The organism is Microcoleus sp. B9-D4, from assembly GCF_036705105.1.
Taxonomy (GTDB): domain Bacteria; phylum Cyanobacteriota; class Cyanobacteriia; order Cyanobacteriales; family Microcoleaceae; genus Microcoleus.
In genome coordinates this window covers 1-54,686 of sequence record NZ_JAUBTS010000049.1, presented here as the reverse complement: position 1 = coordinate 54,686, position 54,686 = coordinate 1, and the positions used below count along the sequence as shown (strand labels likewise).

Sequence of the window (54,686 nt, the reverse complement as noted above, 5' to 3'; positions counted from 1 at the left end):
ACACTCGTAGCCTAAAGGCTACAACTGCGTTTCATCCCCGGCTTAAAAGACCGGGGTTCTCACGCGAGGCGCTATAGTGAAATACCTAGCACTGACCTTTGGTGAGCGTGTAGGCTTCGTGTCTCGTTTGCCGTTGCGGGCGTTGGGTATCTCATTACTGAGATTCGTCACTGAAGACGATCCGAGTCTTACACAGCATAAGAAAGGCTTTTACACCCTTTATCCCTTCTTCGGGAACCCACGCAGAAGCCCTGTTTCCCAAGGCAAAAACTATTTTCGTACAACAAACTTGGATTGTATTTTAGGGTGGGACGTGTCTTACCAACCAGCGGTCTGTTCTTTCCCCCTTTCTCTCGCAGTTGTCCGAAAGCAAGCATATTACTGCTACTGTAGCCTGTTGTTTGCAGTCTAGTGGGTGGGTCGCAACCAGTTATATCTTACACCAATTTCATAAAGTAGCGCTAGATATTACCCCCCCAACCCCCCTTATTAAGGGGGGGCTAAGACTTCATCCATAGCACATCTTTAGAAAAATGGTATTACACGTTTTTTTGCTAGAGAAACAGTAAATTGTCGCTCTTTTTCATAGACCTTGCGAAAGCTTATATCCCGACGCCCAATTGAGTACAATTACAGCGTGGGACTTACGCCAAATTAGTTAACTTAACTTTTGAGGGGGTTTGGGGGAGCGATAAGTCCCACGCTGTACCCTTTGGGTCAGCGTTGGGATATATGGACTCCCCCAAGCAAATTTTATCCGGTCAAACCCGGTAAAATTTGCAAACTAGGTGGATTTTTTATCAGGAATATATATAATGCTAACTGGAGGTGAAAGCAATGCAGCATCAAGCCGTCAAAGTTAGACTGTATCCGACAACTGAACAACAGGCGATATTAGTTCAGCACTTTGGCTGTTCTCGCTGGTGGTGGAATTACGCACTCAATATGTGTATTGAAACCTACAAAGCGACAGGTAAAGGCTTGACCCAAATTGCGTTGAACAAGCTCCTACCCAATCTCAAAAAACAAGAGGAAACACAATGGTTGTCGGAGTGTTACTCTCAAGTTTTGCAATCAACTACGCTCAACTTGGTAACTGCTTACAAAAACTTTTTTGAATCCAGGGCTAAATACCCTAAATTCAAAGCCAAGAAAAACAGGCAGTCAATCCAGTACCCGCAGTCAGTCAAACTTGTTGACTGCTTTCTCAAGTTTCCCGGTCGTGTCGGCTCTGTCAAAGCCAAATTACATCGACCGATTGAAGGGACTATCAAAACCGTAACAGTCAGCATGACTCCTTCAGGGAAATATTATGCCTCCGTGCTGACAGAACTCGAAGGAGACAAGCCAGTTGCTTGCACCGATGGAAAAGTTGCAGGAATTGACTTGGGATTGAAAGATTTTGCTGTTGTCAATGATGGCATCAGGACATCCAAGTATCCTAACCCTAAGCATTTAGCAAAACACGAGCGCAACCTCAAAAGGAAGCAGCAAAAATTAGCCAGAAAGGAGAAAGGAAGCAAATCTAGAAATAAAGCCAGGAAACTGGCTGCTAGGGTTTACGAACGAATTAGCAATGTCCGTCAAGACTACTTGCATAAGCTATCCAGAAAGCTTGTTGACGACAACCAAGTCATTGTAGTCGAAAACCTTCACGTTAAGGGCATGGTTCGCAACCACAAACTAGCTAAAGCAATTTCTGATATAGGTTGGGGGATGTTTGTCAATTTCTTGCATTACAAGCTAGACAGCGAAGGTAAAGTGTTGGTAGAAATTGACCGATGGTTTCCTAGCTCAAAACTCTGTTCAAAGTGTCATTATCAGGTGAGTGAAATGCCATTAGATGTTAGGGCATGGACTTGCCCTAGTTGTGGTACTCATCATGATAGGGACGGAAACGCTTCAATAAATATCAGAGCAGAAGGAATCAGAATGCTATCGGTCTTGGGAACCAGGACTGCTGCTGATGGAGGGGAGGTGAGTCCGAAGCTTGGACGCAAGCCCAAGTTGACGCAATCCCCGTTGAAGTCAGAAGCTCACGCTGTACCTTTATGTCAGCGCTGAGTAGTTCACATGAAGTTCGATCGCTCTACGCACAAGTCTCCCTATGCTGAAACAGCCAAAACCTCAATATTCTGTAGCCTGGATTAGCAAAATAGGCGAAATCCCGCAAGCGTCGTGGGATGCCCTGGCGATGCCACTAAAAACTCCATTTTTGGAATGGGATTGGCTTAACAATCTCGAAGTATCGGGCAGTGCAACAGGTAAAACCGGTTGGCTACCGCATCACTTGACTGTGTGGCGAGACAAACAGTTGATTGCTTGCGCGCCACTTTATGTCAAAAGCCACAGTTACGGCGAATTTGTATTCGATAATCAGTGGGCGGATTTAGCTCAACGTTTGGGTGTTCAATATTATCCCAAATTGATGGGAATGACACCGTTTACTCCGGCTGAAGGCTATCGGTTTTTGATTGCCGAGGGGGAAGATGAAGACGAATTAACCGGAGTAATGGTAAGCGCGATCGACCATTTTTGCGATCGCCACAATATCTCCGGCTGCAATTTCCTTTATGTCGATCCCGAATGGCGCGAAAGAATGGAACGCCACGGTTTCAGCAGTTGGCTGCACCACAGCTATATTTGGCAAAATCAAGGGTATCAAAATTTTGACAATTATTTAGGCGCATTTAATGCCAACCAGCGCCGCAATATCAAACGCGAACGCAAAGCAGTTGATCAAGCTGGTTTGTTGGTAAAAACGCTGACGGGCGATGAAATTCCCCAAGCCATGTTTGGTCAAATGTATGCTTTTTATGAGAATACTTGCGACAAATTTGGTTGGTGGGGAAGCAAGTATCTGACTAAGCGATTTTTTGAACAGTTGCACCACAATTATCGCGATCGAGTTTTATTTGTAGCCGCCTACGACAAGGAAGATGACAGACAGCCGATGGGTATGTCTTTTTGTTTGTATAAGGGCGATCGACTGTACGGGCGTTATTGGGGAAGTTTGCAGGAAATCGACTGCTTGCACTTCGATGCTTGTTACTATACGCCGATCGAATGGGCGATCGATCGGGGCATCCAAAGCTTCGATCCCGGTGCCGGCGGGCGGCACAAAAAACGGCGTGGCTTTCCAGCTACGCCCAATTATAGTTTGCACCGATTTTATAACAACCGTCTGGCCCAAATTCTCAAGTCTTATATCGGTCAAATCAACGAAAGAGAACAGCAAGAAATTGATGCAGTCAACGAGGATTTACCTTTTACTAAGTTACCTCCTTTGTTACTCGGCGAGTGACGGTTGACTGGGAATTGGGAATTGTAAATTAGTAACAGCCCATCGGTGTCAACCTAATACTAAAACCCTGTGTATATCTCGTTTGTATCAAAGTTTCGATTCCCCTAAATCCCCCTTAAGAAGGGGGAATTTGAATGCTCTTCCCCCTTGATTAATGGGAGTTAGAGGGGACGTAAGAATACTCTTGTCCCACCCCCTACTCCCCTTATTAAGGGGGGTTAGGGGGGATCGAAACTCAACTATAAACGATATTTATTATGGATTTTAGTCTTAAGTTGACACGAATGATAACAGTCAACAGTCAACAGTCAACAGTCAACAGTCAACAGTCAACAGTCAACAGTCAACAGTTAAACTAATTCAAAATTACCTTGCCATCTTCCTGAATTTGCAGCGATTTTGTATCAGCGTCCAAGTCAGTTGTCGCCCCGAAACTGACTTGCAACATTCCCGGCATCGCGGTTGCTTGGGGGCGAACCAGCAGCAATCCGCCGTCTGGGCGCTGGTAAGTGAGAGTGATTGGCACTTTGAGGGCTTGAAGCAAAATTTCAGATTGTTCGCCCAGAGTGCGCGGCTGGGTGACGCCTACGATTTGATAATTGATGACAGCATTGGTGGTATTCACCAGTTTAATTACTATCATGCCTTCGGCAGGCGTAACTCGCGCACTGGGCATGGGGAAGCGGGGAGGCGCGTCTGTTGGTGTAGAGGGCATCCCGCTGGGGCCCGGACTGGCAGCCGGAGTTGGTTGGCTGACGGGTTCTTCAGTGGCTGCGGGAGTTTCTGCGGGTTGGGAAACGGGTTTTCCTTGTTGGGGCGGTGGGCCGCCGGCCTGGGAAAGTGTTGCGAGACTAACGAGTAAACCGACGCAGGTGGCTGCTAGCAAGCTGATTTTTTTAAACGGTAGATTGTGGCGAAACATAAATAACTCCTCACAAGTTTGATCGAGGTTGTCCAACAAAGTTCATGTTAATCTATGCGGGAATTGAATTTTAATAGCTTGGTTTGGGCCAGAGGTAAGAAGAATCAGGCTTGAGGGGGAGATTTTTTTTTAACCGCAGAGGGCGCGGAGGGCGCAGAGGAGGAGGGGAAGAGGGGAAGTTTTAGAGGTGAGATGCTTCTGATTTGTGGGCGGGGAGGGTGACGGTAACGGCTGTACCTCGATCGACTTGGCTGTCAATGCGGATTTGGCCACGGTGATTTTCGACAATTGCTTTGGCGATGGCTAATCCTAAACCGGAACCAGCGGCGCTGCGATGGGTGCGGGCGGGATCTGCGCGGTAGAATCGATCGAACAAATGCGGCAGGGCTTCTGCGGAAATTCCGATGCCGGTGTCTGTTACTTTGATTTGCAGCGCTGGATTTAAGATCGGCGAATTTCTTTTGTGTTTACCTGCGAGTTGCAATTCTACTTCTATTTGGCCGCCAGAGGGGGTGTACTGCACGGCGTTGCTGACGATATTGGTAAACAGTCGGGCTAGTTGATCCCAGTCGCCCAACAGTGTAAAGTTGTCCTCAGCGTTGGGCCGATCGACAATTTCCAAAGAAAGAGAGAGATTTTGGGTTGTGGCGATCGCCTGTTGTTCTTCAATTACCTCCATCAGCAAAGCATCGAGAGGAACCTCAATCCACTGCTGCTGCACGATGCCGCTGTCTTGTCTGGCTAAAAATAACAAATCGTCAACCAAGCGCCCCAAACGGCGCGTCAGGCGTTCGATAACTTGTAGCTGTTGATGCTGCTGCGGTTCGATATCCGGTTCCGCCAAAGCTACTTGGACGTTAGTTTGAATAGTGGCGATCGGATTTCTGAGTTCGTGAGAAGCATCCGCGGTAAACTGTTTGAGACGCCCGTAAGACTCCCGCACCGGTGCCATCGCCAATCCCGACAGCAGCCAGCCAATAGCCGCCACGCAAATTAGAGTTAAACCCGCGCCCAAAATCAAATCGAGAATTAATTGGCGGATGGGTTTTGTCACTTCAAACCAAGGATGGCTGACTCGCAAATATCCCAGAACTTGGCGGCCGATTTGTACTCGCTGCGTTACTTGTCTGAGGGAATAGTTTTGAGTTGTCCGAATGCTAATTGGTTTGGTAGAAACACGATTTGTATTTTGTGCAATAGACTTTTCACTACCTAAATTTAGATTTTCCTGCCAACCTGCATTCAAACCGCCATCAAAACCTCTTCTTTCTCCCCTCTGCGCCCTCTGCGCCTCTGCGGTTAAATCCCTCTTCTCTCTTTCCTCTAAAAACCGAATAGTTTCCATATTCATCCGTGTATCCGCGTTCAAATCCGTGTCGTGCTTTTTTACCCTTAGCGAAGTCGAAGGCTCTTCTGCCTGATTTTTACCCTCAAACTGCAACTTATTATTAATTATCCAAACTGTTTCGCCGGTGCGGTTAGCGTGAATCGGAATATTCAGCGGTTCCGATAATGTAGACCACAGCAATTCGCCCGTAGGACTGAACCATTCTAAATCAATGTGGTCATCTTCTACTGCATCGGTGCTATCTCGAAAACTCGCTTGAATATTAACTTGCAACTTATTTTTATCTTTGGTATTAGGGAAAGTTGGCTGCTCGATAACGAGAGTTCGCTCTATTACTTCGACAACATGATTGAGGGTGTCATCAATGCGATCGATCAAAGTAGTGCGGACGTAGAAATAGAAACCAGTGGCGAATACAAGTAACAATACAGCAGTAACGGCAGTGTACCAAATAGCGAGGCGGCGGCGGGTAGCTTGGAACATATTGCGAAAGAAGTTCGGCAACTGATTTTGTAATGGATTCAATAAATTTAACCAATTTCATAACTATAGCAAAACCATTTGATTTGTAAACAATCGATTCAATGAGCACAAGCGTTTCAGGTGGTTCTACATTCATGACTCAAATAGACTTGCTATATAACCTTCTTCTATTATTTTCTTCTCTTCTTCTCTTCCTTCGTGACAAGAGCGCTTACGCGCCGCTTCGCTTACACGCCTTCGCGGTTCGTTAAAAAAAGCCTTGTTCGCAAACGATCTCAAAAAACTCTAACAACTTTCCCTTCTTGATACTTCAGACAGATGTCGAGAGAGCAGTCAGCGTAGTAGTCTTATCGCGAAACTTTTTAGGTAAAAGCCTGTGAACAAATTTTTATTTCGAGCTGCGATCGGGCTATTAATGGCATTTTTTGGGGCAATCACCTATTTTACAAACGACGTACAAAATCCGGTAACTGGAGAGAGACAGCGGGTGCAGCTTTCTCCCCGCCAAGAGATAGTTTTGGGATTGCAGGCGCGAGATCAAATGGCCGCCAAGCACGGGGGGCTTTATCCCAGCCAAAGTATTCAGCAGTATGTCGATCGAGTAGGAGCACGAGTTGTCAACGGTTCGGTGGCGAAACAAGCGGGTTATCCGTTTGAATTCCACCTGCTGCGAGACGCCCAAACTGTCAATGCTTTTGCTTTACCGGGGGGACAAGTTTTCATTACTGCGGGGCTGCTGCGGCGACTGAATTCCGAGGCTCAGTTGGCCGCTATACTAGGGCACGAAAGCGGTCACGTTGTGGCGCGCCACGGTGCGGAACACTTGGCAAAACAGCAGTTGGGCAGGGCTTTGGTAACGGCGGTTGGGGTGGCTACTAGCGATGATCGCGGGGGCGGGCAGCAGGCAGCATTAATTGCTCAAGCTGTCAATCAAGTTGTCGGTTTGCGGTACGGTAGATCGGATGAACTTGAGAGCGATCGGCTCGGTTTTCGGTTTATGACGGAAGCGGGTTACGATCCTAGAGGTATTGTTGAGGTGATGCAAATTCTCGGTTCAGCTAGGAAGGGCGAAGCGCCGCCAGAGTTTTTAAGTTCTCACCCTAACCCTGAAAACCGAGTTCAAAAGTTGCAAGCTTTAATCGCGCAAAATTTCCCTAACGGCGTTCCAGCTAATTTGATGTCTGGACGCGAAGAGTTTGCTAAAAATGTGTCGGGCGGTTAGCAATAATTGCATCGGGCTTTACAAAAGTTATTACTATAGGCGGATCTAAGTTCGGCTTTGATTTGACACGATCGACTTAATGAGCGATCGAGCAATTGGAAAGTTGAAAACCATGATTGAATCTTGGATGATTATCGGCGGCGTGACTTTCTCAGTCGCGTTCGGTACTCTGTTTTTTAAACTGCGCGATATTAACTGGGCAGTCAAACTTCAAAGACCGGATTGGATGTTTTTTGAGCCTGCTATTCCGTTAATTTGGACGGTGATTTTTGCTTGCGGGGCCGGCAGCGCTACTTTCGTGTGGGAACAGGAGCCAGGGAGCCTTAAAAATTGGCTGCTGATAGCTTTGTACTTGCTTTTAGAAATTGTCACAGTTGCTTATATTCCTGCTACTCTCAGAGCCAAAAGTCTCAAAGTAGGGACGATTTTGGGAGGGGCTGGCGAGATTTTGGGATGTGTGTTGACGTTGGCTGTTTTGCCGATTTCTCAAACCGCCGCTTTGTTACTTTTGCCTTACGTGATTTGGGGTGCGATCGGCACTTATACCACTTGGGAAATGATTCAATTAAACCCAGAAGCTGCATAAATATTCGGTGATATTCGGCGCACCCTACATACTATAACCCTCTTCTCTTCCTTGGTGTCCTTAGCGTCTTCGCGGTTCGTAAAAAAAAACATTGTTAATAATAGTAAATCCGTGCTAGCGGGTTAACCCACCCTATCAAGTGAGGAAATCCGCTTAACAGTGTGTGGGTATTGGATGAGAAAATAGAGGAATAAAACTGGTTTAAATCAAAGGATGACAGTTATCAATGGCTATTAAAGACCAGCCCCAAGCACCTCGTTTTCGCCAAATTAGCAATATTTTGTTATTGCTCTCAAGTCTGTTTCTGCTGGCAAACATCTTTTTACCGAATTTGTTCGGCCCCCAAATTCCGCAAGTGCCTTACAGCTTGTTCGTTCATCAAGTGCAAGAACAAGATGTAGTCAGAGCTTCGGTAGGTCAAAATGAAATTCGCTACCAACTCAAAGGCGAAGGCGATAAACCCGGTCAAGTGCTCTCCACTACGCCGATTTTTGACCTGGAATTGCCTAAACTTTTACAAGAAAAAGGTGTTGAATTTGCGGCAACTCCCCCTTCCAAAAATGGCTGGATTGGCAGTGTTTTAAGCTGGGTGGTTCCGCCGCTGATTTTTGTGGCGATTTTTCAATTTTTCATGAATAGGCAGGGTGGCGGGCCTCAGGGTGCGCTCTCGCTCGGCAAAAGCAAGGCTAAGGTCTATGTAGAAGGCGAGTCGGCTAAAATTACTTTTGCTGATGTGGCTGGAGTAGAAGAGGCTAAAACTGAATTAGTCGAAGTTGTTGAATTCCTGAAAACTCCTGACAGATTTACAGCAATTGGCGCAAGAATTCCGAAAGGCGTGCTGTTAGTCGGGCCTCCGGGAACTGGGAAAACTCTGTTAGCTAAAGCAGTAGCTGGTGAAGCTGGCGTGCCGTTTTTTAGCATCTCCGGTTCGGAGTTTGTGGAACTGTTTGTAGGTGTTGGTTCTGCCAGAGTTAGAGATTTATTCGAGCAGGCTAAGAAACAGGCTCCTTGTATTATTTTCATTGATGAATTGGACGCGATCGGCAAATCTCGTAGCAGTAACGCTAGCTTCGGTGGGAATGATGAGCGCGAACAAACTCTCAATCAATTATTAACTGAAATGGACGGGTTTGCGGCGGGCAATACTACGGTAATTGTTCTGGCTGCAACTAACCGCCCGGAAAGTTTGGATGCTGCTTTGTTGCGCCCAGGCCGTTTCGATCGCCAAGTTTTAGTCGATCGCCCCGATTTATCTGGCCGCGAAGAAATTTTGAACATTCACTCTCAAAAAGTGAAGTTGGGCCCGGATATTGACTTGAAGGCCGTGGCCGCTCGCACCCCCGGTTTTTCGGGCGCAGATTTGGCAAATTTGGTCAATGAAGCTGCTTTGTTGGCGGCCCGCAACAAACGACTAACTGTAGCGCAGGAAGACTTTTTTGAGGCGTTTGAGCGCGTTGTGGCCGGCTTGGAAAAGAAAAGCCGGGTACTCAATGAAAAAGAGAAAAAGATTGTGGCTTACCACGAAGTCGGGCACGCGATGGTGGGTGCTGCGATGACTGGCGGCGGCGAAGTGTCAAAAATCTCGATCGTCCCGCGCGGTATGGCTGCTTTGGGTTACACGTTGCAAGTACCGACTGAAGACCGTTTCTTGTTAGATGAATCGGAGTTGCGCGGTCAAATTGCTACACTGCTTGGAGGGCGATCGGCCGAGGAAGTCGTGTTTGGTAGCATTACTACTGGCGCTTCAAATGACTTGCAAAGGGCGACTGATTTAGCTGAACGGATGGTGACAACTTACGGGATGAGTAAGGTTTTGGGGCCTCTAGCTTACGATCGAGGTCAACAAGCAATGTTCCTCAATGACGGTATGGGAAATGCCCGCCGCGCTGTCAGTGCTCAGACTGCTGAGGCGATCGACCAAGAAGTGAAGGAAATTGTCGAAACTGCACACCAGCAAGCTGTGGATATTCTGAAAGCAAATCGAGAATTGTTGGAAACAATTACGCAGAAACTGTTGGAAACTGAGGTGGTGGAAGGTGACGCACTTCGCGAATTCCTCCGTCAAGTGCGGCCTTTAGATAAGGTTGCGGCTTCAGTTTAACAGGGTTGAATAGGACTTACCCATGAGAGTCCAGAAACCGGGTTTTTACCAGAAGACGCGCTGTAGGCGGCAGATTCAGAAAAAACCCGGTTTCTAGATTGGGAGTGCGTAACTCCTGTTAAATTAAACCGTTGTAGAGTTAATTTAGTTTCAAATTTGTTCAGGATTTATCCCCATTTCTCGTAGTTTTTCAGATAGGCGATCGGCTTTTTGCTGTGCTTGTTCCATCTGTCTTGACAACTCCACATAAGACAAAAATTTCAGTCCGTCGGGACGATAAATTTCCAAGTCTCCCGATGCAGTTTCAAAACGTATCTCCAAACGCGGACTTACCCAACCTTCTATTGATTCAATATAGTTGAGTTCTCCGTCACTTCGCACCCAACCCATTAACTCATTATCCTCTGGAGCATAGATATAATATTCTTCGACTCCATAATTCTCGTAGAACTTAAACAGCTTAAACATTTCTCCCAGTCGGTTGCCGGGGGAGATGATTTCAAAGACAACTTGCGGCGCAATATTATCTTCCAGCCACTGTTGGTATGAACCTCTATCGCCTTTTGGTCTGCCAAAAGCTACCATAATATCAGGTGCTTGGCGTGTTTTGTTATCTCCTTCGACGGGATACCACAGCAAGTCACCTGCTACAAAAACATTTTCGTTGTCTTTGAATAAAGCATCTATTCCGCCTTGAATTTTGACGATTAATTGGAACTGTTTGGTGTTGTCAGACATTGGTTTTCCGTCGCTGTCTGGGTAGATGATTTCTGGCAAGGTTTGAGTAGGAATTGTTGCGGTCATGGGATGACTCCATTGCTAGCAGCATCAATTTATATTTTATATCTATTTTATACGACTTACGCATTGAGCATAGAAACCGGGTTTTTATTGATATTGGTGCAACATCTCAGTTACAACCCTTTGATATACTGCCTGAATACAGGTGGGAGAGTGTAAAGACTTTCCTGTTTTTCTATAAAGCAGCGCCGTGATAAAGATTGCAGCGCGTTGAGTAAATCTGATGAGGATATTTGTCCTTTTTCTAGTAATTTTGCTAGGTTGACTGGCTGGTTTTCCCTAGCCAACAATGACATAACTTGTTTTTCTAGTTCGGAAGTGCGATCGTACTGCTGCTGTAAAACATCTTTCAAATCTTCAGGTAACAATATGCTATCATCTATTAATAACTCAGTCGCGCCGATTCCCAACTCTTGAATCAAAGTCGCCACGCTTTTTAACCATAGCGGGTTGCCTTCATAGCGGTGAATGAGTGCTTCACTGTTGTCGCTTTCTTCTAACCCACAATCTCTCAGGATTTCCCGTCCGGCTGCGATGTCTAAACCTTTGAGTTGTAAGGTACGAATGGGAGTAGTTTGGTTTTTAAATTTAGTCACTTCTCTGGGTTGTTCCCAACCGATTAGCAGAAAGCAACTTTGATGGGATAATTTTTCTATCTGTTTGAATAAAGAGCGATATGATTCGGATTCAGGTTTGTATTTTCCTGCCAATTCGCCGCTACAGAAAAGGTTGTGAAGGTCATCCAAGACTATTAAACAGCGATGTTTTTGTAAATACTTAATTAGTGGTAAGCGTTTCGGGTTAGTTGCAGGAGAATCTAGCTTTTCTGACTGCGCTAAAAACTGTATTAGTTTATGTTCAAATTCATCAGGCGTGCGGGATGCGTCTATGCTCCACCAAATAACGTACTCAAATTCATCTTTTATTTGCTGTACGAGTTGCACTGCTAGGGTTGTTTTGCCGATGCCGCTGATGCCGGTGAGGGCTATGAGGCGGCTGTGTTGTTGTAGAATCGATGTTGTGAGGGTTTGGAGTTGGGGGGTGCGATCGAAGAAATCACCCAACTCTGGCATCTCGCTTAAATCTTGATGTAGAGTTTTGGTTTGTTGTGGGTTAGATGTTTCCTGATTTGGTAGGTTTGAGTTTGGGATATTTGGTGGGTATCTAGCTTCTCCACAGATGTTAACACTGTTAATTTGCACAGATTCTTCTTGTGCAACATTTGAATATATCGAAACTTGTAACCTCTCCATTGCCGAGCGAAAATTCGATTTACTAACTTTTTCCCCCAACTCTTGTGAAAGGCTTTGCCATAATTCCATTCCTACCTCTCTAACACGAGCCTCAGAGAGGTTAACGTCCTTGGCAATCTCGTTGTAATCCTCATGTTGCCATGTCCCGCGCAGGATTTTCTCTTGTAAGTCATTGAGATGCTTACCTGTTTTAGCAAACACCATATCGTCTGCGAGTTTTACCATTTCCTTAAGGTTCATAGAGTCGGGTAGATGTCAGGGTTGGTTGTATTGTACCCAACATTTGCCAACATTTCCCAACATTTCCCAACATTTTTTATAGAGGGGGAGTTGAAGTAGCATACAAAAGTCCCAATAAAATTTAGCATTTTGGGCTAGACAAACCTTTGATTTATAAGGATGATGGAATTAGACTGCAACCTGTAGTTTAACACATACTTAGACCTTAAGTCCGTGTTATTTCTCATAGTTAGTGGAGAAAATCAAAATGCGAAAGATCAATTTGCTTGAACTTCCGAAGCGTCAGGTGTCTCTGAAATCAGCAGAAAGTTTGACAGACCAGCAGTCAACAGCCGAATTTGCCAAAAATGTTTGGGTAGAGAACATTTCAGCAGAACAGTTTTTAGGGCATATGAAGAACAAAGTTCCATGCCCACCTTATGACTAAATCTGTTAAGAGAGCAAATTTGATGCGAGATCTATAGTAGGAAACACCTCTTTGTGATTAATGAATAATCCAAACCAGAAAAATACGGAAGTATCACACATACCTACAAAGCATACTAGACAGATCTCGCTTTTTTAAAATCTAAACTTTTATAGTCCTTTATTTGAAATAATCCTATGATGAAACCTGAGCTTCTCAGTATAGTTTGGCATATCACAAACAGGTGCAATCTTGATTGTAGCTACTGTTTTACAGATTCAGTAGCAAAAGTTATGGACTTACCTACTGTTCAAATGCTAGAGATTGTGGAACAAGTCAATAGTCTGCCAGTTCAGCATATCTCTCTTATTGGTGGTGAGCCTTTTGTTAGAGATGATCTCCATGAGATTATTACTGCCTTAAGAAAAGATATTCTGATTAATATAGATACTCATGGGCTTTTTATTCCAAGCAGATGGCATAAAGACTATGAAGCAAGATTGAATCACGTCTCTGTTAGCGTAGATGGACCAGAGCAAATACACAACTTGCAAAGACGAGGATATAAGCAAGTAATTGAAGCCATTGATTATATGATTAATCGTGGTATTAAAGTTTTTACTACCCTCACAGTTACAAAGGATAGTATTGCTTTTGTAAAAGAAACAGTAGATTTTCTAATTAAAAGAGGTGTAAGCCAAGTAACAGTAGGTCAAGTAAAAAAACTAGGTCGTGCTAGCTTAATCCCATCCTCTAAGAATATATTTCTTACAGAGGAAGATCATCTTACTATGGTGAACACCATGAAAGACTTGAGGCAAAAATATGATAGCACGCAATTGAAATTTTATAGCTGGTACAGTAAGGTATTTTTTAATGACTTGAATGGTGAGATGCCGCCATCATGCTTGTGTGGATTTGCTAGAGCAACAATTAAGCATGATGGTTCAGTAGTACCCTGTGAGTCTCTTGCATACCCTCCGCTTGATGTTGAATACTCATTTGAGTTACCGAACTTAAATAAACAGAAATTAGAAAATATTTTTGAAGATTCATATCTATTCAGTTATTACCGTTCAGCAACCACAGACTTTCTTCCACACAAGTGCAGCTCTTGTCCTTTCCAATCGAGATGTAATCACACCTGTCGAACAGAAGCTCTTTTTGAAACAGGTGATATTCTGGGAGTAAGTTCTTCTTGCCAAGTTGTGTAGACCTTGTAGGTTGAGTTTCATTGCATCAACCCAACCTCTTTTTTTACTCACAATCTTATCCATTTCCACCATTCCAATACGATGATTGTACTGGTAGCGATCGCCCCTCACGCATCAAAAGCGATCGCATCCAACCAATACAGCAATTACATTATGATTGGTCTGGCGATCGAATTGGGCTGATAAAAGGCTAATGGCAAGACTCTATTATCGAGGCATGGCAGAAGAAAACGGCAAACCCAAAATGGGACGCAACGCGAGGCTACTGGGAGTCAGACCCAGTATTGACATTGATGTTGAGCAAGTGCCCAAAGACTGGTTGGATGAACAAGGTTATTTACCACCAGAAACAGAACGCAAGTCTTCAGAGGAGTCTGTCACTGTAGCCATTAGAAACACAAAAGGAATGTCTGTATCTCTCTCTATCGAAGGCTTACCACCATTCAGCAAACCCCCCAAAATTTGGCGGAACAGGAAAAGATCCTCTTTGGCAGATTGACGACAGCAAGATCGTCGGAGATATTGAAGCTGTGCAAGATAGTCCAACTCATGTCAGTATTTTGCCAAGGGCTACAATGCTTTTAGAGAAATATGAAGCAGCCCTGGCCCAGACACAGAATGAATGGGAGAAAGTTTGATAGTTTAATTTAGTCAACAGGAGAACAGCAATGGCATGGGTGTTTAGCTTATCGGCTGAATGTGGCACAAAGCAATCTGAAGCACAGCAATTTGCTCAATATTTCAATGAAATTTCCTGGGTGATCTCAAACGGTACACATTCCCAATGTCGGGCAGAAACTTTTCAGGACATAGAAGAAAATTGGTGGTGTCGAGTTTGTCCAAGTGGCATCAGTGAGATTGGGATTGACACTCCAGAAAGTGCTTATTTAATGACGGAAATAGGTATACTTCTGTATCAGAGTTTGCGGTTTGCTCCACCGTTTCGCTATGCTTTAGTTGGTATGGAAGTAGATGAGTTTAGAACCTACAGCGAATTGATTGAAGAGCCTGCCTTGGTTTTTCCTGGATTGGTTTTAGCTGAAGCTGTTTGGCAAGCAACGGGAGCATCCTCGGTTTTTCGAGCGTTCAGTCTTGGATATGTTTGGAAGCCCTATGAAGGTGAAGTTTATAGACCACTACTAGCCTCGCCTGACCTAAAAAACAAGCTTGATGAATTGCTGAGGGTGGGGTAAATCCTTTTAGTGGAGACATTGCCCCCCACCATCTAATTTACACCCAAAAAACCCAATCAACTCAGTAGTTTTCCCGATCGCACCCTCAAATCTTTAGGCGGTTTTACTTGCCTTCTTCTTTTTTCGATAGCGCGATTCTGCTATTGTTTGTTTGGTAAACTCTATTTCCTCAAAATCGACCTGCATCACAGCCGTCTTAAACTCCAGACCCAAAACACAGCTAATTTCAAGGAGTTCCATATAACTAGCACCTTGATAATCTTTCTTCTCGTGTTCCTTAAGGCGTTCAGGGTCCATATCCAACCTTTCTGCTAGTTCTTCCACGCTGATTTTTGCTGCCATTCGAGCTTTAATTAAAGCATCTGATAGTTTATTGAAATTCTCAACTACAAGTTCGATCGGCTTACTCTTATCCCACGCCATCAATCGTTCATATTCTGCTATTTCTTCGTGCAACTGATCCAAATGGCGCTGGATCGAACCTCTACCAGCATCCCATTTGAGGAAGTCCTTTCTTTTTGCTTCTTCATCCCGCTCCATTGCTGCTATAGTTCTGTTGAACTTTTCTACCCATTCTTTGCTGACTTCATACTGTAATTCATTTTTGATCATGGTTCCCACCTCATTAAATCTATCGCTATAATTCCTTTCTTATTTTTGTCTCTGTCAACTTGAAAAAATTCAAAGGAATTCTGACCGTAATTGCCTACAGGTTCGTCGGAGGGAAAAATCTCCCCTCTATACTTAGCTTTTTGGGCATTTCGATCGTAGTGATTGAACAATCTAGGAGCATTGATTCTCAAATATTCCCTATCTACAGTTTCGCGATCGTAACAAGCATCAAAATCATTAGGGGTTTCTTCGCTGGTAACAAAACTACCATTAATATAGATAGTTCTAGCACCTGCTGCTTTTAACTGGGTCATTGCCAGTTTCAAGCCCCGTATCATGTTCTCTCTTTTAACAGTCGTGCCAAATCTCTCCTTAAACTCCTCCCATTCGCAAAAATGAACTCCCCGTGGTAGATTGCCGTTTTCATCGAATTCTGGAATCACTTACTCACACCCGCGCCGCAAATTAGTTGTTCGAGTCGATCGTACCACAGCTATCATTATAAACATACAGAAACCCGGCTGCTTCAAAACACCGGGTTTCTAAATATTGTTGCTGCATTTTCGACAGATCAAACTCCGTTTATGTAAGCCATAACTGGAGTACCTTGCTGCTGCTGCGCGATTTCCAAAAGCCGCTGAATTCGCTCCTCTGTCGGCGGGTGAGTGCGGAAAAGTGACTGCAAACCTTTAGTCGAAAAAGGATTCACAATTAGCAGCGGCGACATCGCAGGATTGCCGTGCATCGGAATTTCATGACCCATTTTTTCCAATTTTTGCAGCGCGTTTGCTAAACCGATGGGGTTATTGGTAATTTCCACCGCACCGCTGTCTGCTGCAAATTCCCTCGTCCGAGAAATCGCCATTTGAATTACGGTTGCTGATAGCGGTGCTAAAATGATTAAAAACAGCAAACCAAACGGATTCGGGCCTTGTCTGCTATCCCGCGTCACCGGGCCGTAAAGCGCTCCAAAAGTCAGAATTCGCCCGACAAATGTAATCGCGCCGGCAATTGTTCCTGCAACTGCTTGAGTCAGAGTGTCGCGGTTGCGGATGTGCGTGAGTTCGTGCGCTATAACACCTTCCAATTCTTCCCGGGAAAGCAGATTCATGATGCCTTCAGTAACTGCTATTGTCGCGTGTTCCGGGTCTCTTCCTGTGGCGAATGCGTTCGGAGATTGAGTGGGAACTACAAAGATTTTCGGTACGGGAATTTGGGCTTTTTCACTCAGCGATGCTACCATATCGTAGATTTCTGGTGCTTCGCTGCGGGCGATCGGCTGAGCGCGGTAAGCCATTAACGCTGCCGTGTCGGAATAGTACCAAGAGCTAAAACTTGAGAAGGCGGCTAGCGCTAAACCGATGTAAAGTCCTTGCTCGTTGCCGATTAAATAATAACTTCCTAAAACGAAAAGGCCGCTTAGGAGTCCTAAGAGAGCGGCTGTTCTGAGTTGATTTGTTCCTAACATGGCTGGTTGAGGGCGATCGAGATTTTGATATTTTTGAGCTTGTTATTAGATTTCCATACTTGGGGGCGATCGCGTCTCTATCTGCCGAAATAACTGCTGCCGCCAATAGTAGTATTTCACCTTTTCAGTAAGAAACTAGAAATCCATCGGGAGGCTCTCTCGCCTGCTCTCAAGAGGTGGCAGAGCCGTAGGATAAGCTGTTGTGCATTTAAATTGTATATTTCGAGTCCCCATCAAAAATCCTCAAATCCTCTCCCCCTCTCCTCTTCTCCCCCTCTCCCTCTCTAATACCATAGGCAATCTAGATGCAACACAGCTTATGACATTTCCAGTCTGAACCTGGAAACGAGATTAAAAACAAAATAAACGCAGACAATCTTAAATTCATCTGCGTTTACCTGCGTTCATCTGCGGTTGAATTCTCCAACCCTAAACCGCTTGCACCTGCTTTTCCTCAACAGAAACAGGTTCTTGATATACAGTTTGAGACTCATTAGCCAAAAAGTCAGCCAATTGAGCTTCAATTTCATCCCGCACAATCTGGCGGTATTCCAGGAAATGCTCGTTGTGAGCACACACTGTTAAATAATGATCCCAAACCGCAGGATTGCGCTTGAGAATGCTGAACAAATGATGCCAGAACTTCCACCGAGTTTTGCGCTTGACTCCCTGCCGCCAAACCACAGTTAGCAGTGCTCGCAAGTCGATCCAACTGGGAACTCTTGCAGGTATATTTGCTGTAGGTGCACCCAACATTAAGAAATGGCGATAAGTTCGGTCTAAATATTTCTCAGCATCGTACACTTCGCAGAATGCCTCGACATATTCGCGGGCAATATCTTCGAGAGGCCGCGTCGGAATGAAGTTCATCAAGGTAGTCTGGTTGAGGTTGCCAGATTTGTCGCGCAACCGCCCTTCTTTTGCGAGTCTGTGGGACAATGCCGTATGTGGCAAAGCTTGCAGCATTCCAAAGGTTGTGCTCGGAATGGCTGCTGCTTCGGCAAACTTGACAATCCGCTGACCGGCACCGGGTTTTTCGCCGTCAAATCCGATGATAAATCCGGCCATTACTCGCAAACCGGATTTGGCAATTAACTCTACGGATTCTATCAAAGAATTGCGGGTATTTTGGAATTTTTTGGTCATTTGCAAGCTTTCTTCATCGGGAGTTTCAATCCCTAGAAACACTGCATTGAAATTGCAAGCAACCATCATGTCCATCAATTCTTGGTCTTGGGCTAAATCGATGGATGCTTCTGTGTTGAAAGTAAACGGAAATTTGTGTTCTTCTTGCCAGACTTTTAAGTCTTTTAGCAACAGTTTGACGCTGCGTTTGTTGCCGATAAAGTTGTCGTCTACCATGAACACGCCGCGCCGCCAGCCCAAGTTGTAGAGATAGTCTAATTCTGCTATCAATTGTTGGGGGTTTTTGGTGCGAGGTTTGCGGCCGTAGAGGACGATGATATCGCAGAATTCGCACTGGAAAGGACAGCCGCGCGAAAATTGAATTGACATCGAGTCGTAGGCGTCTAATTCCAGCAAGTCGAAGCGGGGGACAGGGGTTGTGGTAACATCGGGTTTTACGCCGTCCGATCGATAAATTCCGCTTTTTTCACCGCGCCCTATTGCTTCGACGAACATCGGCAAGGTGATTTCGCCTTCGTCGAGAATCAGGTAATCTATGCCCGCTGCTTGAGGTTCTTCGGGTACGGATGTCGGGTAAGGGCCGCCGCAAGCTACGGATTTACCGCGCCGTTTTGCTTCGCGAATTATGTCTAGCAAATCTTCTTTTTGGACAATCATTGCCGAGAGAATAACGAGCTCTGCCCATTCCCATTCTGCTTCGGTGATTTGTCTGATATTGCGATCGACTAACTTAAATTCCCATTCTTGGGGTAAAATAGCTGCTACTGTTACCAAACCCAGCGGTGGCAGCAGCACTTTACGATCGACTAATTCTAGGATTTTCTCGTAAGACCAAAATGTTTTCGGAAACAGCGGGTAAACTAGAAGAACTCGCATTATATGTTAAACCTCACATCAGTAAACAACTTGCGATCGGGCTGGCGTGTTTGAAAGTTCGATCGACTCTCAAGACTTCATGTTAAGGCTAAAATTACGATCTTGCACTCGATCGAATATCTGGCGAGGGGTCACACCCCCTAAAACCCACAAATGGAGCGCAATTTTTAGCTTGCAGTTCCCTGTTAAAGTTTGCAAATGCTGATATCTTATCGTATTTGACCGTTAATTGACGATAATCGCATTTAAAAAGCATGGGACTAAGGCAAAAAAGAACTTCAAACAGTAAATTACTCGTTTGGTACACACGAATCACCCTACATTACTCGTTTGGTTCCCATTCCTTCTTCCCTCGAACCTCTTCCTTCTTCTTGACATCCGTTACATCCGTTACATCCGTTACATCCGTTACATAATCCGTTGCCGAACTGCCCTTTTCCTTCTAATTTGAATCTTTGCCGGGAATCCCGCTAGTTCTTAACATATCGGCCACTGTGCCGCAGTAACTCGGCATTCCTATGCTTTCGGGATTCACAAGATTTTGATAGGTAAAATGGCGGTAGCTGATGCAAAATCTATCCCAAGCAGCCATCTGAATTCGGAACAGCCAAATAAAGAAATCGGCCATCCGAGGTGACAGAGTAATCCGAAAAAATATCTTTTTATTCAAATACTTGCAAGCTTGTTCTACCACTTCATTAGCTGTAATCGCCGGATTTCCTAGCACAAAATGTCGCGGTTCCTCGGAAGCAGGTGGATGTTCAACTAAATAATTAACTACTTTAGCAATATCTGCGCCGTGGATGAAGTGAAAACTGCCATCTGCCTTAAACCAGCGAATCAAACCAATCCATTTTGCGACAAGTGGCAGGCCAGAGGACAAGTGAGAGACTGGTTTTTCTGCGTCTCCTCCCAATACTAATGTCGGGTAAAGTGCCGTAATTGGAGGCACATTTTTTAAGGCAGACAAATGCACCATGCAGTTGTATTTTGAGCGAATATAATCTGTCCCCAGTTCCCCGGCTTCTTTTAGCAAATTGTTGTCTCTACCGAGAATACTAGCGGTTGAAAAATAAAGTACTTGTTGGCAAGTCTGTGGCGAAAGTAGTTGAATTAGCTGGAGAGTTTTGGTTACGTTAACATCAAAAACTTCTTGAGTTCCTCCCCAAGCAGTAGCGGCTACAATTGCTACATTTATTGTTTGCAAAAGTTCGGCGTGTTGCTCGATATCTCGCATATCGCCTTGTAATATATGGATGCCGGGGCGGGCTTTCCAGTCAAATTTTAATTTTTCTGGGTTACGAACTAATAAGTAAAGTTCGTGGTTTGTTTCTTGAATCAAAGTTTCGGTCATGTAGTGACCGATACAGCCACTTGCACCCGTTATGAAAATTTTTTTGGCGTTCATTTTGCAGAAGGGGAAGGGGGGGACGGCAAGGGGGAGAATAGGGCTGTTTCATTCTCCTGCAATCCGCCAGGGGTTGAAACCCCTGGCTAATAGCAAAAGTCTGTTGAAACCGACTGAAGAGCACCATTGTTAATAAAGGGCTTTTTGTGGCTGGGGGCGGGTTTATTTAACCTGTCTGCACTCTTTAAAGCTATTGGTGAACCCGCCCCTACGGGATGTTTTATTGGCAAGGGTGCTCTTCGGTGAGTTAAAACCGACTGAAATATTAATCTTTAGTCCTCATAGCGAGGACTTTAGCTATGAGACAGGGGTTGAAACCCCTGTCGGATTGTCGGACTCAAGCAGCAACTGCAAGCAATTTGTCGGCTTGTTTTGCCGTTTCAAAGAAGAAACGCACGTTGTCTTCGGGAGTTCCCGGTAACACGCCGTGTCCCAAATTGAGGATGTGTCCGCGCGGGCCCGCTTTGCGAATTGTATCAAGAATTCGATCGCGAATAAACGGTTGAGAGCCAAACAACACACCAGGATCGAGATTTCCCTGAACGTTCATGTTGGGGCCCAAACGTTGCCGCGCATCGGCCATGTCAACTGTCCAATCGACGCTGATGATATCCGCGCCGGATGTTGTCATGCGTTCGAGGAGGCCGGCGCTACCGGTGACTAACAGAATTAGCGGTGTGTCGGGATGGGTTTTTTTGACTTGCTCGAACACCTGTTTCTGGTAAGGTAGAGCGAAGGTGTCGTAGTCCTGCGGGGACAGTTGGCCGGCCCAGGAGTCGAACATTTGCACGACTTGCGCGCCGCAGTCGATTTGATAGCGCACGTAAACGGCGATCGCATCTGCGAATTTCGACAGCAACTGATGTAGTAAAGTTGGATCGGAAAATGCCATGTTTTTGATGATGGCATAATCCTTAGAACCTTTGCCCTCAACGGCATAGGCCGCCAGCGTCCACGGCGCGCCCACAAAACCGAGCACGGTGGATTTGTTGCCGACTTCCTCGCGCAGGGATTTCAGGATTGTTTTGATAAACGGCAAACTTTCTTCCGGGTTCAGCGGTTGCAGCGCGTCGATTTGCTGCTGAGTGCGGATGGGTGCGTGGATAATCGGGCCTTTGCCTTCGGCGATGTCCATGTCGATGCCCAATCCGGGCATGGGGGTGACAATATCGGAAAACAGAATTACGCCGTCGGGTTGAAACGCGCGCCACGGCTGAAGGGAAACTTCGATCGCAACTTCGGGAATTTCGGAACGTTCGCGAAACGAGGGATACTTTTCTCGCAAATCTCGATAAGCCTTCATGTAGCGGCCGGCTTGACGCATCATCCACACGGGCGGGCGGTCTAGAGTTTCGCCGCGGGCTGCCCGCAACAACAAGGGAACTTCATTTAATGCCGACATCTTAACTTTTCTCTGATTTAGGTATTTTAATGCCTTTGGTAGCTTACCACTGTGCGATCGTCCTTTTTGATCGAAAATTCGGCGATCGGGCCGCATCAGCTATTGTCTGTCATTGCGAGGCCCGTTAGCGTAGCGATCCGAAGGAAAGCAATTGCGGGATCTGTTTTGTAGGGCTTCTGTTTTCTGGGCTGATGAACTAATTGGTAGAGCTTGATTTGCGATCGAACTGTGGTAGTTTGCGAGGGCATTGAAAAATCGCTGAAACGACGGTATTTCGTCGATGCCCTCGCAGCATTGCTGGGCAAGGGTTTCAGCGATTTTTTCTGCGGGGTTGAAGGAGTTTTGACGGATATTTTGGGAGGCCCTCGCAAATGGCCTCTGGACATCTTGCCCTGTATATGGTGTATGATGGAGGTCTCCCCACTCGCTGGGGAAACTAATTGAATGGAAACTCGCGTTGTAATGCGGTACACTTTAATAAGTTGTCAAGATTTGATAGATTCTTTGCTAGCTGATTTTACTGTACCTCATAACAACGGGAACCGCTGTAAAAGAGATTACTCCCTCCAGTCTGCGGTGATGGTGTATTCTAGTAAAAGTTTTTCTAAGTGCCTGAGTACCACATCAACTTGGTTTTTTTTTTCTTCGCTAAACGTTCCACTTACAGCAAGAAGGTTTTGGTAGCTTGGGATGTTGTAATAGGATGTTCCCTGTGAAAGAACATATAGGTGTTCGAGGATTCCTTTTATCTCTGCTGATTTGTTATGTTTGAAAGTACCTGTAATCATAAAACTTTGTACATGAACATCTTCCACGTTTACATCTTCCACGTTTTTGACCTCTTGTTATTGCCAATGATATAATCATAGAATACCATATTTCCCAAACCATGATAGCCAATAAAACCCAAAATTACATTTCTCCTGAAGAATATCTAGCAGCAGAGGAAATCAGCCCCACAAAACATGAATCTCCCCACTCGCTGGGGAAACTAATTGAATGGAAACAACAAAAAAGGTGGCTGATAGCCACCTTTTTCTTTGATCTACCCATGCCTAAGATATAATGAAGAAAGTTCTAGAAAGCAAAGTAGCGCTAGGAAGTTATTTATGCAAACCATCCTATTAAGTCACGAAGAAGTCGCAAAGCTTGCGAAGCAACTTTATGAAAGCAGCATCCGCGAAAAAGTAGAGTCAGAAAACAATATTGGCAAAATGGTGATTATCGACATTGAGACAGGTGACTACGAAGTTGACAAAAATGGCTTACAAGCAGCGCGAAGCCTGAGTAAAAAGCATCCAAACCCTAGGCTTTTTGGTATCCGAATCGGATACAATGTTGCAGCTTCCCTAGGCGGTGTTATGGAGCGTGTTAGCAAGTGATTTCTGGTATTGTAAATGACGGACACCCCACTGTTGCTGTGCAATTTCGTTTCCCAAATCGTCCAGACTTATCTATCGAGTTTGTAGTAGACACAGGATTTACCGATCAACTTTGTCTACCTTCAGAAGCAGTTGCTCTGTTAGGCTTACCATTTAAGTATGCTATGCCTGTTAACTTAGCTGATAATAGCGAAGTTACTTTGCCAGTACATGAAGCTATTATCCTCTGGAACGGGGAGGAGCGAGAAGTTCGGGTACTTGCGACAGGGCGGCGACCTTTGCTGGGAACGGCTTTGCTAGACGATCACGAACTTGTAGTGCAGTTCACAGAGGGCGGATTGGTGACGATTGAAGAGTTATAGTTGCCGATCGATCGGGTGCATCAGTTTGTATTATGTTGCTAGATTTTCCAACACTTTTATTGCCGGATTTTCCAAGTAAGAAAAATCCTGGATAAACTCAGCTAAACCCTCTTCCCCTTCCAAATAATCGAAAAATGTCTGTAACGGAACGCGAGTTCCTACAAATACGCTGACACCGCTCATTATTTCGGGATTTGAATGAATGATTCCTTTTTTTTCCAAAACTTCTTCAATGTTCATGTTTTTGATTTTTCAATAGATTGTGTTTTGTGAGATGCGGAAAATATGCGTTAGCTTGTATGATGTTGACTACTTTCTTAATGTCATAAACGGGCAAGATGCCCGTTCTACAATCAAGCAATTTTATTGTGCAACAGGCCGAAGAGCCTGTTGCATTCCACATTACCTCGTCACGCACACTCCGCCTACCACTACCCGACATTGATCTCGGCCCGCATCGAATCTACTATCATTCCGCCGCGCCGAGTCTAAATCTCTAGTCCGCGAATTGTAGTAATAATCTCCCGCCGGATACCTTCTATTCGGGACAGCGCAGTAAGTCGAGTCTTGATTTCGATCGTCAAACCTTACTCTCACCATAGAACGTCTCTCGCGACAATCAACAGACCGCAAGTCAAAATCATTTTGCAGAAGCTGTGCTCTGTCATATTGACCGTCATATTGATCGTCATTTCGCCTCGTGTACCAATCGTCCCGCGAATTGCGAGATTGTCTGCCGCCCCCATCAATTCCGGCAACTTCCAGCGTGTAGCTACCGCCTCTGGCAGCATCTTTTGCTAATACTAAAAGCTTGTAATCGCCACTACGGGGAATTTGATAATTAAAAGAACGGTCTTGCGTAAAAGCGACTTGTTTGTTGTTCCCGTAAAATAGCACCATGACGGGAGTAAAACCGCGACTTCTATCTGTATCTAAAAACACTTCAATGTTGTCGCCTTCCCTCGCGCTAAATGTGTATTCTTGGCCACGCAATTCTTCCGTCGGAGAACCCGGAACCCACATATTCCGAAAACGGTAGATGGGGGAAGTGCGGCGAATTACTCCGTCAATGCGATCGTTATTCTGTATCTGTTCGCCAACCGCACTTGAGGAAATCCCGGTAAGTGCCAATCCGGTAACTAGGACTGTGGCAGCAATACTGTTTAACAAGTTGTGTGCTTTCATCTCAACCTCTGGAAAAATTTAAAATCTTTTTGCTTTCTTGGCGCCGACATTTGCATACACAATCCATTTTAAATGTAATTTCTGCCAACCGTGTCAACCTCACCTAACGGGACTATTTAGCGGGTGCAAAATCTCATGTTAAAGTTACAGACGTTGAGTCCTAATCTAAAGTTGCGATCGATCGCCGCAAATCAGCAATCCTGAATCAGCGTCGAGACTCGCCATAATTCCCATCGGTAAAGCAGCGTTAACTCCCTCGTGCCCGAAGGGCAAATCCGAGACAATCGGAATATTCAAGTCCCCCAGCCGATCGCGCAAGACTTCTTCAATGCTAAAATTGGGAATACTCGGCTCAATCTCGCAACGACTGAAGCGCCCCAAAGCAATGCCCCGCACCCCAGCGAAAGCCCCCGCCATCCGCCACAAAGTCAGCATTCGATCGACCCTGTAAGGAGCCTCGGAAACATCCTCAAATGCGAGAATAACCCCGGTCAAATCCGGTTGATACGGGGTTCCGAGCAAATGAGAAGCAACCGTCAGATTCGCCGGAAACAGCCGCCCGGTGGCTTTTGAGCTGCCCCATCCTTTACCTTGCAAAGATTGTAAGGGACGACCTTCGATGCAGTCAAAAAGTCGATCGACAGACCAATCCGGTTCATCCGCCAAAGTTGTCAGCATCGGGCCGTGAACGCCCCAAACACCCAATTTAGCCTGATTCCACAGCAAAGCAGTAATATCGGAAAAGCCGATTAACCATTTCGGCGAATGGGAATCGGGAGTTGGAAACTGGGAATTTTCCGCCTTTCCCACTTTTCCTTTTTCCAAAAGTCGAGTGCTGCCGAAACCGCCACGAACACACAGAATACCGCGACAATCCGCGTCATTGAGGGCATCTGCCAACTGTCGGACGCGGTTTTCATCGGAACCTGCCAAATAGCCCCAGCGATCGTCAAAACCCGGTGTTAATTCAAGTCGATAGCCGCGGGATTTCCAAATTTCTACACCCTTTTCAAAGTTGGTTGATTCTCGCAAAGTGCCACTAGGGGCAATTACTTTGAGCAAATCTCCTGGTTGCAGAAATTTTATGTTAGTCATTAGTATTTTGATTGTTGACTGTTGACTGTTGACTGTTGGCTGTTGACTGTTAACCTTTGGCTTTTTTTAGTGAGTTAAGATAGGCATTAAGTTTTGGTGAAAGTTCATTTAATAAAGGATGCACTCGATCGATTTGTTCTTGAGTCAAAAGATTGCGAGCGATAGTTGATGGCAAACCATTGACTGTCAACCGTCAACGGTCAACGGTCAACAGTCAACAATTAAGGTAAAGTCAGAATTTCCACCCCAGAATCAGTCACAGCCAGAGTGTGCTCGAATTGAGCCGAAAGCTTTCCATCCTTGGTGATAGATGTCCAACCATCGGCGAGAATTTCCACTTCCCAAGTACCCTCATTAATCATCGGCTCGATCGTAAAAACCATGCCTTGTCTGAGCTTTTTTCCCGTGCCCCGCTTGCCGTAGTGCAAAATTTCCGGTTCAGTGTGAAAAACGCGGTGAACGCCGTGTCCCGCAAAATTTCGCACTACCGAAAAACCCTGTGCTTCAGCATATTCTTGAATCGCTGCACCGATGTCGCCGGTACGAGCACCGGGTTTAACTTCCGCAATTCCTCTTCTTAAACATTCCTCGGTTACTTCAACTAACTTTTTCGCTAGCGGTGAAGGTTTACCCACAAAAAAAGTTTTGGAAGTATCGCCATGATAACCATCAACTAAAGGGGTTACATCAATATTAATAATGTCACCTTCTTTAAGAATTTGTTTCGCATTGGGGATGCCGTGACAGACTACTTCATTGACGCTTGCACACAGAGATTTGGGAAATCCTTTATAGCCTAGGGGAGCGCTTTTTGCTCCGTGTTCCAAAGTCCAGCGTTCGGCTTCGTCGTTAATTTCTAAAGTGCTGACACCCGGTTTTACCATTGGTTCGAGATGCAGCAGAAGTTCGGCCGCTAAACGGCCGGCTTGGCGCATTTTTTCGATTTCTCTACTGGATAAAAGCACTAAACGTTCGGTTGCCATAGTTTTTTTCTGTTTTCTTTTTTGTGGTCAATTAAGAGTTTATTTAACTCAATTTGAGAATAGATTTGAACCAGTGTTCGCAACGATCGCCCAAAGCTTCCAAAGAATATTCTACCTCTGCTTGTCGCCGGCAAGCGCTGCGGTCAATTTGGTCTAAGCGGGCGATCGCACCTACCAAGCCATTTACGCTATCAGGCTGCACTAAAAAGCCCGTCAGTCCGTCTCTAACAATTTCCGCCGGCCCCCCGCGCTCGTAAGCAATCACGGGCACACCGCACGCTAAAGCCTCGATCGCGACATTTCCGAAAGCTTCCACCCAACGTGGTGTCATCAACAATGCTTGGCACTGACGGACTTGCTCTTGCATTTGGGTTGTTGTCAGAAACCCTAAATATTCTACCGGAGCATCCGGGTAATCTGCACAAATTTTTTGCCAATAATCCTCATCTTGCATTTTGCCCATAATTTTTAGGGGAATGCCTGTAATTTTCGCTGCCGCCACTGCATCTTCTACGCCTTTTTCCGGGGCGATGCGGCCTAGCCAAGCTAATTTAGACTGCGGTTTGTTGCAAAATTCGTACAGGGATAAATCAATGCCGCTTCCCAACAACTGACATTCATCGGCAAAGGCGAATGTTTTGGCTTGAGAAGCGGTGTGAACTCCGATCGTACCAGGAAACTGCACGGCGGTTTGTCCGGCCATGCGATCGAGGGCTGCGGAAAGGGAGCCCATGCTGATCAAATGTGCGATCGGAGTCCTAAAAAATGGTGTCAAATAAAACGGCAGCCAATCGTAGGCAAAATTAATAATGACATCCCATTCATCCTGAACTTGGCGAGCATATTCCCACATATTCGCCAGCACAGAATCTGCGGGCATCACAATAGGAGCATTGTAATCTTGTGTTTGGGCGGTTACTTGCAAATCACCTGTTATTTCGATTACAGGAATTGATTCCAAGACTGAACCTACTGGTGCTACAACTGCTATTTTATGACCGCGACTCTGCAATTCTTTAGCAATGTTAAGGACTGTAAGTTCGACACCGCCGCCCAACCCCGAACCGAGTTGACCGACCGAAGTTGACAGGAACAATAGTTTTAAAGGGTTATTAGTCATTAGTCATTAGTCATTAGTCATTAGTCATTAGTCATTAGTCATTAGTCACTAATTCTAACATAATCTAAGTTATAAATTCTCCACTCTAAAATTTAAAATCTCAAATCACTTGAAAATTGTTAGACTTATCAATCCCTCCCAGAACGCGGACGGATGCGATTCAACTGATTGATGGCCCAGCGAGCAGTTTCCTGAACTTCGGGATCTGGATCGTCCGTCGCACGGTGCAACAAGTAACTGATTTGATTCACCAATTCGTAAATCCGCGTCAAGTCGCGAATGGCATTTTTACGCACTTCGGGATTTTCATTTTGCAGCGAAATTGACCACGCATTATTCATGGGTTTGAGCGTGCGAATGCCAATTTCCGAGAGACTTGCCAAAATTAAACTGTACTGCTTGGAGTCGGAATTTGCTAGCAAATCGAGCAACGGCTCAACTGCTCTGGAATCTCCCCGCTGGCCTAGTTCCCAAATTGCTTTGCCCCTCTTTGCCGGATTTAGCTGCTGCAAATCTTCAATCAGTGCTTCAATAATATCAACTTTAGGTCTACCATCCGTTTCGGGAAGGGCAATACCTTTCTTCTTCGCTAGGGAATCGGTTGGATTAGTTGTTTCGGGAATGTTGAAACCTGTGTGGCTGTACCCATTGCTGTGAGTTTCCAAGGGCGAGGTGTCGGAATTAATTCGATCGCCCTCGACTGCTGCATCCTGGGATTCTGGTTCCCCGGATTCCAGGATAAACGGTAAAGGTTGATCGCTGCTCTCGATACTGTAGTTTTTTGGCAAACCAAAAGGGTAGGGCAAGGCTGACAGCGATTCTCCTCCCGAAGAATTCTCTTGCGGTCTACTTTGGTGCGAGTTTGTAGGAGAATCGGGATTAGTGAATGGAGAGTTTCTTTGGTGGTGGCGCTCAAATCTTCCCCGTCTTCGCTTAGGATAATTTGACTCGTCACTGCTAACTAATTTGAGCATGATAAATACTGCCGCGGCCGTGACGACAACTGCTGCCAAACCCAACATTAAGAACCCCCGCTGACGAGACAAAATGACGATCAAATTGGATACCGATTTCGGGATCTTAGAATTAGATTTGGACGTTTTGGACGGCTGAGATTTGTTTTTATCGGGCGCTGGAGAGGGTTTTGGAGGCTTGGAATCCTGGCGATCGTCCGGGGGAGAGTTCGCCTGAGCAATTTCTTGGGAAACAGCACGCGCAGAGGCATTGAGTACCTGATGCCCTCCGTCGGCACTTGGACTGAACGCAGCGCCCAGACAGGCAATGCAGGTAAAGAAACATACAAAGGAGCGGTAGTGCGCCATAAGACTCAATCCGGGTTTTGAGAGGCAACGCCGCATGACGAGCTTTAGTTTAACCTTGAGTTAGCTCGATCCTAGCTGCTATGGGCTTAACTAACTTACAAATAGCACCAGACTAGCGAAAAACCCTGGTTTGAGAGGGCACCGAGCCAGATCTTATAAGCACAATTGTGTCATTGACGTGCAACTCCTTTAAATAATTAGTTTAAAACGAACAACTACATTGGCGGCTACGACTTTAGCAGTGGCATCCCGAAAGTTGATTGCAGCTAATCTCACCTACGTGCAGTGTGCAGTGCAGGCCCAGCAGCGCAGCACTGCGGGGGCGCTAGCAGACGATCGCGGCTAGCTGTCGATTTCTTACTAATAGCGTGGCATGACCCAAAGTTTAACAAGCTTCCGAGCCGACAGGTCGATCGTTTTTGTGTGAATTTGGGCCCAAGTGGGACAGGAGGATTGGCACTGATAACGATAAACCGGGTTTTTTCGTTAATTCTTCGCTGCTAAACCGCATATTTTCCGTACATTCCAGGACGCACTCTCGATCGAAGAAACCGGGTTTTTTTACCAAAAATGCTGTAAGAAAGAGAGCGCTGATTTGACCAATGTTAATTTCAAGGGGGGGAATTATGGCGGATAGAAGTGTTTGGGCGATCGACTAAGATAACCGTTAGGAAATATTGTAGTCAGCTAGCAAGCGCCAAAAATCATACTATCTTGTAAAAGTAGGGTCTGATTTAGTTAGGAGCTATAGTGAGAGCGAGAAGACCCTTTCACGCAGGCGTTCTCTGTCAACGTTCTGTTTATTTGTACCCACTTACTTAAGTTAAATCAATCGGTATTTAATGCTGTGCCACCAAATTTGATATAAGATCGAGCTAAATTTCTAGTGTGAGAGTAGAGGCGTTTGTGAGCCAACAAGATATTTTAAATTTAGCAAAAGAAGGCGATGCCAGGGCGATCGCATTTCTGATCGGCCAAGCACTCCAAAGCTTCGGCGTCACGGCTAAAGCCAGCCGGGAAAATGACACCCTGCACCTGCTGCTGGAAGCAGAACATTTACCCGCAGAAGAAGCCTGTCTCCGAGTCGCAGTCAAAGGGTTGCAGCGGCTGCAACCAAATAACCTTTACTCAGTGACAGTTTACGGGCGGCGCGGCGGCGAGCAACTGCCCGCTTGGACTCAGACAGTAGAATTAAAAAAACGCTTGACTTCCGCACCCGTGAGTCCGTTAGTTGCCGTGAATGCAGCAGTAGCTGCGAGTGCAGCAGTAGCCGCTAGTGTAGCCGCTTCTCCCATTCCTGTGACTTTGCCCAAGCTAGAAACAACTCCAAATGTCACAACGGCGCCCCCTCAAACACCAGAAAAATCTCCGCCCCAACCCCCTAAAATCCCAACTCCAAAACCCCCAAACCAAAGGCAGCAAAAGCCATCGCCGCAGCCAGAATTAGCAGGCACTAAAACTAAAAAATCAGGGCTGTCAGTCGGTGCTTTGAGTCTAATTCTCGTACCGATATCCGGCTTTGTGCTGGCTTCTCAACTTTACAAATCCTCACCCACCGCTACTAATAACCCTCTAACGTCAAAGCCTGCGGTACAAGAAGTGAGATCAACACCCGCAGCCAAACCCCTTCCCGATCCAAAACCGCCCTCCCCTGCTGCCACAAAACCTGCCATTGTGCCCGCCACTGTCAGCATCAAAGCAGTTGGTGACATGATCCCCGGCACAAATTATCCCTACAACAAACTGCCGGCCAAAAAAGAGATGTTATTAGAGTCGGTAAAACCGTACCTCAAAGGAGCTGATATTCTGTTTGGCAATTTTGAAAGCACGATGACCGATTATCCTTACAGTTCCAAAGCAGGTGGCGGACGAATGCTGTTTGCCTTTCGGACGCCTCCGAGTTATGCCAAAATTTTCAAAGATGTTGGTTTTGATATTTTGAGTATTGCCAACAATCACTCTTACGATTTTAACGAGCAAGGATTTAAGGACACGATTAAAAACATCGACAGCAACGGCATGAAGGCTGTTGGCAAAAGAGATCAAATTGTTTATCAAAATGTCAAGGGCGTGAATTTTGCCTTTATCGGTTTCAGCAACTACGGCGACGTTCACAATTCCTTGCTGGAACTGAAAGCGGGAGCCGAAGTTGTCAAAAAAGCTAAGGAAAATGCTGATATTGTAGTGATATCAGTTCATGCTGGAGCTGAAGGAACGGGAGCTATCAATGTGAGAAATAAAACTGAAATTTTTTACGGAGAAAACCGGGGAAATATGGTTTTGTTTTCGCGGACGATGATTGATGCGGGAGCAGATTTGATTTTGGGACACGGCCCGCACGTTCCCCGAGCGATGGAACTTTATAAAGGGAAATTGGTTGCTTATTCCCTGGGAAATTTTTTGGGTTATCGCACTTTGTCCACAGCAGGAGCACTCGGTCAATCTCTAATTTTGGATGTGAAAATGACTCCGAAAGGGGATTTTGTTTCTGGTAAGATTATCCCCGTCCAACTTGACGGGCGAGGTGTGCCGGCTGTTGATAACAAATTTAGGACTGTGGGGTTGATTAACCGTTTGACAAAGAGCGATTTTCCCAATAGCGGTTTGACAATTGATGACAAGGGGCAAATTTTGAAAAAGAGTAAGTAGTCGTTAGTCATTAGTCATTAGTCATTAACTGGTTCCCCGGCTCTGCCTGGGAACCGATATCCAGAGGCTCTGCCTCGAAAAGCGATGGGAAAATTGGAGGCTGAGCCTCCGGATCTGCGTTACCAGGCAGAGCCTGGGAACAAGTAATAATCAATAAACCATTACAACTGATTGGGAGCATCTCACTTTTGCAGTTAAGCTAGAAATTGGAGTTTTAAGGCAGGAGGCAGGAGGCAGGAGGCAGGAGGAAAGAGGAAGAAGGAAGGAGCCAAAAGAAGTGTTTTTACAAATATGAGATGCTCCCAACTGATTAGTGATCGATCATCGTTTTCAAAGCTTCTTTCATCTCCTCTACAGTTGTTGTCGCCGTACCGAATTGACGCACGACAATACTAGCCGCCAAATTTCCCAAAACTGCCGCTTCCCAACCGGATGCACCGACGCACAAAGCTAAAGTCATTGCTGCTACGACTGTATCTCCAGCACCGGTTACGTCGAATACATCAGTCTTGTTAAAAGGGGGAATGTCCCAACTTTGAATGGCAAATTCCCCCTTTTCACAAATAGATGTTGGAGGGGGTGAATTGTTGATTTCTTCGCCGTTCGCCCTTTCAAACAAAGTCATCCCTTCTTCGCCGCGAGTAATCAGGATTTTTTGAGCTTGAGTTAAGTTCAACAAATCGCGTCCTGCTTGCATTAAAGTTTGAGGGTTTTTGATAGCATATCCCACTGCTTGCTCGGCTTCTGGCAAGTTCGGGGTAAATAACATTGCTCCAGAATATCGCTGCAAATTTGTTTGACAGTCTACAATTGTTTTGCCGGGAACCACTGCCGATTCGATCGCCAAATTTGTCAAAACTCCGTCGCCGTAGTCGGAACAAACCACTGCATCTACTGTCGGTATTTGCTGCCGGATGTAGTCTGACAATTGCAATTGCAAATCTAAATCCGGCAACTCGTCCGATTTGCGATCGACTCTGACAATTTGCTGAGTCACCGACTGCCGCGCGTGCCCGGAAATTCGAGTTTTGGTGACTGTTGGACGCTGCGAATCGATTAAAATCCCACCCGTATCAATTCCCGCCGCCTCAAAAATACCGCACAAAGCCTTTCCCTGGTCGTCTTTTCCCACCAAACCAGCAACTTTTACTTTGCCTCCCAGTTTGGCTAAATTATAGACAGCATTTGCGCCACCTCCGGGTACTTGCTGAGTATTTTCGTAGCGCAAAATCAACACAGGTGCTTCGCGGGAAATTCGCTCTACTTGTCCGGTAAGAAACTCGTCCAAGGTCAAATCTCCGATCGCTAATACCTGCGCTCGATCGAAGCAGTCTAATCTTTTCAATAATTGCTCTGTTGAGGCACGCAGTTGAGGCAAAAAATCGGAATAGTCGTTAGTCATTAACCAAAAAAATGAGACTGAGGAGTTAATAATTGAGTGTGGAACGAGCGGGAATTAAAAATCCTAATATTAATTAATAATTAATTTCCTCCATTGTTTTATTTTTAACTTTTAATTGATTTTCTCACTGGGATTTTGATAAACCAGTTGCAGGCTATTGGCGATCGCACTCGCTCAAACAATTTGGCAAAAAAATGCGGATAAAATCGCTGCCCTTGAGACTCAACTGAAAGTTTCACGGTGTGGAAGTTTCCTTCTACATAAGTGCCTTCAAAAAACAGCAGAATTATTTCAATTTCTGCTTGATGATCGTAATCACCTGAGTCATTTGTTTTTTGAGTGCATCAATTTCCGCTTGCATTTTCGCCATTTGCACAGTCATCGCCTGAATTTCGGCGGCGCCCGCTCCCGAAGTGGGTGCAGCAGCGGCGGCTGGGGCTTCCGGCACTGGTTTCTTTTTGGCCAGTACCATCGCCGATTTGATTGCCTCGGTTAGCTGCTTCTTCTCAAACGGTTTGGCGATAAATGCAAAAAAATGCTTCTCAAAGGGTTTCGGAATTTTTTCCATCACCTCTTCTTCGCGGCCCGACATGATCACCAAAGGTATCTTAGAAAGCTCAGGATGGGCTTGCACTTTTTGATACACTTCCCAACCGCTGACTTTGGGCAGTAGGAAATCTAACATAATTAGATTGGGACGGGCTTGACGGATCAGTTTGAGTCCCTCTTCGCCGTCTTTTGCTTCTAGAACTTCAAAGTTACCCTGCGGCAACATCTCTCGGACTCGGACGCGGATGACTTTACTGTCATCGATTACCAAGATTTTTTGACCAGCCACGACTGACTCCTTCAGTAATGAATGAGTGATGATTTGCAACCTTCAGTATATCCCTAACAGAATTCTACCCATAATTCTGGGCGAGTTTAGTTTTGTTGCACGTCGGCGCGATTCTGATTTCGGGTGATACTTCTACAAGTTCAGGGGCTTTGATTTCGGATACGATCGAAGGAATTAACTCAATCGCAACTTAATTATATGTCGCCCCAAACTCCTAAAACTCCTACTGTCAAAGCAGTTGCCGCCCAAATGCGGGGTGAAATCGAGGCGATGCCGGAGTGGTTGCGTAGGCCCGTTGGCAAAGCTAGCGAACTTTCCCAAGTGCAAAAAATTATCAAACAGCGGCAAATTCACACGATTTGTGAGGAGGGGAGATGCCCCAACCGGGGCGAGTGCTACGCGCAAAAAACGGCGACTTTTTTGTTGATGGGGCCGACTTGCACCCGCGCTTGTGCTTTTTGTCAAGTAGATAAAGGTCATTCTCCGATGCCCCTAGACCCGGAGGAACCGCAAAAGGTGGCGGAGGCTGTGCAGTTGTTGGGTTTGCGCTATGCGGTGCTGACTTCGGTGGCGAGGGATGATTTGCCGGATGGGGGTGCGGGTTGGTTTGCCAGGACGATCGCCCAAATCCGCCTTCTTAACCCGCATACTGAAGTTGAGGTACTGACGCCAGATTTTTGGGGGGGAACAGGTAGGGGCGGTGCCCCCGTGCCCGCCCTCCCCGTGCCCGCCCTCCCCGTGCCCGCCCCCGACGGGGAGAATTCCGGCCTCCATGAGTTGCAGCGAGATCGGATTCGCACGGTGGTGGAGGCTAAACCGGCTTGTTACAACCACAATATTGAGACGGTGCGTCGCTTGCAAGGGCCGGTGCGGAGGGGGGCGAAGTACGATCGCTCGATCGACGTTCTGCGTATTGTTAAGCAATATGACCCAACTATTCCCACCAAATCGGGTTTGATGTTGGGGCACGGGGAAACCGAAGCCGAGATAGTCGAAGCGATGATTGATTTGCGGGATGCCAAGTGCGATAGACTCACCCTCGGTCAATACATGAGACCATCTCTAGAGCACCTCCCAGTGCGTAAATACTGGACACCGACCGAATTTGACCGTTTCGGGTCGATCGCGCGGGAGATGGGGTTTGAGCGCGTGCGATCGGGGCCTCTCGTCCGCAGTTCCTACCACGCCGGAGAGAGCGATTGAAACTAATTTGAATTCAACTCGGTATAAACTTGTTACCAAGAAATTGGGTATAAAGCCCCGTCCTTCTAGGACGGCTTTAATTAATTATCAACTTTTGTTAATTGTTTTCTTGAACTTTCTTGCATTGTGTTCATTGTAGAGTACAATAACTAGACTACAGGTAGAATAACCGCCGATACACATGAGACACCACGCTCAAACGACTGGTCGGAAAACAATAATGGTTAGTGGGTAGCGAAAACCACGAAAAACATAGCTGGGCTAACTAATGTAAGCCAAAATCAGAGACTAAACTTTTTATTTCTAAAATGTACTGTCTAAAATGTACTGTGGGGCACACAGAAACAAGAGAAGCAATTCTCGAAAGCTTGGGGAGACAAACCCTCGCGAGGCTATCTAAATTAAGCTCGATATTTGGTTCTTTTGAACGGATACCAGGTTTAAACACTGCCGCAAGGATAGATAGTTTTAAGGTAGGTCGCAGAACCAAGAATCCCCTCGCCTTCAGGCAGGGGAGTGTCAAAAAAAATAACTCTAGAGGATTGTGCATAAGTGCGACGCTCTCTGCTATTTGTAAAGAGAGTGACATTATCAATTAGGAGCTTTACCTATGCCAGAGATAGCGAAGAACCAATTAAAATCCGACTCCGTGATGAAAACGGGCAAATTCCCTTACACATTTCGCGCAGGCTGGTTTCTGTTGCTGTTAGCAATCAATTTTGTGGTTGCAGGCTTTTATTTCCATATCATTGAGTAGTTCTGCAAGTTGAGTTTTAGCAGACCCTGCTTTTCTAGACCTCAACGTCGGAGAATGGGAGAGAAGGAGAGGGAGAGAGTTTTGAGTTTTGAGTTGGCGAGAATATGACTTCATTTTTCTAACTAATGACCACTGACTTATTCCCTCTTCCCTCTTCCCTCTTCCCTCTTCCATCTTCCTTCTGACTAATGACTAATGACCAATGACTAATGACTTCTCTAGCGATTTCTCGACGCTTCTAGCTTTGACAAGCGCTCTTGAATTTTAATAACATCTTGCTTAGTTTCAATTGCCAAAGTTGCTAAATTGTCAAACATCGGGTCTCCCGACAGCGTTCTAGGATTTGTGCGACCAGAACCGGAAGGGGAAGGAGACTGAGGCCGGTTAACTCTAGAACCTTGGTTCTGCAAGCTGTAGATTTGTCCCCTGAGTTCAGAAATTTGCCTTTCTAATTGAGTAATGCGAAACTCTAATTGAGTTGTGGATTGAGCGGGCGTGACAATTGGCGCAACAGTAATTGCTAAGGCGCAAGCCAGACATAAAAGACAGAATGTTAGGGCGCGATGGCGAATCTTTTTCGGCATAGCTTTAATAATTTAAATTATACCAGTTCTACGATAACAAATCGCCGATATTTTTTGCCTCTATCAGAAGTAGGTCTTATGGCAACTAGGAACGTAGCTATTTTAATGTTCGATGAGGTCGAGGTACTGGACTTTGCAGGGCCTTTTGAAGTGTTTTCGGTGACATCCGAATTAAGTAAGGGCGATTCCCTTCGGGATAGCTTCGCTTCACGACCTTTTGCAGTCTCTACCGTAGCGGAACATCCCGGTGCTGTCAACGCCCGCAACGGTTTGAGCGTAAATCCCAACTGCACCATTTCCGATTGTCCGCCACCGGATATTTTAATTGTACCGGGAGGACAAGGTACAAGAAAGTTAATCGATAATTCAGCAGTTATTGATTGGATAAAAGATTGTGCGCGAACAGCAGAATTAGTGCTTTCTGTCTGTACGGGTTCGCTGCTTTTGGCAAAAGCTGGTTTGTTGGAAGGTTTGGTAGCAACTACCCACCATCAGGCATTGGATTTATTGAGAAAATTAGCGCCCAACACAACTATTATCGAAAATCAGCGATTTGTAGATAACGGCAAAATCCTCACTTCTGGGGGAATTGCTGCGGGAATTGATATGTCTTTGCACGTTGTCGGCAAACTTTTGGGTAAAGCACAAGCTGAACAAACAGCAGATCACATGGAATATAAAATTGGGAATTGGTAATTGGGCAATGGGCATGGTTAATTGGAGAATTTGTGCGTAGTGGCGGGTTTGATCAACCATCTATGCCTAAAACTCACATCTTGCACCATTCTCAATTACTTGTTTAGGAACAGGCTTTTCGGCCTGTTCCACAAGAAAACTTATTCTTTGTGGAACGGGCCGGAGAGCCCGTTCTTGACAATGGTGCAACATCTGAGCTAAAAAAAACAATCTCCTAAACCCGCCCCGCAGATAAACTACCGGATGAGAAATCAAGCATCTTCGCCCCAAACTTTTAGTTGTAAATAGACTAATAGCAAAGCTATAGCCATCAGGAAAGTTGCCGCTGCGGCTGCATAGCCAAAATCAAATTGCGAAAAAGCTTGCTCGTAAATATAATAAACTAGCAAATTAGTAGAGTTCAAAGGGCCGCCGCCGGTGATGACGTAAACTTGCTCGAAACTCCGCAGAGTAAAAATAGCAGTAGTGACAGTAGCAAATACTAAAGTCGGCCGCAAACCGGGTAAAGTGATGTACAAAAATTGCTGCCAAGCATTAGCTCCATCCAATTCTGCGGCTTCGTAACGATTTACCGGAATTGCTTGCAATCCTGCTAAAAATACTACCATATTAAAGCCTAATTGTTTCCAAACACTCAGCAGAATTATCACAGGCATTGCCCAAACTGTGCTGCTAAGCCAAGGAATTGGATTTAAACCGATCGCACTTAGGGCATTATTCACCGGGCCTTCGGTTTGAAACAACCACCGCCAACCCAAGCCAACTGCAACTAAAGAGGTAATCGAAGGAATAAAATAAGCGGTGCGGAGAGCTCCTCGCCAAGCAAACGAGCGATTTAGCAAAACTGCTAAGCCCAATGGAATCACTAAACTGGGAATGACTGTTGCAGTAGTAAAATAGAGCGTATTTTGGAGAATTTGCCAGAAATCCGGGTTTGTGACTAGACGCCAGTAGTTGTTGAAGCCAATCCAACGCACTCCCGACTGGGTAAAGCTGCCGCTGGTAAAGCTGAGGTAAAATAAATAGGCGATCGGCCAAATCAAAAAAGTACCCAGAAACAGCAAAGCTGGGGCCAGAAAAGTCCAAGCTGCGATCGAATCATTATCCAACCAGTTAAAACGCCCAAATTTAATCCGAACCATTGGCTTGTAAATTTTAGCTTTTAGTTTTAAATGGTATCACAATATAGGTCAATGTCACAATGAACCTTATCGATATATTAGCTAATTTACCCACTATAGAAACTGAAAGACTCCTGCTCCGAAAAATTACTTTAAACGATGCGAGCGATATGTTTGAGTATGCCTCAAACCCCGAAGTATCACAATACACAATGTGGTCAACTCACACCTCGCTCGAAGATACTAAATACTTTCTCAGGTCACTTACAAAAATGTACAAAAGACGAGAGCTTGTAGATTGGGGAATTGTCCACAAAGCCGAGAAAAAATTTATCGGGACTTGCGGATTTGTGGAATGGAGCATGACGCACAGCCGCGCGGAAATTGGCTACGCACTTTCTAGGAGATATTGGGGCGAAGGATACATGAGCGAGGCTGTCAATGCAGTGATTGAATTCGGTTTTCGGGAAATGTTGCTGAATCGAATTATGGCTCGATGTGAAGTTAACAATATTGCTTCCGCTAGGGTGATGGAAAAAGTGGGGATGCAATTGGAAGGGGTATTGCGACAGCACCTATTTGTGAAAGACAGATATTGGGATCTAAAACTTTATTCGATTCTCAGGGAAGAGTTTTTTGAGAATATTGTAGAATAGGGTTGAATCAGTAAGTGACAAAATAAAATATACTTAGGACTGAGCCAATATCTCGATGTAGAGTGCGACCAAGCACACCTTACCCTTTACCTCTATAGTAGAAGACGAGTGAATAGTTTTTATCTTTATGACCAAGAATTTCTTGATGGTACAAGCCCCCGGATTTATCCGTGGAATCAATCCAAAATCTAAAATCTAAAATCCTCACGCCCCCGAATTTATCCGTGGGGTCAATCCAAAATCTAAAATCTAAAATCTAAAATCGAATGACCGCTACTCCAGTATCTGTTAATTCCAATGCCTGCCTGATTTCTCCTGAGATTGGCAAAAGTGTGCTCGCTCCGGCTCATCCTCCCTTAAAATTAGGAGTTTTAGCATCAGGAAGCGGCAGCAACTTCGAGGTAATTGCCCAAGCCATTCAAAACCAACAACTCAACGCTCAAATCCCAGTATTAATTTACAACAACCCCGAAGCCAAAGCCGCAGCCAGAGCCCAAAAATACGGCATTCCCTCGATTCTTCTCAATCACCGCGACTGCAAAAGTCGCGAAGAATTAGATACAAAAATTGTCAAAACTTTTCAAGAATATGATGTAGAATGGATAGTGATGGCGGGTTGGATGCGAATTGTTACCACAGTTTTGTTTGATGCTTTTCCCGATCGCGTTATTAACATTCACCCCAGCTTACTGCCGAGTTTCCCAGGAATTCGCGCCGTCGAGCAAGCACTGGCCGCTAAGGTTAAAATCACCGGATGTACCGTGCATATCGCCCGTTTAGAAGTAGACAGCGGGCCGATTTTAATGCAGGCTGCTGTGCCGGTATTGCCTGATGATACCGCAGAAACGCTGCACGCGAGAATTCAGGTGCAAGAGCACAAGATTATGCTAGGTGCTCTTGCACTTATTGCCGAATCTAATCAAAAAGATTGTGACTAAAAACCTCACCAGTGCCGCATCTATTCCCCAATTGCCCGTCAGCGAATCACCCGAAACAGGCCCGCCGCTGACAGACTCCAATCGCCTGAAATTAATTCTCAAAGAAAGGCTCAAAAAGAACATCGGCATCAAGGGAGAATTCTATCTGCCTTGCTTGCCATCGATGCTAGACGACTATCTTAAATTACTGTCAGGCTTCTTAAACATTCTCGGACAAAACATCGACGCTGCCCAAACCGAAAACTTGCGAACATTAATCGCCAACGCCTTAGCAGAAGGATTCAAAAATTCCCCCCATGCTAATCTAATAGTTTCCTATTTTCCCGCCAATTCCCAAACAGGTTTAGCTGGCGGCATTACTCTGAATACCAAGATTCAAATCGAATCAATGGCCCAGAAATATCATAGCTGGCCGGATATTCGCCCCGAACCTTTATTCGGCAGCCATCCCGATGCCAAAGTCATCGCCATTGCTGCCGAATTAGGCGAACCGGGAAAAGCACCTATTTTAGATGTCGGTGCGGGCCCAGGGCGCAATAGTTTGCCCTTAGCAAGGTTAGGCCATTCCGTGGATGCGATCGAACTAACACCCATATTTGCCGAGAAACTATCATCCGCAGCAACCGCCGAAAACTTGCCGATAAATGTCACCCAAGGCGACGTTTTAGACCCCTTATTGAGAATGAAAACTTATCGGTACAAATTAGCCATTGCTACCGAAGTTCTCTCTCATTTCCGCTACCCCGAACAAATTCGTTTGTTCCTAGGCAAAATGTCCGATGCTGTTTTAAGCGGCGGGTTTATCTTATTCAGTGCTTTCTTAGCTGTAGATGGGTACGAACCCGATGAGATGGCAAAACAAATGTCTGAATTGTGTTGGTCTTATCTGATTACCAGAGAAGAATTGCAAGCAGCAATAGAGGGTTTGCCGTTAGAAATTATTTCTGATGAATCGGTGATTGAATACGAACAAAAACATTTGCCTGATTCGGCGTGGCCGCCGACACCTTGGTTTGTCAGTTGGGCTAGCGGGCGCGATTTATTTTCGGTGCAACAAACACCGCCGTTAGAGTTGCGGTGGATACTTGTTAAACGCCTGTAAAGAGTTAGTAAGCTGCTACACATTTAAATTGAATCGAGAGACGGGCAGGATGCCCGTTCCACAATAATTGTAGAAAAATTGACTGTCAAATTAGGTTCACAACAGCTTATGGTGCGTCACAATGTAGTTTATCGATAATTGATAAAATAACGCTGTCTAACTCACATCTTGCACCATTCTTAAGAACAGGCAATATGCCTGTTCCACAAAGATGGAGTTTTCTTCTTGTGGGGAGTAGGGGTGGGGCATCCTGCCCGCCCGCAAAAGGCTAATTGAGAATGGTGCAACATCTCATATCTAACGCACCCTACAACAAATTTTAGCGGTTAAAAATCTAATCCTAAACCTCGGATGCCCGCAATTGTCCGCAGGCGGCATCTGCTTCTAAGCCGCGAGAATACCGCACGCTAACTGCAATTTTCTTTTCCTTCAAAGTCGCAACAAAACTGTTAATTCGATTGGGAGTCGGTCGCTTATATTCAGCTTCCTGAATCGGATTGTAAGGAATCAAATTGACGTGACACTGAAAGCCGCGCAAATGAGTTGCTAACTCGGCTGCGTGTTCTGGCAAGTCATTCACACCTGCTAAAAGTACGTATTCAAAACTCAATCTGCGCCCAGTCGATCGCACATATTCCCGACATTCTGCGATTAACTCACCCAAAGGATAAGGGCGGGCGCTAGGAATTAACTCTTCGCGCAATCTTTGATTGGAAGCGTGGAGGCTGACGGCGAGGGTAACTTGCAGTTGATGTTCGGCTAGTTGGCTGATGCGATTGCGAATTCCTACTGTGGAAATGGTGATATTTCGCTGTCCAATTCCTACATCTTGATTCAAACACTTGACAGCAGCTACAACATTATCGAAATTCAGCAGGGGTTCGCCCATTCCCATAAATACGATGTGGCTGACTCGGCGGCCAAAATCTTGCTGTACAGTCAAAACTTGATCGACGATTTCGTTTACTTCTAAATTGCGCTTGAAACCGCCTTTCCCGGTAGCGCAAAAGTCGCAGCCCATCGCGCAGCCAACTTGGGCTGAGACGCACACAGTCAGCCGTTTATCGGTGGGAATGCCGACTGTTTCAATGATTTGACCGTCTGCCAATTTTAAGAGATACTTTACCGTGGCGTCTGGTGCGACCGATCGATAGTGAATCGTCGATCGCCCGATCGGAATTTTAGCAACAGTCTCGCGCCACTGTTTCGAGAATACAGAAATGTCAGAGATCGATCGCGCACCTTTCTCATAAATCCACTGGTACAACTGCTTTCCGCGATAAGCTGGTTGTCCCTGCTGCTGCACCCACTCCGTTAACTCAGCTAAACTCGCCCCCAGCAAGGGCGGAATTTTACCCGACTCAACAGCCAAAGCAGCAGTCTTGCGAGACTGATTCGCACCCCTGGAATTACCAGAAGAGTACACCTGAGAAACGGAAGTAGGAGACATAGGTCATTAGAAAATTTAAAGCTACCCTCTATATTAAAACTTATCGACCAAAGCGGCCGTTAATCCTCAAAAAGGTGAACTCTCGATCCCCCTAAATCCCCCTTAAGAAGGGGAGTAGGGGTTGACTTTGAGAATAATCCGGTTCCCCCCTAAAAAAGGGGGGTTAGGGGGCATCTTATTTTGGACTCATAAAGAAAACTCCAGACATCAATGTCCGCAACAAAGTTAATATTTGGTAAAATTCCCCAAATATTGCGTGTAAATGACCGCCGCCACCTAAAATAAACTCTGGAGTTTGTGAAAGGGTATGCAAATTTGACAGCTTTCCATCACAATTAATGCAACTTTTATGGTGCTAAATATTCTTGCGCTGCCCTTAGCGTTTCAATTTACATCGCCTGGCCCAATTATCTTTCAACTTGGCCCCGTAGCCATTCGCTGGTACGGGCTGTTGATAGCTTCTGCCGTCTTGATTGGGGTCAGTCTCTCCCAATACTTGGCCGAAAAGCGCCGCGTCAACCCGGAATTGCTGGGTGATTTGGCAATCTGGCTGGTTCTGGGCGCTATTCCCTGTGCTCGAATTTATTACGTAGCTTTTGAGTGGCCGCAATACGCCCAGAGGCCTGAAGATATTATTGCGATTTGGAAAGGCGGAATTGCCATTCACGGGGCGATTTTGGGTGGCACGATCGCAGCTTTAATTTTTGCAAAAATCCAGCGAGTTTCTTTTTGGCAATTGGCAGATTTAATCGCGCCTTCGGCAATTCTCGGTCAGGCGATCGGACGCTGGGGAAATTTCTTTAACTCGGAAGCTTTTGGCAGTCCTACGGATTTGCCTTGGAAACTCTATATTCCGCCAAACAGCCGCCCGCCCGCCTATGCTAATTTTGAATACTTCCACCCCACATTTCTCTACGAATCCCTGTGGAATTTGACAGTATTTGGGTTGCTTCTAACTTTGTTTTTCCGCGATTTGCAGGGCAAAATTCGCTTGAAAACTGGTGCTTTATTTTTGGTCTATATCGCAGCTTACAGTTCCGGTCGAGTCTGGATTGAAGGGTTGCGGACTGATAGTTTGATGTTCGGGCCGCTGCGGACGGCACAGATGGTAAGCTTGACTGGGATTGTTTTAGGGTTGGGCGGGTTAGCTTGGCTTTATTTGCTCGATCGACCTTTACCCGATGTTGTCTCCCCCAATAGCGATCGGGCAAATATCGCTCCGAAATCCCCAGAGGATAAATAAAAAACCCCAGAGAGGTTAGTCTCTAGGGTTCAAAACCAGGGTGCATCTACCATCTCTTACTTCCAACCAAAATAGGCACATCCGGAAGCGCCAGTAAATTTAGAAAATTTTTTAGCAGCAATGAGTTTGACAGAGATTGAATCACTAATTCCAGGGGTATACATTGTAGGTGCAGGCCCGGGAGACCCGGATTTGTTGACTGTTAAGGCTCAAAAATTACTGGCTGCAGCCGATGTTATATTATTTGCTGATTCGCTAGTCCCAAAGCAAATTTTGCAGGGGGTGCGCGCAGATGCTGAAGCGATCCAAACTGCGGATAAGACCCTCGAAGAGATTGTACCTTTGATGGTGGAGCGAGTGCGCGACGGAAAAAGCGTCGTCCGCCTCCATTCCGGCGATCCCTGTCTATACGGGGCTGTGGGCGAACAAATGCAAGCTTTGGCCTGCGAGGGAATTGCTTTTGAGGTAATTCCGGGAATTAGCGCTTTCCAACTTGCGGCGGCTAAACTTAAAATTGAGTTGACAGTTCCGGGAATTGTACAGACAATTATTTTGACGCGAATTAGTGGCAGAACCGAAGTACCGGAACGCGAAGAATTGGCGAGTTTAGCGGCTCATCAAGCGAGTTTGTGCCTGTATTTGAGCGCCCGCCATGTCGAACAAGCTCAAGCTAAATTGATGGAACATTACCCATCGGATTTGCCTGTAGCGATTTGTTATCGGTTGGGCTGGCCGGATGAAAAAATTGTGCTAGTTCCCCTTGACAAAATGGCAGTTGCTACGCGCGAAAATAATTTGATCAGAACGACAATGTATGTGATTAGTCCGGCGTTGGGAAAATCAGCAGAAGGACGATCGCGCTTGTACCATCCAGAGCACGATCGGCTGTTCCGTCATTAGTCATTAGTCATTAGTCATTAGTCATTGGTTACTTCCAATTACCAATGCCCAATGCCCAATGCCCAATGCCCAATGCCCCATTCCCCATTACCAATAACCAATAACCCATGAAAGACTTAACTCGCAGACAATTTATCATTGTCACCGCATTAAGCGCCGGATTTACCTTAGCAGTTCATCCTCTGGCGGCTGCCGTTATCAATACGGATGCTGCTGGTTTAGTTGCAGGTGAGGTAAAAATTCCTGTAAAAGACGGCTCAATTCCAGCCTACAGAGCAATGCCAGCCAGCGGCAGCAATTTTCCAGTAATTTTAGTAATTCAAGAAATCTTCGGAGTTCACGCGCACCTTCAAGATATTTGCCGCCGTTTGGCAAAATTAGGTTATTTAGCGATCGCCCCAGAAATGTTTGCCCGTCAAGGTGATGTTTCTAAAATGACCGACATTCAAGAAATTAGGAGTAAAGTTGTCTCGAAAGTTCCTGACGAGCAAGTTATGTCCGATTTAGATGCAGCCGTAGATTGGGCACAAAAGTCAGCAAAAGGCAATATTAATAAGTTGGGAATTACAGGATTTTGCTGGGGTGGCAGAATTGTTTGGCTGTACTCTTCCCATAACCCGAAAGTCAAAGCTGGAGTGGCTTGGTACGGGCGTTTGGTTGGCGATTCTACGGCTTTAACTCCCAAACAGCCGATCGACATTGCAGCAACTTTGAAAGTGCCTGTCTTGGGGCTTTACGGCGGCAAAGACGAGGGAATTCCCAACGATACAGTCGAGAAAATGCGGGAAGTTCTCAAAACTGGTAGCAGCGGTTCCGAAATTGTGCTTTATCCAGATGCGCCGCACGCTTTTAATGCTGACTATCGCCCCAGTTACCGAGAAAAAGAAGCTAAGGATGCTTGGAAACAGATGCAAGATTGGTTTAAGAAGCACGGAGTTTCATAATAGTTGTGAGTTGTTAATTTTCACTTAAAACTGGTGTCAAGTTTGGGATCGAAAAAGGCAATATTAGCGAATAGCCCTTAAGACAGGTAGGTTTGTGGGCGCGACATTGGTAAACTGAGCGGTGTAGAATTATCGATCGAACAGGTAAGCCCGTGCTAGACGAACAAGCTAAAAAGACCATCTTGCGGAAAATCCCTCACGGATTGTACATCTGCGGTGTCAAAGACGGGGAGGAAGTCAACGGTTTCACCGCTAGCTGGGTGATGCAATCTTCCTTTACCCCTCCCTTAGTTGTCAACTGCGTCAAGCAAGACTCCAAATCCCACGCCATGATCAAAGCCAGCGGTGTCTTTGCTTTGAGTTTCCTAGAAGCAGGACAGAAAGACTTAGCCCAGAAATTCTTCAAGCAGCAGCGCCGCGTTGGCAATAAATTTGAGGATGTAGAATTTTATCCGGGCGCGGAAACTGCTTGTCCGATTATCTCGGATTCTCTGGGTTACATCGAGTGCAAAGTTGTCGGGGCTGTGGAACACGGGGATCACACGGTTTATGTGGGAGAAGTTTTGGCAGCCGGCGTCCACCGAGAAGGCAATCCGTTGCTGCTAGAAAGCACGGGTTGGAATTACGGCGGCTAAAGACTTGGCAGTTGACAACTGGCAGTTGTCAGTTGTCAGTTGTCAGTTGTCAGTTGTTAAGGGAGGCGAGTTAAAATTAATAAAAAATCGGCGACAATTTTGTCGGCATTTTCTTCTGTCAAAATTGGTACGTGTACGAAAATACATTGGGTGCTAAGTTGAGAATCTGCAAGGTGTTTTAAAACCGCATAATACAGGGCTTCGCAAACAAAGTTTCCGGCTTCGTGACTGATTTCTGTTGCGGCTAAATCAGCGACTAGCGGTTCGAGATTAACTGCTGTTTTCAGAATGTCGCTATCGCAGCAAGCGCAAGATTCTACGGTTAATTTTTGCCGACTTTCGGCCATGCCGCAGCAGATAATAGTGTCGGGTTGGAGTTGGTTGATTTGGGCGATCGCTAAATTAGGTGCTAGCTGAAAATCTACAGGCAGTTTCCTCAAAAAAGTCACGGAATCAGGCAAAGATTTGATTTGGGAAATCTTGGCTAATAAGTCGTCCGAAGAGTTGGATTTCTGATGGGGAAGCCAAGTATCAAATGAGGTTAGCAGGATTTTGGTTGTCATAAATGATGGGGGATTGTTAACGGTTGACTGTTAACGGTTGACTGTTGACTGTTGACTGTTAACTGTTAACTGTTAACTGTTGACTAATGACTAATGACTAATGACTAATTGTATGCAATAATACTGATATTGATAATATAAGGCAAGTAAGTCAATGTCTGTCATTGCAGTAGTGGACTATGACATGGGCAATCTGCACTCGGTCTGTAAAGGCTTGGAAAATGTGGGTGCAGTGCCACAAATTACGGATTCTCCTGCTATAATCGAGCAGGCTGATGCAGTGGTTTTGCCGGGGGTAGGTTCGTTTGACCCGGCAATGCAGAATTTACGATCGCGCAATTTGATAGAACCGATAAAAAGGGCTATCGCCTCTGGAAAACCTTTTTTAGGCATTTGTTTGGGTTTGCAAATTCTGTTTGAAAGTTCCGAAGAAGGCGTAGAAGCGGGATTGGGCGTTATTGCGGGAAAAGTGCGCCGATTTCGCTCGGAACCGGGTTTGACAATTCCCCACATGGGATGGAATCAATTGCAATTAACTCAGCCGGATTTGTCGCTGTGGCAAAATTTACCGTCCGATCCTTGGGTTTATTTCGTGCATTCTTTTTATGTCGATCCGGTGGATTTGGAAGTGCGATCGGCAATTGTGACTCACGGCCGTCAAAACGTGACGGCGGCTATAGCTAAAGACAATTTGATGGCCGTGCAATTTCACCCGGAAAAGTCTTCGAGTACGGGATTGCAAATGCTGTCAAATTTTGTCAGTCTGGTGAGGGAAAAAGTACCCGCTTAGGGGATTTGTGCAAAACCCGGTTTGTGGTATAAACCGGGTGTTTATAGTTTTAAATGATATTAGTTTCAATAAAGAATGCAACTGTAAGTCTGCACCAAATTCATATTTAGTCAGTCATCCCCAATCTAAAATCTAAAATCTAAAATCTAAAATTGTATGAGTCTGAGAATCTGTGGCAACCGCCAAATCAAAACTCTGCCGGGACTCGCAACTCGCCCTACACCTTCGCGAGTCAGAGAAGCTTTATTTAATATTTGGCAAGGGACGATCGCAGATTGCAGATGGCTTGACATTTGTACCGGCAGCGGTTCGATGGGTGCAGAAGCTTTGTGTCGTCAAGCCGCGAGTGTCACTGGCATCGAACAGTCGGCGAAAGCTTGTGCGATTATTCGCGAAAACTGGGAGCAAATAGCAGACTCGTCCCAAACATTCCAAATACTGCGCGGAAACGCGACGGCGAAGTTGGCAACACTAGCTGGGCAGCAGTTCGATCGCATTTACTTCGATCCGCCCTACGCCAGCGACTTGTACGAACCTGTGTTAAACACGATCGCCAGCCAAGAAATGCTAGCACCAAACGGCGAAATGGCCGTCGAACATAGCCCGGAGCGATCGACACAAGCGATTTCCGGCCTAGAAATTTGCCGCCACAAAGTATACGGCAATACAGCATTAACCTTCTATTCCCGCAGTGGCTGACAGGCTCAAACAGCAGCAGCGTCAATCGATTTTAGATTTTAGATTTTAGATTTTCGATTGACTTGCGCGAGATAAATGCTCTTTCTTGAGGATTTTCGATTTTGGATTGACTTGCGCGAGATAAATTACGTGGCGGGTACCACCTTTGAAATTCGTAGTCACGCCTGGAGACAGGAAGAAACCGGGTTTCCGGGCGTGGGCGCGCCCTCGGTACTAAAAGTTTTTCCCTTGAATACCATACAAATTTTTCCGATGAAGTTAAGCTTGGTGCGTAGGTTCTCAGAGCAAGTTGCTTCAGCAATTGACGAAATAAATGGAGTTTAGGCTGAAAATAAAGCTTTCAGTTGTAACATGAACCCAAAGTGTGAGTGTGAATATTCCTAAAGGAGTGAATATGGTTCAGACACCTTCGCGCCCTCGTGGCAGCGAGTTTCCGGCTGCTAACTCGGTACAGCCAGTCAAACGCGATACGATTCTGGTGGGAGATAGCCTCTCCCTGCCAAATACCAAACTCTTCGGCACAGACGGCATTCGCGGGAAAGTTGGAGAATTGCTGAATGCACCCCTAGCCCTGCAAGTGGGCTTCTGGGCTGGACAAGTTCTACGGCAACATTCCCCCAACCAGGGGCCTGTGATTTTGGGACAAGACAGCAGGAATTCCAGCGATATGCTGGCAATGGCACTGTCAGCGGGTTTGACGGCAGCCGGTTTGGAAGTGTGGAATTTGGGATTGTGTCCCACTCCCTGCGTTGCTTATCTGGCAAGCGTTTCGGAGTCGGTCGGCGGAGTGATGATTTCGGCTTCTCACAATCCCCCAGAAGACAACGGCATTAAATTTTTTGGCTCAAACGGATCGAAGCTGTCGCAGCAGTTGCAGGAACAAATCGAAGCGGGAATCCGAGGGGCAAAGGTTCCAATTTCTAGCTTGGGTTGGGGACACCACTACCATCGGTCTGAGTTGGTTAAAGATTATGCCACTTCGCTCTGTGATTCGCTGCAACAGATGAATTTGGAGGGAATGCGGATAGTTTTGGATTTGGCTTGGGGGGCTGCCGCGGGTTTGGCCCCGGCGGTGTTCGCGCAAATGGGGGCGGATGTTATCTGTTTGCACGACTCTCCTGATGGCGATCGTATTAATGTTAACTGCGGTTCTACTCATCTCGACAGTTTGCAAGCGGCTGTTTTGGAACACAATGCCGATTTGGGATTTGCTTTTGACGGCGATGCCGATCGAGTTTTGTGTGTTGACAACCAAGGTCGAACGATTGACGGCGATTACATTCTTTATCTGTGGGGCAGGCAGTTGCGCGACTCCCAACAGTTACCATCCAATTTAATTATTTCTACTGTAATGGCTAACCTCGGCTTCGAGCGAGCTTGGGAAGAATTGGGGGGCAAACTAACTAGAACCAACGTGGGAGATCAGTACGTTCACGCTGAAATGCAGCGCACTGGTGCGATGTTGGGAGGCGAACAGTCGGGACACATTCTTTGTCCGCATTACGGTATTAGCGGCGACGGTTTGCTGACAGCTTTGCATATGGCTTCGCTGGTGCGCCAGTCCGGGCAATCTTTGGCACAATTGGTAAGTGGCAGTTTCCAAACTTATCCGCAGTTGCTGCGAAATATTCGGGTGGACGATCGCGAAAAACGCCTGAAATGGCACGAGTGCGAGGCAATGCAAAAGGCGATCGAGCGTGCTACAACAGCAATGGGCGAACAGGGACGGGTTTTGGTTCGCGCTTCTGGCACTGAACCGCTAATTCGAGTTATGGTGGAAGCTGCTAGCGCCGAATTGGCTAATTTCTGGACTGAAAATTTAGTTTTAGCCGTTCAGCAACACATAGCTATCTGATGGAAATGGGGACTTGCTAAAAGTTGTGAATTTTGAGTGTTGAGTTTTGAGTTAAAATCCTTTAATTCAAAATTCAGAAATCAAAATTTCTAACTATTAATTTCGATTTTTAATCAACTTCTCCAAAAATAACGAGTGGGGTAGGCAGGATGCCTGCCCTTAACTTTATTTTCACTCAATTGTGTGATGATGATTTCTGTTGTTATACCTACCTACAACCGCGAGCAACCTCTGCGAGAGACATTGGCTGATGCGATTAGGCAAAATTACCCGAATTTTGAAGTGCTGGTAATTGATCAAACTCGCACCCACGAATCGGAAACTCAAGTTTATTTAGAGGAATTGGCAAATGCTGGCCAAATTCGGTGGTTTAGAGTAGATTGGGCGAGTTTACCGGCGGCTCGAAATTATGCAGTGCGACGCGCAGTTGGAGAAATTATTTTATTTATTGATGATGATGTACAATTGCCCGATGGTTTTTTGGCTGCTCACGCTGACAATTATTTAGAAAAACCCGATGTGGGATGTGTGGCAGGCAGGGTTTTTGACAGAATGAAACTCGATAATTCTGGAGGCGATTTGGCGATCGAATATTTGCCCTCAGAAGCGATGGATCCAGGCATTGCCTGGTATTTTATCGATTTGGTGCATACAGTCAAACCGCAGCAGGTGCTCTCGGCTAGGGGCTGTAATATGTCTTTTCGCCGGCAGGTTTTTGCCGAAGGCGGGCTGAGGTTTGACGAGCGGTTTGCAGGGAGTGCGGTGCGGGAGGAGTCGGATTTTTGTTTGAGATTGCGATCGACTGGCATGAAAATTTGGTACGATCCCAATGCGTGTTTAGTTCACTTGGGGGAAGAGAGCGGCGGATGTCACGATGTCAGCACGCGATCGATCGAATATCAAATCACATTTTATCACAACCATTTCCTCATGGGATTGAAAAATTTAACAGCCTTTCAATGCCTGCGATTTTTTGCCAAACTGTTTGACTGCCACGTTTTGGGAAATCCACCTTGTTATAAAAGCGCCTCGCCCATTAAAATTATAACTAGATTTGCTTTTTATATCCTGGGTTTTCTCAGTGCTATAAATACAGTAATTCAATCTCTGTGGAATGATGGACAAAGTTATAGCCATCAAGACAAGATTAACGATCAATAATTACCTATTCCCCATTCGCCCTTCCCAATAAATGAGAATTCTCGTGGCTAGTCACACCTATATTGTGGACATTAATCGGGAAAAATTCAAGATATTAGCCAACCTAGAACCCGATATTGAAGTAACAGTTGTAGTGCCGCAGCGTTGGAAACCGGGAGGCGTACAAAATAAAATTATAGAAACGCAATTTTATCAAAAAGGCTCATTTAAAGTTGTCCCAGTCTCCAACTTTAGTCAAAACAATCAGGGTTTGCTAACTTTTGGTACAGATTTAATTGAAGTTTTGCAAAAAATTAAACCCCAGATAATTCAAGTTGAACAAGGTTCAAAATCTATCGCTTGCGCTCAGTTAATTTTACTCAATAAACTGCTAAAACTGCAAGGAAAAAATATATTATTTACTTGGTGGAATCTGCCTTATCAATTGAATTGGCCGATTTCAGTATTAGAAAATTACAATCTTCAGCACACCGACGGAATTATTGCAGGCAACCTAGATGGAGCTAAAATTTTGCGGCAGCGGGGCTATCAAGGTGCGGTAAAAGTAATGCCACAACTCGGAGTAGATGAAGCTTTGTTTCGCCACACTGGTAAAGACGCTGATTTATCGCGCAGGTTCGGTATTGAACAGACCGATTTTGTGGTAGGATTTGTAGGGCGATTTGTCGAAGAAAAAGGATTGTTGACTTTAGCTGAAGCCTTGGCAGGGTTGAAAAAAATCTCTTGGAAGTGGCTGTTAGTTGGACAAGGAAAATTGCGGACGCACCTCGCCGAAAAATGTATTGAATGGGGAATCAGCGATCGCATAATCTGGGTAGAAAGCGTTTCTCACGAAGAAATTCCCCCCTACATTAACTTAATGAACTGTTTGGTATTGCCCTCGCAAACCAGCTATAAATTCAAAACTTTGACCACGGTGGGCTGGAAAGAACAATTCGGTCACGTTTTAATCGAAGCGATGGCCTGTAAAATTCCGGTGATTGGTTCCGACTGCGGGGAAATTCCCCACGTCATCGGCGATGCGGGCTTATTATTCCCCGAAGGAAATGCAGGGGTTTTGCGAGAATGTTTGCAGAAATTAATGGAGCGGCGGGAGTTGGCGGCCGATTTGGGCGATCGGGGTTATCATAGAGCGATGAGCAATTATACCAATAAAGCTTTAGCTGAGCAGTTGTTGGAATTCTACAAAGAATTGTTGTAACTTTTAGCTATAATGCAAGTGTTAAATAATAACTTTGGTAAATGTCTATTCCTTCCGAGATACGCTCTTTGGTTGACGAGCTCTACCAGGTACTAGACGATAGCGAGCGCCAAGCAACGCAGGGACTTTTTGCACTTAGAAGAGCCATGTCTCTTTTTCCCCAGAATGAAATACTGATGCAATACTTTTCTTCCATCACCAATTTTCAATTCAACGTAGCAGGTACTCGCTTACAAGCAGAGCACATTGTGGGCAATGTATTGATGGCTGGTGTGCCCGATGAAGATGTTCAAAAAGCAGGAGATTATTTAGCAGCCTTGCTAAAGATGGCTCCCGAATCGAAAATCATGATAGACAAAGTAGTTGAGAGATTAGAAGCATTGCCATGAAACAATTACCAGATGAAAGCCAACTCCTGGAAATCCTTGAAATTGTGAAAGCTGCGGAAGCAAAAGCCAGTGAAATGTATGAATTTTCCAAGACAATGGCTCACAATACCCAAATTACAGCAACAAAGAGAGAGGAAGCTGAACAGCTAGACGGGCAACCTTTTCCAGATAATTAAATTGGTAATGGGAGATGTTGGTATGTGGATTTAAATAACTATCCCTGATGCGGATTCTCCAAATTATCCCCTCAATTTCTCTAGTCTACGGCGGGCCAAGTCAAATGGTACTCGGACTTTCTGCGGCCCTGGCTTCCCGAGGTATTGATGTCACAATTATCACCACAGATTCTAACGGAGATATCGGTCAACATCCCTTAGATGTGACTCTAAATCAACCACTACAACAAAACGGCTATCAAATTATTTATTTCCGCTGTTCTCCGTTTCGTAGATATAAGTTTTCACTCTCGTTATTGCAGTGGTTAAATGAAAATGCGCGACAATTTGACCTGGCTCACATTCACGCTGTTTTTTCGCCAGTAACTACCTTCGCGGCTACAATTGCAAGATATCATCATTTGCCATATATTATCCGTCCCTGCGGTATGCTCGATCCGGCTGATTTGCAGAAAAAAAAGCGCTTGAAACAGATTTATGCCACGCTTTTAGAACGCCCTAATTTAGCAGGGGCAGCCGCAATTCATTTCACAAGTCAAGAAGAAGCTAAAATCTCAGAAAGATTTGGTTTGGGTAGCACAGCCAAGATGCCTGTGCCACGGGATTTGGTGATTCCATTGGGTGTGACACCAGGTTGGTTTCCTAACAGATTGCGAGAATCTCAAGTGCCAATCATCTTATTTATGTCGCGAATTGAACCTAAAAAAGGGCTTGATTTGTTAATTCCCGCATTAGAAAGTATTTTAAGATCGGGGATAGATTTTCACTTGATTTTAGCTGGTTCAAATCCCCAAGATGCTGATTATGAAACAAAAATTAAAGTACAAATTCATAATTCAAGCTTAGCAAAATACACAACAATAACTGGCTTTGTGAGCGGTGATTTAAAACTTGAACTGTTGACAAAAGCCGACTTATTTGTATTGCCTTCTTATTACGAAAACTTTGGCATTGCTGTAGCAGAAGCGATGGCCGCCGGTGTACCTGTCGCCATTTCCGATCGCATACATATTGCGGAAGACATACAGCAAGCAGAAGCTGGTTGGGTGGGGCCTTTGGAAGTAGGGGCGATCGCCAATTCAATCAAATCAGCACTTCTGAATCCCGAAGAACGCCAACGGCGGGGATTGAACGGCAAAAAGTATGCCGAAAAGCATTATAACTGGGAGGCGATCGCCCAGCAAACCATCGATGCTTACCAGCAGATTTTGTCATCTATTAACTAGGGCTTGCTGAAAAAGTTAGAAAACAGCATTTAGAAAGATGAGTGAATTCGAGTTCTCCTCGGCAATATAAGTTT

At 45.5% G+C, this 54,686-nt stretch carries 56 protein-coding genes and 1 pseudogene; 33 read left to right on the top strand and 24 right to left on the bottom strand.

Annotated elements, in window-relative coordinates; all coding sequences use genetic code 11:
• Nucleotides 1–837: 837 nt before the first annotated feature.
• Both QUB24_RS24280 and QUB24_RS24275 read left to right on the top strand, forming a co-directional pair.
• Nucleotides 838–2,064 carry an RNA-guided endonuclease TnpB family protein gene (locus tag QUB24_RS24280; RefSeq protein ID WP_333156078.1) on the top strand — a complete coding sequence of 409 codons (1,227 nt, stop codon included), beginning with the start codon at nucleotides 838–840 and terminating at the stop codon, nucleotides 2,062–2,064.
• A 43-nt stretch (nucleotides 2,065–2,107) separates the two neighbouring features.
• Nucleotides 2,108–3,304: a GNAT family N-acetyltransferase gene (locus QUB24_RS24275; RefSeq protein WP_333156077.1), complete on the top strand. Its 1,197-nt coding sequence runs from the start codon at nucleotides 2,108–2,110 to the stop codon at nucleotides 3,302–3,304.
• A gap of 355 nt (nucleotides 3,305–3,659) precedes the next feature.
• Here the strand turns inward: QUB24_RS24275 and QUB24_RS24270 are convergent, their stop codons facing one another.
• Both QUB24_RS24270 and QUB24_RS24265 read right to left on the bottom strand, forming a co-directional pair.
• The gene (locus tag QUB24_RS24270; protein ID WP_333156075.1) at nucleotides 3,660–4,226 is read right to left on the bottom strand and encodes a hypothetical protein; all 567 of its coding nucleotides are present in this window, start codon (nucleotides 4,224–4,226) and stop codon (nucleotides 3,660–3,662) included.
• 181 nt (nucleotides 4,227–4,407) lie between these two features.
• Entirely contained in the window at nucleotides 4,408–6,057 is a 1,650-nt protein-coding gene (locus tag QUB24_RS24265) for a HAMP domain-containing sensor histidine kinase (RefSeq protein ID WP_333156079.1), read from the bottom strand.
• A 376-nt stretch (nucleotides 6,058–6,433) separates the two neighbouring features.
• On the opposite strand from QUB24_RS24265, the gene QUB24_RS24260 reads away from it, so the two are divergent.
• The 3 genes from QUB24_RS24260 to ftsH4 all read left to right on the top strand — a co-directional run bounded on the left by QUB24_RS24260 (nucleotide 6,434) and on the right by ftsH4 (nucleotide 9,966).
• A complete protein-coding gene (locus QUB24_RS24260) occupies nucleotides 6,434–7,279 on the top strand; it encodes a M48 family metalloprotease (RefSeq protein ID WP_333156073.1) in 846 nt (281 codons plus the stop codon).
• A gap of 112 nt (nucleotides 7,280–7,391) precedes the next feature.
• Complete coding sequence (locus QUB24_RS24255) at nucleotides 7,392–7,865, top strand: tryptophan-rich sensory protein (RefSeq protein ID WP_333156072.1); 474 nt, start codon at nucleotides 7,392–7,394, stop codon at nucleotides 7,863–7,865.
• A gap of 226 nt (nucleotides 7,866–8,091) precedes the next feature.
• Nucleotides 8,092–9,966 carry an ATP-dependent zinc metalloprotease FtsH4 gene (gene ftsH4 / locus QUB24_RS24250; RefSeq protein WP_333156070.1) on the top strand — a complete coding sequence of 625 codons (1,875 nt, stop codon included), beginning with the start codon at nucleotides 8,092–8,094 and terminating at the stop codon, nucleotides 9,964–9,966.
• Nucleotides 9,967–10,116: 150 nt separating this feature from the next.
• Here ftsH4 and QUB24_RS24245 read toward each other — a convergent pair whose 3' ends face one another.
• Nucleotides 10,117–10,770, bottom strand: coding sequence for a Uma2 family endonuclease (locus QUB24_RS24245; protein ID WP_333105033.1), 654 nt, complete (start codon nucleotides 10,768–10,770; stop codon nucleotides 10,117–10,119).
• A gap of 110 nt (nucleotides 10,771–10,880) precedes the next feature.
• Nucleotides 10,881–12,260, bottom strand: a complete 1,380-nt coding sequence (locus QUB24_RS24240) for an NB-ARC domain-containing protein (RefSeq protein ID WP_333156069.1) — start codon at nucleotides 12,258–12,260, stop codon at nucleotides 10,881–10,883.
• Between the two features lie 247 nt (nucleotides 12,261–12,507).
• Here QUB24_RS24240 and QUB24_RS24235 point away from each other — a divergent pair, with 247 nt between their 5' ends.
• The 4 genes and pseudogenes from QUB24_RS24235 to QUB24_RS24220 all read left to right on the top strand — a co-directional run bounded on the left by QUB24_RS24235 (nucleotide 12,508) and on the right by QUB24_RS24220 (nucleotide 15,073).
• Entirely contained in the window at nucleotides 12,508–12,687 is a 180-nt protein-coding gene (locus QUB24_RS24235) for a hypothetical protein (RefSeq protein WP_333156068.1), read from the top strand.
• 176 nt (nucleotides 12,688–12,863) lie between these two features.
• Complete coding sequence (locus QUB24_RS24230) at nucleotides 12,864–13,880, top strand: radical SAM/SPASM domain-containing protein (RefSeq protein ID WP_333156067.1); 1,017 nt, start codon at nucleotides 12,864–12,866, stop codon at nucleotides 13,878–13,880.
• A gap of 193 nt (nucleotides 13,881–14,073) precedes the next feature.
• Nucleotides 14,074–14,518 (top strand): annotated as a pseudogene (locus QUB24_RS24225) (Tse2 family ADP-ribosyltransferase toxin).
• A 30-nt stretch (nucleotides 14,519–14,548) separates the two neighbouring features.
• The gene (locus QUB24_RS24220) at nucleotides 14,549–15,073 is read left to right on the top strand and encodes a hypothetical protein (protein ID WP_333156065.1); all 525 of its coding nucleotides are present in this window, start codon (nucleotides 14,549–14,551) and stop codon (nucleotides 15,071–15,073) included.
• Between the two features lie 93 nt (nucleotides 15,074–15,166).
• Here QUB24_RS24220 and QUB24_RS24215 read toward each other — a convergent pair whose 3' ends face one another.
• The 7 genes from QUB24_RS24215 to QUB24_RS24185 form a co-directional block, all read right to left on the bottom strand.
• The gene (locus tag QUB24_RS24215) at nucleotides 15,167–15,685 is read right to left on the bottom strand and encodes a DNA-binding protein (RefSeq protein WP_333156064.1); all 519 of its coding nucleotides are present in this window, start codon (nucleotides 15,683–15,685) and stop codon (nucleotides 15,167–15,169) included.
• Complete coding sequence (locus tag QUB24_RS24210) at nucleotides 15,682–16,128, bottom strand: DUF6932 family protein (protein ID WP_333156063.1); 447 nt, start codon at nucleotides 16,126–16,128, stop codon at nucleotides 15,682–15,684. The genes QUB24_RS24215 and QUB24_RS24210 overlap by 4 nt, the downstream gene beginning before the upstream one ends.
• Nucleotides 16,129–16,256: 128 nt before the next feature.
• Nucleotides 16,257–17,153 carry a M48 family metalloprotease gene (locus QUB24_RS24205; protein ID WP_333156061.1) on the bottom strand — a complete coding sequence of 299 codons (897 nt, stop codon included), beginning with the start codon at nucleotides 17,151–17,153 and terminating at the stop codon, nucleotides 16,257–16,259.
• Nucleotides 17,154–17,582: 429 nt separating this feature from the next.
• On the bottom strand, nucleotides 17,583–19,175 hold the full coding sequence (locus QUB24_RS24200; protein WP_333156059.1) for a B12-binding domain-containing radical SAM protein: 1,593 nt from the start codon (nucleotides 19,173–19,175) through the stop codon (nucleotides 17,583–17,585).
• 442 nt (nucleotides 19,176–19,617) lie between these two features.
• On the bottom strand, nucleotides 19,618–20,583 hold the full coding sequence (locus tag QUB24_RS24195) for an NAD(P)-dependent oxidoreductase (RefSeq protein WP_333156058.1): 966 nt from the start codon (nucleotides 20,581–20,583) through the stop codon (nucleotides 19,618–19,620).
• A 337-nt stretch (nucleotides 20,584–20,920) separates the two neighbouring features.
• On the bottom strand, nucleotides 20,921–21,985 hold the full coding sequence (gene hemE / locus QUB24_RS24190) for a uroporphyrinogen decarboxylase (RefSeq protein WP_333156056.1): 1,065 nt from the start codon (nucleotides 21,983–21,985) through the stop codon (nucleotides 20,921–20,923).
• A 557-nt stretch (nucleotides 21,986–22,542) separates the two neighbouring features.
• Complete coding sequence (locus tag QUB24_RS24185) at nucleotides 22,543–22,815, bottom strand: hypothetical protein (RefSeq protein ID WP_333156055.1); 273 nt, start codon at nucleotides 22,813–22,815, stop codon at nucleotides 22,543–22,545.
• 59 nt (nucleotides 22,816–22,874) lie between these two features.
• On the opposite strand from QUB24_RS24185, the gene QUB24_RS24180 reads away from it, so the two are divergent.
• The 3 genes from QUB24_RS24180 to QUB24_RS24170 are packed head-to-tail and all read left to right on the top strand — an operon-like array spanning nucleotide 22,875 to nucleotide 23,729.
• Entirely contained in the window at nucleotides 22,875–23,051 is a 177-nt protein-coding gene (locus QUB24_RS24180; protein WP_333156054.1) for a hypothetical protein, read from the top strand.
• Nucleotides 23,052–23,094: 43 nt separating this feature from the next.
• The gene (locus QUB24_RS24175) at nucleotides 23,095–23,367 is read left to right on the top strand and encodes a hypothetical protein (protein ID WP_333156053.1); all 273 of its coding nucleotides are present in this window, start codon (nucleotides 23,095–23,097) and stop codon (nucleotides 23,365–23,367) included.
• Nucleotides 23,364–23,729, top strand: coding sequence for a clan AA aspartic protease (locus QUB24_RS24170; protein ID WP_333156052.1), 366 nt, complete (start codon nucleotides 23,364–23,366; stop codon nucleotides 23,727–23,729). Before QUB24_RS24175 ends, QUB24_RS24170 begins: the two co-directional genes overlap by 4 nt.
• Before the next feature lie 30 nt (nucleotides 23,730–23,759).
• Here QUB24_RS24170 and QUB24_RS24165 read toward each other — a convergent pair whose 3' ends face one another.
• From QUB24_RS24165 to QUB24_RS24140, 6 genes are all read right to left on the bottom strand, one after another.
• Nucleotides 23,760–23,969, bottom strand: a complete 210-nt coding sequence (locus QUB24_RS24165; RefSeq protein ID WP_333156050.1) for a DUF433 domain-containing protein — start codon at nucleotides 23,967–23,969, stop codon at nucleotides 23,760–23,762.
• A 162-nt stretch (nucleotides 23,970–24,131) separates the two neighbouring features.
• Complete coding sequence (locus QUB24_RS24160) at nucleotides 24,132–24,914, bottom strand: hypothetical protein (RefSeq protein WP_333156049.1); 783 nt, start codon at nucleotides 24,912–24,914, stop codon at nucleotides 24,132–24,134.
• 165 nt (nucleotides 24,915–25,079) lie between these two features.
• Nucleotides 25,080–26,009 carry an LD-carboxypeptidase gene (locus tag QUB24_RS24155; protein WP_333156047.1) on the bottom strand — a complete coding sequence of 310 codons (930 nt, stop codon included), beginning with the start codon at nucleotides 26,007–26,009 and terminating at the stop codon, nucleotides 25,080–25,082.
• A 221-nt stretch (nucleotides 26,010–26,230) separates the two neighbouring features.
• Nucleotides 26,231–26,992 (bottom strand): type I methionyl aminopeptidase, encoded by a 762-nt coding sequence (gene map / locus QUB24_RS24150; protein WP_333156046.1) that lies wholly within the window; start codon nucleotides 26,990–26,992, stop codon nucleotides 26,231–26,233.
• Between the two features lie 43 nt (nucleotides 26,993–27,035).
• Nucleotides 27,036–28,112 (bottom strand): glycosyltransferase family 4 protein, encoded by a 1,077-nt coding sequence (locus tag QUB24_RS24145; protein WP_333156044.1) that lies wholly within the window; start codon nucleotides 28,110–28,112, stop codon nucleotides 27,036–27,038.
• A gap of 128 nt (nucleotides 28,113–28,240) precedes the next feature.
• Nucleotides 28,241–29,434: a HEAT repeat domain-containing protein gene (locus QUB24_RS24140; protein ID WP_333156042.1), complete on the bottom strand. Its 1,194-nt coding sequence runs from the start codon at nucleotides 29,432–29,434 to the stop codon at nucleotides 28,241–28,243.
• Between the two features lie 220 nt (nucleotides 29,435–29,654).
• Between QUB24_RS24140 and QUB24_RS24135 the strand changes: the two genes are divergently transcribed.
• Complete coding sequence (locus tag QUB24_RS24135) at nucleotides 29,655–29,780, top strand: hypothetical protein (RefSeq protein WP_333156040.1); 126 nt, start codon at nucleotides 29,655–29,657, stop codon at nucleotides 29,778–29,780.
• 39 nt (nucleotides 29,781–29,819) lie between these two features.
• Here the strand turns inward: QUB24_RS24135 and QUB24_RS24130 are convergent, their stop codons facing one another.
• The gene (locus QUB24_RS24130; protein ID WP_333156039.1) at nucleotides 29,820–30,002 is read right to left on the bottom strand and encodes a hypothetical protein; all 183 of its coding nucleotides are present in this window, start codon (nucleotides 30,000–30,002) and stop codon (nucleotides 29,820–29,822) included.
• Between the two features lie 338 nt (nucleotides 30,003–30,340).
• Here QUB24_RS24130 and QUB24_RS24125 point away from each other — a divergent pair, with 338 nt between their 5' ends.
• The gene (locus tag QUB24_RS24125; RefSeq protein WP_333156037.1) at nucleotides 30,341–32,083 is read left to right on the top strand and encodes a CapA family protein; all 1,743 of its coding nucleotides are present in this window, start codon (nucleotides 30,341–30,343) and stop codon (nucleotides 32,081–32,083) included.
• Between the two features lie 310 nt (nucleotides 32,084–32,393).
• Here QUB24_RS24125 and QUB24_RS24120 read toward each other — a convergent pair whose 3' ends face one another.
• Both QUB24_RS24120 and QUB24_RS24115 read right to left on the bottom strand, forming a co-directional pair.
• On the bottom strand, nucleotides 32,394–33,485 hold the full coding sequence (locus QUB24_RS24120; RefSeq protein WP_333156035.1) for a PfkB family carbohydrate kinase: 1,092 nt from the start codon (nucleotides 33,483–33,485) through the stop codon (nucleotides 32,394–32,396).
• 286 nt (nucleotides 33,486–33,771) lie between these two features.
• A complete protein-coding gene (locus QUB24_RS24115) occupies nucleotides 33,772–34,323 on the bottom strand; it encodes a response regulator (protein ID WP_333156034.1) in 552 nt (183 codons plus the stop codon).
• A 198-nt stretch (nucleotides 34,324–34,521) separates the two neighbouring features.
• Here QUB24_RS24115 and QUB24_RS24110 point away from each other — a divergent pair, with 198 nt between their 5' ends.
• Nucleotides 34,522–35,526: a lipoyl synthase gene (locus tag QUB24_RS24110; RefSeq protein ID WP_333156033.1), complete on the top strand. Its 1,005-nt coding sequence runs from the start codon at nucleotides 34,522–34,524 to the stop codon at nucleotides 35,524–35,526.
• A gap of 610 nt (nucleotides 35,527–36,136) precedes the next feature.
• Nucleotides 36,137–36,283, top strand: coding sequence for a photosystem I protein PsaX (locus tag QUB24_RS24105; protein ID WP_333062195.1), 147 nt, complete (start codon nucleotides 36,137–36,139; stop codon nucleotides 36,281–36,283).
• A gap of 218 nt (nucleotides 36,284–36,501) precedes the next feature.
• On the opposite strand, the gene QUB24_RS24100 is transcribed toward QUB24_RS24105, so the two are convergent.
• Nucleotides 36,502–36,867, bottom strand: a complete 366-nt coding sequence (locus tag QUB24_RS24100) for a hypothetical protein (RefSeq protein WP_333156032.1) — start codon at nucleotides 36,865–36,867, stop codon at nucleotides 36,502–36,504.
• 78 nt (nucleotides 36,868–36,945) lie between these two features.
• Here QUB24_RS24100 and QUB24_RS24095 point away from each other — a divergent pair, with 78 nt between their 5' ends.
• Entirely contained in the window at nucleotides 36,946–37,563 is a 618-nt protein-coding gene (locus QUB24_RS24095; protein ID WP_333156030.1) for a DJ-1/PfpI family protein, read from the top strand.
• 251 nt (nucleotides 37,564–37,814) lie between these two features.
• Here the strand turns inward: QUB24_RS24095 and QUB24_RS24090 are convergent, their stop codons facing one another.
• Complete coding sequence (locus QUB24_RS24090; protein WP_333156029.1) at nucleotides 37,815–38,705, bottom strand: sugar ABC transporter permease; 891 nt, start codon at nucleotides 38,703–38,705, stop codon at nucleotides 37,815–37,817.
• 59 nt (nucleotides 38,706–38,764) lie between these two features.
• Between QUB24_RS24090 and QUB24_RS24085 the strand changes: the two genes are divergently transcribed.
• The 3 genes from QUB24_RS24085 to QUB24_RS24075 all read left to right on the top strand — a co-directional run bounded on the left by QUB24_RS24085 (nucleotide 38,765) and on the right by QUB24_RS24075 (nucleotide 41,380).
• A complete protein-coding gene (locus QUB24_RS24085; protein WP_333156028.1) occupies nucleotides 38,765–39,340 on the top strand; it encodes a GNAT family protein in 576 nt (191 codons plus the stop codon).
• 266 nt (nucleotides 39,341–39,606) lie between these two features.
• Nucleotides 39,607–40,278 (top strand): phosphoribosylglycinamide formyltransferase, encoded by a 672-nt coding sequence (gene purN, locus QUB24_RS24080; protein WP_333156027.1) that lies wholly within the window; start codon nucleotides 39,607–39,609, stop codon nucleotides 40,276–40,278.
• Nucleotides 40,271–41,380 (top strand): class I SAM-dependent methyltransferase, encoded by a 1,110-nt coding sequence (locus tag QUB24_RS24075; protein ID WP_333156026.1) that lies wholly within the window; start codon nucleotides 40,271–40,273, stop codon nucleotides 41,378–41,380. The genes purN and QUB24_RS24075 overlap by 8 nt, the downstream gene beginning before the upstream one ends.
• A gap of 340 nt (nucleotides 41,381–41,720) precedes the next feature.
• Here QUB24_RS24075 and rlmN read toward each other — a convergent pair whose 3' ends face one another.
• Nucleotides 41,721–42,830 carry a 23S rRNA (adenine(2503)-C(2))-methyltransferase RlmN gene (gene rlmN, locus QUB24_RS24070; RefSeq protein ID WP_333156025.1) on the bottom strand — a complete coding sequence of 370 codons (1,110 nt, stop codon included), beginning with the start codon at nucleotides 42,828–42,830 and terminating at the stop codon, nucleotides 41,721–41,723.
• Nucleotides 42,831–43,179: 349 nt separating this feature from the next.
• On the opposite strand from rlmN, the gene lgt reads away from it, so the two are divergent.
• From lgt to QUB24_RS24050, 4 genes are all read left to right on the top strand, one after another.
• Nucleotides 43,180–44,073: a prolipoprotein diacylglyceryl transferase gene (lgt, locus tag QUB24_RS24065; protein ID WP_333156024.1), complete on the top strand. Its 894-nt coding sequence runs from the start codon at nucleotides 43,180–43,182 to the stop codon at nucleotides 44,071–44,073.
• 120 nt (nucleotides 44,074–44,193) lie between these two features.
• Entirely contained in the window at nucleotides 44,194–44,973 is a 780-nt protein-coding gene (gene cobM, locus QUB24_RS24060) for a precorrin-4 C(11)-methyltransferase (protein ID WP_333156022.1), read from the top strand.
• 107 nt (nucleotides 44,974–45,080) lie between these two features.
• Nucleotides 45,081–45,917 (top strand): dienelactone hydrolase family protein, encoded by an 837-nt coding sequence (locus tag QUB24_RS24055; protein ID WP_333156021.1) that lies wholly within the window; start codon nucleotides 45,081–45,083, stop codon nucleotides 45,915–45,917.
• Between the two features lie 152 nt (nucleotides 45,918–46,069).
• The gene (locus QUB24_RS24050; protein ID WP_333156020.1) at nucleotides 46,070–46,552 is read left to right on the top strand and encodes a flavin reductase family protein; all 483 of its coding nucleotides are present in this window, start codon (nucleotides 46,070–46,072) and stop codon (nucleotides 46,550–46,552) included.
• A gap of 56 nt (nucleotides 46,553–46,608) precedes the next feature.
• Here QUB24_RS24050 and QUB24_RS24045 read toward each other — a convergent pair whose 3' ends face one another.
• Complete coding sequence (locus tag QUB24_RS24045) at nucleotides 46,609–47,115, bottom strand: pyroglutamyl-peptidase I family protein (protein WP_333156019.1); 507 nt, start codon at nucleotides 47,113–47,115, stop codon at nucleotides 46,609–46,611.
• 154 nt (nucleotides 47,116–47,269) lie between these two features.
• On the opposite strand from QUB24_RS24045, the gene hisH reads away from it, so the two are divergent.
• The 9 genes from hisH (at nucleotide 47,270) to hpsP (ending at nucleotide 54,612) form a co-directional block, all read left to right on the top strand.
• Nucleotides 47,270–47,905, top strand: coding sequence for an imidazole glycerol phosphate synthase subunit HisH (gene hisH / locus QUB24_RS24040; protein WP_333156018.1), 636 nt, complete (start codon nucleotides 47,270–47,272; stop codon nucleotides 47,903–47,905).
• 156 nt (nucleotides 47,906–48,061) lie between these two features.
• Entirely contained in the window at nucleotides 48,062–48,604 is a 543-nt protein-coding gene (gene rsmD / locus QUB24_RS24035; protein ID WP_333156017.1) for a 16S rRNA (guanine(966)-N(2))-methyltransferase RsmD, read from the top strand.
• Between the two features lie 75 nt (nucleotides 48,605–48,679).
• Nucleotides 48,680–48,928: a hypothetical protein gene (locus QUB24_RS24030; RefSeq protein WP_333156015.1), complete on the top strand. Its 249-nt coding sequence runs from the start codon at nucleotides 48,680–48,682 to the stop codon at nucleotides 48,926–48,928.
• Between the two features lie 70 nt (nucleotides 48,929–48,998).
• Complete coding sequence (gene glmM, locus QUB24_RS24025) at nucleotides 48,999–50,459, top strand: phosphoglucosamine mutase (RefSeq protein WP_333156014.1); 1,461 nt, start codon at nucleotides 48,999–49,001, stop codon at nucleotides 50,457–50,459.
• A gap of 186 nt (nucleotides 50,460–50,645) precedes the next feature.
• On the top strand, nucleotides 50,646–51,620 hold the full coding sequence (gene hpsN / locus QUB24_RS24020; RefSeq protein ID WP_333156013.1) for a hormogonium polysaccharide biosynthesis glycosyltransferase HpsN: 975 nt from the start codon (nucleotides 50,646–50,648) through the stop codon (nucleotides 51,618–51,620).
• Nucleotides 51,621–51,651: 31 nt separating this feature from the next.
• Nucleotides 51,652–52,821 (top strand): hormogonium polysaccharide biosynthesis glycosyltransferase HpsO, encoded by a 1,170-nt coding sequence (gene hpsO, locus QUB24_RS24015; protein WP_333156011.1) that lies wholly within the window; start codon nucleotides 51,652–51,654, stop codon nucleotides 52,819–52,821.
• A 41-nt stretch (nucleotides 52,822–52,862) separates the two neighbouring features.
• Entirely contained in the window at nucleotides 52,863–53,210 is a 348-nt protein-coding gene (locus QUB24_RS24010) for a hypothetical protein (RefSeq protein WP_333156010.1), read from the top strand.
• Nucleotides 53,207–53,386: a hypothetical protein gene (locus QUB24_RS24005; protein WP_190738631.1), complete on the top strand. Its 180-nt coding sequence runs from the start codon at nucleotides 53,207–53,209 to the stop codon at nucleotides 53,384–53,386. The genes QUB24_RS24010 and QUB24_RS24005 overlap by 4 nt, the downstream gene beginning before the upstream one ends.
• A 47-nt stretch (nucleotides 53,387–53,433) precedes the next feature.
• Nucleotides 53,434–54,612 (top strand): hormogonium polysaccharide biosynthesis glycosyltransferase HpsP, encoded by a 1,179-nt coding sequence (gene hpsP, locus QUB24_RS24000; RefSeq protein WP_333156009.1) that lies wholly within the window; start codon nucleotides 53,434–53,436, stop codon nucleotides 54,610–54,612.
• The last annotated feature ends 74 nt before the right edge of the window (nucleotides 54,613–54,686 follow it).

What these genes read in the sequence shown, in the direction of transcription:
- QUB24_RS24005 (WP_190738631.1), top strand. Translation starts at nt 53,207, where the DNA reads ATGAAACAATTACCAGATGAAAGCCAACTCCTGGAAATCCTTGAAATT.
- QUB24_RS24255 (WP_333156072.1), top strand. Translation starts at nt 7,392, where the DNA reads ATGATTGAATCTTGGATGATTATCGGCGGCGTGACTTTCTCAGTCGCG.
- hpsN (WP_333156013.1), top strand. Translation starts at nt 50,646, where the DNA reads ATGATGATTTCTGTTGTTATACCTACCTACAACCGCGAGCAACCTCTG.
- hemE (WP_333156056.1), bottom strand. Translation starts at nt 21,985, where the DNA reads ATGTCGGCATTAAATGAAGTTCCCTTGTTGTTGCGGGCAGCCCGCGGC.
- QUB24_RS24140 (WP_333156042.1), bottom strand. Translation starts at nt 29,434, where the DNA reads ATGGCGCACTACCGCTCCTTTGTATGTTTCTTTACCTGCATTGCCTGT.
- glmM (WP_333156014.1), top strand. Translation starts at nt 48,999, where the DNA reads ATGGTTCAGACACCTTCGCGCCCTCGTGGCAGCGAGTTTCCGGCTGCT.
- QUB24_RS24165 (WP_333156050.1), bottom strand. Translation starts at nt 23,969, where the DNA reads ATGAACATTGAAGAAGTTTTGGAAAAAAAAGGAATCATTCATTCAAAT.
- QUB24_RS24120 (WP_333156035.1), bottom strand. Translation starts at nt 33,485, where the DNA reads ATGACTAACGACTATTCCGATTTTTTGCCTCAACTGCGTGCCTCAACA.
- hpsP (WP_333156009.1), top strand. Translation starts at nt 53,434, where the DNA reads ATGCGGATTCTCCAAATTATCCCCTCAATTTCTCTAGTCTACGGCGGG.
- QUB24_RS24155 (WP_333156047.1), bottom strand. Translation starts at nt 26,009, where the DNA reads ATGACTAACATAAAATTTCTGCAACCAGGAGATTTGCTCAAAGTAATT.
- QUB24_RS24045 (WP_333156019.1), bottom strand. Translation starts at nt 47,115, where the DNA reads ATGACAACCAAAATCCTGCTAACCTCATTTGATACTTGGCTTCCCCAT.
- QUB24_RS24245 (WP_333105033.1), bottom strand. Translation starts at nt 10,770, where the DNA reads ATGACCGCAACAATTCCTACTCAAACCTTGCCAGAAATCATCTACCCA.
- lgt (WP_333156024.1), top strand. Translation starts at nt 43,180, where the DNA reads ATGGTGCTAAATATTCTTGCGCTGCCCTTAGCGTTTCAATTTACATCG.
- QUB24_RS24205 (WP_333156061.1), bottom strand. Translation starts at nt 17,153, where the DNA reads ATGTTAGGAACAAATCAACTCAGAACAGCCGCTCTCTTAGGACTCCTA.
- hpsO (WP_333156011.1), top strand. Translation starts at nt 51,652, where the DNA reads ATGAGAATTCTCGTGGCTAGTCACACCTATATTGTGGACATTAATCGG.
- QUB24_RS24030 (WP_333156015.1), top strand. Translation starts at nt 48,680, where the DNA reads ATGCTCTTTCTTGAGGATTTTCGATTTTGGATTGACTTGCGCGAGATA.
- QUB24_RS24110 (WP_333156033.1), top strand. Translation starts at nt 34,522, where the DNA reads ATGTCGCCCCAAACTCCTAAAACTCCTACTGTCAAAGCAGTTGCCGCC.
- QUB24_RS24200 (WP_333156059.1), bottom strand. Translation starts at nt 19,175, where the DNA reads ATGCGAGTTCTTCTAGTTTACCCGCTGTTTCCGAAAACATTTTGGTCT.
- QUB24_RS24175 (WP_333156053.1), top strand. Translation starts at nt 23,095, where the DNA reads ATGCAAACCATCCTATTAAGTCACGAAGAAGTCGCAAAGCTTGCGAAG.
- QUB24_RS24220 (WP_333156065.1), top strand. Translation starts at nt 14,549, where the DNA reads ATGGCATGGGTGTTTAGCTTATCGGCTGAATGTGGCACAAAGCAATCT.
- QUB24_RS24085 (WP_333156028.1), top strand. Translation starts at nt 38,765, where the DNA reads ATGAACCTTATCGATATATTAGCTAATTTACCCACTATAGAAACTGAA.
- cobM (WP_333156022.1), top strand. Translation starts at nt 44,194, where the DNA reads ATGAGTTTGACAGAGATTGAATCACTAATTCCAGGGGTATACATTGTA.
- hisH (WP_333156018.1), top strand. Translation starts at nt 47,270, where the DNA reads ATGTCTGTCATTGCAGTAGTGGACTATGACATGGGCAATCTGCACTCG.
- rlmN (WP_333156025.1), bottom strand. Translation starts at nt 42,830, where the DNA reads ATGTCTCCTACTTCCGTTTCTCAGGTGTACTCTTCTGGTAATTCCAGG.
- QUB24_RS24160 (WP_333156049.1), bottom strand. Translation starts at nt 24,914, where the DNA reads ATGAAAGCACACAACTTGTTAAACAGTATTGCTGCCACAGTCCTAGTT.
- QUB24_RS24280 (WP_333156078.1), top strand. Translation starts at nt 838, where the DNA reads ATGCAGCATCAAGCCGTCAAAGTTAGACTGTATCCGACAACTGAACAA.
- QUB24_RS24010 (WP_333156010.1), top strand. Translation starts at nt 52,863, where the DNA reads ATGTCTATTCCTTCCGAGATACGCTCTTTGGTTGACGAGCTCTACCAG.
- QUB24_RS24095 (WP_333156030.1), top strand. Translation starts at nt 36,946, where the DNA reads ATGGCAACTAGGAACGTAGCTATTTTAATGTTCGATGAGGTCGAGGTA.
- QUB24_RS24235 (WP_333156068.1), top strand. Translation starts at nt 12,508, where the DNA reads ATGCGAAAGATCAATTTGCTTGAACTTCCGAAGCGTCAGGTGTCTCTG.
- QUB24_RS24230 (WP_333156067.1), top strand. Translation starts at nt 12,864, where the DNA reads ATGATGAAACCTGAGCTTCTCAGTATAGTTTGGCATATCACAAACAGG.
- purN (WP_333156027.1), top strand. Translation starts at nt 39,607, where the DNA reads ATGACCGCTACTCCAGTATCTGTTAATTCCAATGCCTGCCTGATTTCT.
- QUB24_RS24275 (WP_333156077.1), top strand. Translation starts at nt 2,108, where the DNA reads ATGCTGAAACAGCCAAAACCTCAATATTCTGTAGCCTGGATTAGCAAA.
- QUB24_RS24240 (WP_333156069.1), bottom strand. Translation starts at nt 12,260, where the DNA reads ATGAACCTTAAGGAAATGGTAAAACTCGCAGACGATATGGTGTTTGCT.
- QUB24_RS24055 (WP_333156021.1), top strand. Translation starts at nt 45,081, where the DNA reads ATGAAAGACTTAACTCGCAGACAATTTATCATTGTCACCGCATTAAGC.
- QUB24_RS24100 (WP_333156032.1), bottom strand. Translation starts at nt 36,867, where the DNA reads ATGCCGAAAAAGATTCGCCATCGCGCCCTAACATTCTGTCTTTTATGT.
- QUB24_RS24145 (WP_333156044.1), bottom strand. Translation starts at nt 28,112, where the DNA reads ATGACTAATAACCCTTTAAAACTATTGTTCCTGTCAACTTCGGTCGGT.
- QUB24_RS24195 (WP_333156058.1), bottom strand. Translation starts at nt 20,583, where the DNA reads ATGAACGCCAAAAAAATTTTCATAACGGGTGCAAGTGGCTGTATCGGT.
- rsmD (WP_333156017.1), top strand. Translation starts at nt 48,062, where the DNA reads ATGAGTCTGAGAATCTGTGGCAACCGCCAAATCAAAACTCTGCCGGGA.
- QUB24_RS24215 (WP_333156064.1), bottom strand. Translation starts at nt 15,685, where the DNA reads ATGATCAAAAATGAATTACAGTATGAAGTCAGCAAAGAATGGGTAGAA.
- QUB24_RS24090 (WP_333156029.1), bottom strand. Translation starts at nt 38,705, where the DNA reads ATGGTTCGGATTAAATTTGGGCGTTTTAACTGGTTGGATAATGATTCG.
- QUB24_RS24105 (WP_333062195.1), top strand. Translation starts at nt 36,137, where the DNA reads ATGCCAGAGATAGCGAAGAACCAATTAAAATCCGACTCCGTGATGAAA.
- QUB24_RS24270 (WP_333156075.1), bottom strand. Translation starts at nt 4,226, where the DNA reads ATGTTTCGCCACAATCTACCGTTTAAAAAAATCAGCTTGCTAGCAGCC.
- map (WP_333156046.1), bottom strand. Translation starts at nt 26,992, where the DNA reads ATGGCAACCGAACGTTTAGTGCTTTTATCCAGTAGAGAAATCGAAAAA.
- QUB24_RS24265 (WP_333156079.1), bottom strand. Translation starts at nt 6,057, where the DNA reads ATGTTCCAAGCTACCCGCCGCCGCCTCGCTATTTGGTACACTGCCGTT.
- ftsH4 (WP_333156070.1), top strand. Translation starts at nt 8,092, where the DNA reads ATGGCTATTAAAGACCAGCCCCAAGCACCTCGTTTTCGCCAAATTAGC.
- QUB24_RS24180 (WP_333156054.1), top strand. Translation starts at nt 22,875, where the DNA reads ATGATAGCCAATAAAACCCAAAATTACATTTCTCCTGAAGAATATCTA.